The sequence below is a fragment of the Lentibacillus populi genome (assembly GCA_014642895.1).
Lineage (GTDB): Bacteria > Bacillota > Bacilli > Bacillales > Amphibacillaceae > Lentibacillus_C > Lentibacillus_C populi.
Genome location: BMJD01000030.1, coordinates 1 through 55,775, shown reverse-complemented (window position 1 = coordinate 55,775; position 55,775 = coordinate 1). Strand labels below are relative to the sequence as shown.

The 55,775-nt window shown below is 39.6% G+C and carries 48 protein-coding genes and 3 pseudogenes; 39 read left to right on the top strand and 12 right to left on the bottom strand.

Annotated elements, in window-relative coordinates; genetic code table 11:
* Positions 1 to 280 precede the first annotated feature (280 nt).
* The 4 genes from spoIIQ to spoIIID all read left to right on the top strand — a co-directional run bounded on the left by spoIIQ (position 281) and on the right by spoIIID (position 3,770).
* Positions 281 to 1,258: a stage II sporulation protein SpoIIQ gene (gene spoIIQ, locus IEX12_RS16090; RefSeq protein ID WP_088052229.1), complete on the top strand. Its 978-nt coding sequence runs from the start codon at positions 281 to 283 to the stop codon at positions 1,256 to 1,258.
* 291 nt (positions 1,259 to 1,549) lie between these two features.
* Positions 1,550 to 2,584, top strand: a complete 1,035-nt coding sequence (locus IEX12_RS16085) for an AimR family lysis-lysogeny pheromone receptor (RefSeq protein WP_088052230.1) — start codon at positions 1,550 to 1,552, stop codon at positions 2,582 to 2,584.
* 157 nt (positions 2,585 to 2,741) lie between these two features.
* Complete coding sequence (locus IEX12_RS16080; RefSeq protein WP_088052231.1) at positions 2,742 to 2,972, top strand: hypothetical protein; 231 nt, start codon at positions 2,742 to 2,744, stop codon at positions 2,970 to 2,972.
* A gap of 516 nt (positions 2,973 to 3,488) precedes the next feature.
* Positions 3,489 to 3,770 (top strand): sporulation transcriptional regulator SpoIIID, encoded by a 282-nt coding sequence (spoIIID, locus tag IEX12_RS16075; RefSeq protein WP_088052232.1) that lies wholly within the window; start codon positions 3,489 to 3,491, stop codon positions 3,768 to 3,770.
* Between the two features lie 501 nt (positions 3,771 to 4,271).
* Here spoIIID and IEX12_RS16070 read toward each other — a convergent pair.
* Positions 4,272 to 5,297, bottom strand: a complete 1,026-nt coding sequence (locus tag IEX12_RS16070) for a nuclease-related domain-containing protein (protein WP_088052234.1) — start codon at positions 5,295 to 5,297, stop codon at positions 4,272 to 4,274.
* Positions 5,298 to 6,294: 997 nt separating this feature from the next.
* Here IEX12_RS16070 and IEX12_RS16065 point away from each other — a divergent pair.
* The 4 genes from IEX12_RS16065 to IEX12_RS23730 all read left to right on the top strand — a co-directional run bounded on the left by IEX12_RS16065 (position 6,295) and on the right by IEX12_RS23730 (position 10,639).
* On the top strand, positions 6,295 to 7,296 hold the full coding sequence (locus IEX12_RS16065) for a rod shape-determining protein (protein ID WP_088052235.1): 1,002 nt from the start codon (positions 6,295 to 6,297) through the stop codon (positions 7,294 to 7,296).
* 600 nt (positions 7,297 to 7,896) lie between these two features.
* Positions 7,897 to 8,700 carry a flagellar hook-basal body protein gene (locus IEX12_RS16060; RefSeq protein WP_188725494.1) on the top strand — a complete coding sequence of 268 codons (804 nt, stop codon included), beginning with the start codon at positions 7,897 to 7,899 and terminating at the stop codon, positions 8,698 to 8,700.
* Positions 8,701 to 8,712: 12 nt separating this feature from the next.
* Positions 8,713 to 9,540: a flagellar hook-basal body protein gene (locus IEX12_RS16055; RefSeq protein ID WP_188725493.1), complete on the top strand. Its 828-nt coding sequence runs from the start codon at positions 8,713 to 8,715 to the stop codon at positions 9,538 to 9,540.
* Between the two features lie 424 nt (positions 9,541 to 9,964).
* Positions 9,965 to 10,639 (top strand): DNA-directed RNA polymerase subunit beta, encoded by a 675-nt coding sequence (locus IEX12_RS23730; protein ID WP_188725492.1) that lies wholly within the window; start codon positions 9,965 to 9,967, stop codon positions 10,637 to 10,639.
* 58 nt (positions 10,640 to 10,697) lie between these two features.
* Here IEX12_RS23730 and IEX12_RS16045 read toward each other — a convergent pair whose 3' ends face one another.
* Positions 10,698 to 10,844, bottom strand: coding sequence for a lmo0937 family membrane protein (locus IEX12_RS16045; protein WP_106427347.1), 147 nt, complete (start codon positions 10,842 to 10,844; stop codon positions 10,698 to 10,700).
* Between the two features lie 154 nt (positions 10,845 to 10,998).
* On the opposite strand from IEX12_RS16045, the gene fabZ reads away from it, so the two are divergent.
* The 20 genes from fabZ (at position 10,999) to IEX12_RS15945 (ending at position 31,495) form a co-directional block, all read left to right on the top strand.
* Positions 10,999 to 11,421, top strand: coding sequence for a 3-hydroxyacyl-ACP dehydratase FabZ (gene fabZ, locus IEX12_RS16040; RefSeq protein WP_102414461.1), 423 nt, complete (start codon positions 10,999 to 11,001; stop codon positions 11,419 to 11,421).
* 826 nt (positions 11,422 to 12,247) lie between these two features.
* Positions 12,248 to 12,934 carry a response regulator transcription factor gene (locus IEX12_RS16035; RefSeq protein ID WP_088052242.1) on the top strand — a complete coding sequence of 229 codons (687 nt, stop codon included), beginning with the start codon at positions 12,248 to 12,250 and terminating at the stop codon, positions 12,932 to 12,934.
* Positions 12,931 to 14,715 carry a sensor histidine kinase gene (locus IEX12_RS16030; protein ID WP_088052243.1) on the top strand — a complete coding sequence of 595 codons (1,785 nt, stop codon included), beginning with the start codon at positions 12,931 to 12,933 and terminating at the stop codon, positions 14,713 to 14,715. Before IEX12_RS16035 ends, IEX12_RS16030 begins: the two co-directional genes overlap by 4 nt.
* Positions 14,716 to 15,126: 411 nt before the next feature.
* Entirely contained in the window at positions 15,127 to 15,846 is a 720-nt protein-coding gene (locus tag IEX12_RS16025) for an N-acetylmuramoyl-L-alanine amidase family protein (RefSeq protein WP_088052244.1), read from the top strand.
* Between the two features lie 227 nt (positions 15,847 to 16,073).
* Positions 16,074 to 16,910: a polysaccharide deacetylase family protein gene (locus IEX12_RS16020; protein ID WP_088052245.1), complete on the top strand. Its 837-nt coding sequence runs from the start codon at positions 16,074 to 16,076 to the stop codon at positions 16,908 to 16,910.
* Positions 16,911 to 17,145: 235 nt separating this feature from the next.
* A complete protein-coding gene (locus tag IEX12_RS16015; protein WP_088052246.1) occupies positions 17,146 to 17,628 on the top strand; it encodes a competence protein ComK in 483 nt (160 codons plus the stop codon).
* 245 nt (positions 17,629 to 17,873) lie between these two features.
* On the top strand, positions 17,874 to 18,377 hold the full coding sequence (locus tag IEX12_RS16010; protein WP_188725491.1) for a pyrophosphohydrolase domain-containing protein: 504 nt from the start codon (positions 17,874 to 17,876) through the stop codon (positions 18,375 to 18,377).
* 47 nt (positions 18,378 to 18,424) lie between these two features.
* Positions 18,425 to 18,556, top strand: coding sequence for a TetR/AcrR family transcriptional regulator (locus IEX12_RS16005; protein WP_088052247.1), 132 nt, complete (start codon positions 18,425 to 18,427; stop codon positions 18,554 to 18,556).
* A gap of 75 nt (positions 18,557 to 18,631) precedes the next feature.
* The gene (locus IEX12_RS16000) at positions 18,632 to 18,784 is read left to right on the top strand and encodes a hypothetical protein (protein ID WP_188725490.1); all 153 of its coding nucleotides are present in this window, start codon (positions 18,632 to 18,634) and stop codon (positions 18,782 to 18,784) included.
* Between the two features lie 46 nt (positions 18,785 to 18,830).
* Positions 18,831 to 19,688 carry an efflux RND transporter periplasmic adaptor subunit gene (locus IEX12_RS15995; protein WP_188725489.1) on the top strand — a complete coding sequence of 286 codons (858 nt, stop codon included), beginning with the start codon at positions 18,831 to 18,833 and terminating at the stop codon, positions 19,686 to 19,688.
* Complete coding sequence (locus IEX12_RS15990; RefSeq protein ID WP_188725488.1) at positions 19,685 to 22,750, top strand: efflux RND transporter permease subunit; 3,066 nt, start codon at positions 19,685 to 19,687, stop codon at positions 22,748 to 22,750. Before IEX12_RS15995 ends, IEX12_RS15990 begins: the two co-directional genes overlap by 4 nt.
* A 1,008-nt stretch (positions 22,751 to 23,758) precedes the next feature.
* The gene (locus tag IEX12_RS15985; RefSeq protein ID WP_188725487.1) at positions 23,759 to 24,133 is read left to right on the top strand and encodes a hypothetical protein; all 375 of its coding nucleotides are present in this window, start codon (positions 23,759 to 23,761) and stop codon (positions 24,131 to 24,133) included.
* 66 nt (positions 24,134 to 24,199) lie between these two features.
* The gene (locus tag IEX12_RS15980; protein ID WP_235000451.1) at positions 24,200 to 24,871 is read left to right on the top strand and encodes a Crp/Fnr family transcriptional regulator; all 672 of its coding nucleotides are present in this window, start codon (positions 24,200 to 24,202) and stop codon (positions 24,869 to 24,871) included.
* Between the two features lie 186 nt (positions 24,872 to 25,057).
* Entirely contained in the window at positions 25,058 to 25,540 is a 483-nt protein-coding gene (locus IEX12_RS15975; RefSeq protein ID WP_088052251.1) for a c-type cytochrome, read from the top strand.
* 2 nt (positions 25,541 to 25,542) lie between these two features.
* Positions 25,543 to 27,414 carry a Sec-dependent nitrous-oxide reductase gene (gene nosZ, locus IEX12_RS15970; RefSeq protein ID WP_088052252.1) on the top strand — a complete coding sequence of 624 codons (1,872 nt, stop codon included), beginning with the start codon at positions 25,543 to 25,545 and terminating at the stop codon, positions 27,412 to 27,414.
* 91 nt (positions 27,415 to 27,505) lie between these two features.
* Positions 27,506 to 28,072 carry a hypothetical protein gene (locus IEX12_RS15965; protein WP_088052253.1) on the top strand — a complete coding sequence of 189 codons (567 nt, stop codon included), beginning with the start codon at positions 27,506 to 27,508 and terminating at the stop codon, positions 28,070 to 28,072.
* Complete coding sequence (nosD, locus tag IEX12_RS15960) at positions 28,065 to 29,393, top strand: nitrous oxide reductase family maturation protein NosD (RefSeq protein WP_088052254.1); 1,329 nt, start codon at positions 28,065 to 28,067, stop codon at positions 29,391 to 29,393. The genes IEX12_RS15965 and nosD overlap by 8 nt, the downstream gene beginning before the upstream one ends.
* A gap of 8 nt (positions 29,394 to 29,401) precedes the next feature.
* Positions 29,402 to 30,202 (top strand): ABC transporter permease, encoded by an 801-nt coding sequence (locus IEX12_RS15955; RefSeq protein WP_235000507.1) that lies wholly within the window; start codon positions 29,402 to 29,404, stop codon positions 30,200 to 30,202.
* Entirely contained in the window at positions 30,195 to 30,878 is a 684-nt protein-coding gene (locus IEX12_RS15950) for an ABC transporter ATP-binding protein (RefSeq protein ID WP_088052256.1), read from the top strand. Before IEX12_RS15955 ends, IEX12_RS15950 begins: the two co-directional genes overlap by 8 nt.
* Positions 30,863 to 31,495 carry a hypothetical protein gene (locus IEX12_RS15945; protein ID WP_088052257.1) on the top strand — a complete coding sequence of 211 codons (633 nt, stop codon included), beginning with the start codon at positions 30,863 to 30,865 and terminating at the stop codon, positions 31,493 to 31,495. Before IEX12_RS15950 ends, IEX12_RS15945 begins: the two co-directional genes overlap by 16 nt.
* A 1,032-nt stretch (positions 31,496 to 32,527) precedes the next feature.
* Here IEX12_RS15945 and IEX12_RS15940 read toward each other — a convergent pair.
* The 3 genes from IEX12_RS15940 to IEX12_RS15930 all read right to left on the bottom strand — a co-directional run bounded on the left by IEX12_RS15940 (position 32,528) and on the right by IEX12_RS15930 (position 35,073).
* The gene (locus IEX12_RS15940) at positions 32,528 to 32,971 is read right to left on the bottom strand and encodes a threonine/serine exporter family protein (protein ID WP_088052258.1); all 444 of its coding nucleotides are present in this window, start codon (positions 32,969 to 32,971) and stop codon (positions 32,528 to 32,530) included.
* Positions 32,972 to 33,181: 210 nt separating this feature from the next.
* Positions 33,182 to 33,925, bottom strand: coding sequence for a threonine/serine exporter family protein (locus IEX12_RS15935; RefSeq protein WP_088052259.1), 744 nt, complete (start codon positions 33,923 to 33,925; stop codon positions 33,182 to 33,184).
* Positions 33,926 to 34,644: 719 nt separating this feature from the next.
* Entirely contained in the window at positions 34,645 to 35,073 is a 429-nt protein-coding gene (locus tag IEX12_RS15930; RefSeq protein ID WP_088052260.1) for a DUF2935 domain-containing protein, read from the bottom strand.
* A 439-nt stretch (positions 35,074 to 35,512) separates the two neighbouring features.
* On the opposite strand from IEX12_RS15930, the gene IEX12_RS15925 reads away from it, so the two are divergent.
* The 6 genes and pseudogenes from IEX12_RS15925 to IEX12_RS15900 all read left to right on the top strand — a co-directional run bounded on the left by IEX12_RS15925 (position 35,513) and on the right by IEX12_RS15900 (position 42,534).
* The gene (locus IEX12_RS15925) at positions 35,513 to 36,244 is read left to right on the top strand and encodes an ABC transporter ATP-binding protein (RefSeq protein ID WP_088052262.1); all 732 of its coding nucleotides are present in this window, start codon (positions 35,513 to 35,515) and stop codon (positions 36,242 to 36,244) included.
* A 3-nt stretch (positions 36,245 to 36,247) separates the two neighbouring features.
* A complete protein-coding gene (locus IEX12_RS15920) occupies positions 36,248 to 37,264 on the top strand; it encodes an ABC transporter permease (protein WP_088052263.1) in 1,017 nt (338 codons plus the stop codon).
* Positions 37,265 to 37,285: 21 nt separating this feature from the next.
* Positions 37,286 to 37,942 carry a TetR/AcrR family transcriptional regulator gene (locus IEX12_RS15915; RefSeq protein ID WP_235000452.1) on the top strand — a complete coding sequence of 219 codons (657 nt, stop codon included), beginning with the start codon at positions 37,286 to 37,288 and terminating at the stop codon, positions 37,940 to 37,942.
* Positions 37,943 to 38,189: 247 nt separating this feature from the next.
* Positions 38,190 to 39,262, top strand: a pseudogene (locus IEX12_RS15910) (glycosyltransferase family 4 protein).
* 406 nt (positions 39,263 to 39,668) lie between these two features.
* Entirely contained in the window at positions 39,669 to 40,820 is a 1,152-nt protein-coding gene (locus IEX12_RS15905) for an acyltransferase (protein ID WP_188725486.1), read from the top strand.
* 256 nt (positions 40,821 to 41,076) lie between these two features.
* The gene (locus IEX12_RS15900) at positions 41,077 to 42,534 is read left to right on the top strand and encodes an APC family permease (RefSeq protein ID WP_155555340.1); all 1,458 of its coding nucleotides are present in this window, start codon (positions 41,077 to 41,079) and stop codon (positions 42,532 to 42,534) included.
* Between the two features lie 763 nt (positions 42,535 to 43,297).
* Here IEX12_RS15900 and IEX12_RS15895 read toward each other — a convergent pair.
* From IEX12_RS15895 to tagD, 5 genes are all read right to left on the bottom strand, one after another.
* Positions 43,298 to 43,909, bottom strand: coding sequence for a cyclase family protein (locus IEX12_RS15895; RefSeq protein WP_102414473.1), 612 nt, complete (start codon positions 43,907 to 43,909; stop codon positions 43,298 to 43,300).
* A 25-nt stretch (positions 43,910 to 43,934) separates the two neighbouring features.
* The gene (zwf, locus tag IEX12_RS15890) at positions 43,935 to 45,407 is read right to left on the bottom strand and encodes a glucose-6-phosphate dehydrogenase (RefSeq protein ID WP_088052269.1); all 1,473 of its coding nucleotides are present in this window, start codon (positions 45,405 to 45,407) and stop codon (positions 43,935 to 43,937) included.
* A gap of 246 nt (positions 45,408 to 45,653) precedes the next feature.
* Positions 45,654 to 45,809, bottom strand: a complete 156-nt coding sequence (locus IEX12_RS15885; protein WP_159457814.1) for a hypothetical protein — start codon at positions 45,807 to 45,809, stop codon at positions 45,654 to 45,656.
* Positions 45,810 to 45,908: 99 nt separating this feature from the next.
* Complete coding sequence (locus tag IEX12_RS15880; RefSeq protein ID WP_286171206.1) at positions 45,909 to 47,054, bottom strand: CDP-glycerol glycerophosphotransferase family protein; 1,146 nt, start codon at positions 47,052 to 47,054, stop codon at positions 45,909 to 45,911.
* Complete coding sequence (gene tagD, locus IEX12_RS15875) at positions 47,047 to 47,442, bottom strand: glycerol-3-phosphate cytidylyltransferase (protein ID WP_188725484.1); 396 nt, start codon at positions 47,440 to 47,442, stop codon at positions 47,047 to 47,049. The genes IEX12_RS15880 and tagD overlap by 8 nt, the downstream gene beginning before the upstream one ends.
* 416 nt (positions 47,443 to 47,858) lie before the next feature.
* On the opposite strand from tagD, the gene IEX12_RS24025 reads away from it, so the two are divergent.
* The 3 genes and pseudogenes from IEX12_RS24025 to IEX12_RS15860 form a co-directional block, all read left to right on the top strand.
* Positions 47,859 to 48,203 carry an LCP family glycopolymer transferase gene (locus tag IEX12_RS24025; protein ID WP_503826794.1) on the top strand — a complete coding sequence of 115 codons (345 nt, stop codon included), beginning with the start codon at positions 47,859 to 47,861 and terminating at the stop codon, positions 48,201 to 48,203.
* 1,106 nt (positions 48,204 to 49,309) lie between these two features.
* Complete coding sequence (locus IEX12_RS15865) at positions 49,310 to 51,211, top strand: ATP-dependent endonuclease (RefSeq protein ID WP_286171196.1); 1,902 nt, start codon at positions 49,310 to 49,312, stop codon at positions 51,209 to 51,211.
* Between the two features lie 554 nt (positions 51,212 to 51,765).
* Positions 51,766 to 52,761: pseudogene (locus IEX12_RS15860) on the top strand (IS630 family transposase); the annotation flags it as partial.
* A 62-nt stretch (positions 52,762 to 52,823) separates the two neighbouring features.
* Here the strand turns inward: IEX12_RS15860 and IEX12_RS15855 are convergent.
* Positions 52,824 to 53,078: pseudogene (locus tag IEX12_RS15855) on the bottom strand (ATP-binding protein); the annotation flags it as partial.
* Between the two features lie 253 nt (positions 53,079 to 53,331).
* On the opposite strand from IEX12_RS15855, the gene IEX12_RS15850 reads away from it, so the two are divergent.
* Positions 53,332 to 54,051, top strand: a complete 720-nt coding sequence (locus IEX12_RS15850) for a hypothetical protein (RefSeq protein ID WP_088052274.1) — start codon at positions 53,332 to 53,334, stop codon at positions 54,049 to 54,051.
* Here the strand turns inward: IEX12_RS15850 and IEX12_RS15845 are convergent, their stop codons facing one another.
* On the bottom strand, positions 54,052 to 54,723 hold the full coding sequence (locus tag IEX12_RS15845; RefSeq protein ID WP_088052275.1) for a hypothetical protein: 672 nt from the start codon (positions 54,721 to 54,723) through the stop codon (positions 54,052 to 54,054).
* 851 nt (positions 54,724 to 55,574) lie between these two features.
* Here IEX12_RS15845 and IEX12_RS23490 point away from each other — a divergent pair.
* Positions 55,575 to 55,775 (top strand): hypothetical protein (locus IEX12_RS23490; RefSeq protein WP_286171194.1); only part of this gene is annotated, 201 nt, incomplete at its 3' end.

Below are 55,775 nucleotides of genomic sequence, written 5' to 3'. Positions count from 1 at the left end.
TTTTTTATGGTTTTTAAAGGTTAAATTGCCATTATTCCCAATTTTACATAAATTATATTTCTTGACTTTTTTATTTTATTTTCCTGCAACGCAAGTGATTTTATATGGAAGTGTGCTTTCCTGGAAAAAATACTATTCTCCTAAACGAAATCCTGTACCTGTATAAAATCCTTACTTTCCCCCACATGCTGTAAAAAATACACAAAATCGAGAAATTTTTTTTATAAAATGTATAGTTTTTCTTTTTTCTGATCAGAATGGTTGTTGAGGTGATGATCAAATGAAAGAAGAAAACAATGGTACTCCAAAAAATAAATGGAGCCGCATTTTTCGCAAGAAGTGGTTTTTCCCAGCGTTATACCTGGTAATTGCCGCCCTGTTATTGTCAGTGGTCGTATGGTACCAAAATCTGGATAATCAAGTACAGGAGCCGAAAGACCAAGGCGTTTCAGATGACTACGCGAAAAGTCCGTACGATGATGAAGCGCAAACTGTAACCGAGCAGCAGGAAGCTGTTAAAATGCCTGTCGAAAAAGCAGATCAAGCAGAAATTGTAACTAAATTTTTTGATTACAACGCAGACCAAAAGGATCAGGAAAGTGCCCTTGTCCATTACAACAACCGATACTATCAAAGTACTGGTATCGACATTGCATCTCCAGAAGTTGAAAAATTTAATGTTACAGCTGCGTTAAGTGGAACTGTCACAGAAGTAAAGGAAGATCCGCTTTTAGGCAATGTTGTTGAGCTATCACACGAGAACGATGTGACAACGTACTATGCAAGTCTTGGAAAAGTTGATGTCAAAGCCGGAGATAAGGTGAAGCAAGGCGACGTTATTGGGACAGGCGGTAAAAACTTATTTGGTAAAGACAAAGGTGTACACGTCCATTTTGAATTAAGAAAAGATGGAAAAGCTGTCAATCCGGAGGAATTTTTTAACCAGCCTGTAAGCAAACTGGACAGTGCAGTAAAAGAGGATTCGAACACGGATGAGTCTGATCAGGCAGAGGAATCTGGAGCAACGGAGGATTCCAACCAAACCGATGAATCCAATGGTACTGATAATTCCAGCGATGCAGATGATGCAAATTCTGATGATCAATCTGGTACAAATGATGAAAGTGAAACACCGGATGCGGATCAGGGCAACAGTGATCAGAATCCAGATCAAGGTCAAGACAAAGAAACAGATGCAACGGATGGAAATTCTGCCGGAGCAACCTCCGATTCATCCAAAGCATCAGCAAATGCCTAATTTCATATAGGTATATAAATTGTTAGATTTACCCTAGTATAATTTGCTAGGGTTATTTTTTTGTGGATGCGGCTATCATCTTGCTGAGACAAGGCTCATGGAATCTATTCCAGGCGAGAGTCGAAAATTGTCGAACGATTCCGCTTTTTTTCTGCTAAAAATGTGTTATTATAATAGTAATCGTTGGTTATTGTTAGAGTTTGTCAGAATGTGTCGGAATAGCCATCTAATATACTTGAAACTTGAGTTCATATACGTAAAGGCCTGAGTTTATTAGAAAGGAGAAGCAACGTGAAGTATCCCAAGGCTGACATAACAGCTAATTCTTTAAATCCCATTTCCTCTGATGACAAACAGACATTGGAACAAATAATCCCAATGTTGCAACAGGAATACGATAACGAAACTGTTTTACAACTGACACGAAAACTTTGTCTCCAGTCGACCTCAGATGACATAAATAAAAAGGGAATGGAATTTTTATTTACTAATGGCTATTTGCATGACTTGCAACTACTTATTAACAAGAATAGAGAATCAGAAAGTAAATCAAACAGAGAATGGGCTGAAGTCTATCAACTTGTTGTTGACAGAGCAGAATTCCGTGCCTATCCTCGTAAATTATTAAGACAATTGGAATTTTGTCATACAGATGATCCTGAACTGCGCTGTGTGATTGAATTTCTTAAAATATCTATTCACTTTGACTTGAGAGAATTCGGTAAAATTGGCAATTTCCTTGATAAACAAACCTCTTTATTCGATGAGGTAGATGACACACTACTATTATCTTTTTTTAATTCAAGACTTTATCAAACCCTGTTTATCTATTATTGGACAAGAAATGAACTGATTGTTGCCAGAAAATATGCTTTCCGTGTACTTAATGAAACAACAAACAATAGAACGGCGGTAAACATGCATATTAATCTGGGGTTGACTTATACGTTTGATACTTATTTTCAAGGGATGTATCATCTGAATGAAGCGTTGAGGCTTGCCAAAAAACTAAATTATCAAGATGGCATTAACATAATTAACCAACAAAACATACCTTTTTTATCAGCCCATTTTAAAAAATTCGAAGGCATTACAACAGATGATAAAAGTGAACAAGCTCATTTGGAAATAGCAAAAGGGAATCATGCAAAAGGGATTGAACTTCTGAATCAGCTGAAAATCGACAGCCCTTTTAAAATGTATTACCTTGGCATCGCCAAACGAGACAAAAATATACTTCTCCGATCCTATAATTATTTTATTGAGAAGAGAAGTGATTATTTCTTCAGCAAATTACCACTAAGTGTCTTGGCAAATATGGATTGAGCAAAACAGCACTAACAACGTGGGTAGAAGTGGGGTTGCTCAAAAAAAATACCCTGCTTTTATTATAAAAAACCAGCAAAGAGAACAACACACCATGATGGGATTTCTTTTCATCTTTATCTTTAGCCAACTTAAAACAGGGAAGGGAGGGATATACATGAAGAAGGCACGCGCATTGGTTCTTGCAGCTGCGATGTTATTAGGAATCACATTTGCAACTGGCATGGTTAATTCAGGGTCTGCTTATTCGGTTGATCCGGGATATGGCGATATATTCAGTGACCCGGGATATGGTGACATATTTAAGGACCCAGGATACGGCGATATTTTCAGTGATCCAGGATATGGTGACATATTCAATGATCCAGGATATGGCGACATTTTTTAATTGTTGTTAGGATGTTTTGATATGGGACCATTCTCCAAAGTTTTGGTGAATTACAGTGTTTTCCACGCAGTTGCAACTGTAGCAATGACATCTTCCGTTTTTTTATTTTAACATTAGCACTGTAATTCACTCCTTCTAAAAATAACTGCTTGTCTCCTTCTTCAATCGCGTAATTTTAATCATAATCCACGAAATTTAGTAATAAAATGTTACAAACCAAGCAATCAATTCATGGTCTGAGGTGAGAGCTTGTGTAGCATGTCAAGCCTTTTTGTTAACCATCCAATACATACATTTTTTTTATAACTTTGATCGTCTTCACATATATATTACCGATTAGACTAAAAAATCGACATTGAGGGGTATTTTTATGCCCTGTTTTTTGAAAATTAAAAACGATACAAGACATCGCTGCACAATAATACATTTCCAGCTGATAATGAAGTCGTAATAATTCTTGATCACCTTGTCTCAGGTACACACCTCGGAAACAGACAACTTAGGGAGGCGAACGGTGTGCACGATTACATCAAGGAAAGGACTATCAGGATAGGGAAACATGTCGTTGAGACGAGGAAAACCGTCCGAATGATAGCAAAGGAATTTGGTGTGTCCAAAAGTACTGTCCACAAAGATTTAACAGAGCGTCTACCAGAAATAAACCCAGAACTGGCAAACCAAGTAAAAGATATCCTGGAATACCACAAATCCATCCGCCATCTCCGCGGAGGCGAAGCAACCAGAAAAAAATACAAGATCGAACCAGAAAAAGCAACAACCATTGAACCGGTAGGATAAACAGCACGAGAAATTAAAGGAGGTGGTTGGCAGCAGGTAAAACCTAACAGTACATTAGCTTTTTAATTTGCCGAAGACTCCAGCCGATATGTCTGGGGTCTTCCGTGTTTTGTTCCAAAGCAGGCGATAGCAGCCATTTTTTTAACAAAGGTATCAATCCATGAACTACGGGTATCGCGTCATAAGCAATTGCTCAATCCCAAAAATGGGGCATCACCCGGGGAGCAGGAACATCAACTGGGGGGCGAGGAACATCGGCGGTAGAGCGGGAACATTCGCCGGAGAACAGAAACATCGGCGGGAGGGCAGGAATATCCCCCGGAGAGCGAGGAACATCAGCCCAAGAGCCAGAATATCTCAGGAATATCAACCGGATACTGTTACTCAACTGCCAGGGCAAGAATATCGACGCGAGGCAGAGCAGAAACATCAATCCAAATATGTGAACAAGAATTCCAAGGTGAAATACAACTTCAGGTAGAATTAACATTGTGTTTTTAGTTAGTCAAAAATATCGAATACAGATTTATATTTACCCGGGAAATCGGAATTCTGCGGAAAGTCATTTACATTTGGTGAAAGGTATTTTCTAGCGCTATTTTTTCCGATATATTGTAAATTCATAGAGTTTAATATTGTATAGGAGCTTTTTGGTGAATTTATTCGCAGTAACTCCCTGCATTGTTTATTTGTGATTGTATTGTTGTAAAGAAGAAAGTAATCAAGTATATAACGTTCATGTAGTTTATACCCCGGTGTAGTGCATGAAGGGCATGCCCATTTTTTATAAAGGAGGTTCATGGGAATATGTCCACAAGCGGGGCAGGGAATTCCTTTTATAAGATGCTGCTCCTGAACGTTGTATTTACTAATTAAATCTGGGTGTTTTGGGGAATTTTCATTTAATATAATTTCACTAATCATTTTCATCTGGGCTTTGTTTAATACATTTTCGGGATACTTTTTAACCAGTTCATTTAGATGCAAGTACAGACTTTCTGTTCTAATTATTTTTCTATAAATATCCGGATCATTCTGCTTTATTCTTAGAATGGTTGATGGATTACTACTTACCACCAATGTTTCGATTGGCACCGTTAAATTAAATCGCTGCAGCCAGGTGTTTAATTGCATTCTTTGCGACTCGGCTTGAAGTATTGGATCCTTAATTGCAATTACTTTGTCTCCTTTTTTCTGTATTAATTGATGCAGCTCTTGATCATACTCTATTTCTCCAGCCAGGTTTTTGATTTCTAGAATACATATGAAATTTTTAGAAATAATTAGTGTATCAATTTGAAAGTGTTTGTTGAAGATTTTCAAGCGGATGTCATGTAAAATAAAGAAGTTTTTGTGAGGATAAAGGGATAAGTTATAATCTACATCTTTTTCACCATAATAACCAGCGTTAAAACGTTTGTAATCCTCAATAAGTTTATGGTTCCTCCTGTATGTTTCTTTCAAATTTCTAAACAAAGCCTCGTAGCACAAAATAACGTAAGGTTTTTTTCTCTCATTTAAAAACAATAAAAATCTCCTCCTTTTCAATAGTACATTTATTAATTCGACAAAAAGTGAGAAAGTCCTGCAATTAAATTATGAATTTTATGTGAATGTTTTAAAGTAGTTTTGAGAAAACCCACCTGACGATCAATAACATCAACTGGAGGGCAGGAACATCCCCTGGAGATCATGAACATCAGCGGGAAAGCGAGAACATCCCCCCGGAGAGCAGGGGCATCGGCGGGAGAGTGAAAACATCAACTGGAGGGCAGGAACATCCCCTGGAGATCATGAACATCAGCGGGAAAGCGAGAACATCCCCCCGGAGAGCAGGGACATCAGTGGTAGAGCAGGAACATCGCCCGGAGCGCGAGAAACATCAGCGGGAGGGCAGGAACATCAGCGGGAGAGCGAAGACATCAACCGGAGAGCAGGAACATCAGCAGGAGAGCGAGTAACATCAACCGGAGATCATGAATATCGCCCGGAGCGCGAGAAACATCAGCGGGAGGGCAGGAACATCAGCGGGAGAGCGAAAACATCAACCGGAGAACAGGAACATCAGCAGGAAAGCGAGTAACATCAACCGGAGAACAGGAACATCGCCCGGAGCGCGAGGAACATCAGCGAGAGGGCAGGAACATCAGCGGGAGAGCGAAGACATCAACCGGAGATCATGAACATCAGCAGGAGAGCGAGTAACATCAACCGGAGATCATGAATATCAGCGGGAGAGCGGAAACATCGACCGGAGAGCAAGAACATCAACGCGAGAGCAAAAACATTAACTCGAATGCGAGAGCATCAACCCGTACAAGGGAACACATTACCCTAGGGAAATGCATTGTCTCTGATCTACGCTGGAAACTGGAGACGGTCTAATGACACACGAAAAAATCCCTAAACTTTTTTCCAATATATGCAGTTAATTGTTGAACTTTGTGGTAAAATATTATATTAGTAGCATTATGTCCTCTGACAGATGCGCGATGAGTAAATGTAGCAAGGAGGATCTTGATTCATGTTTTCTAGGGATATTGGAATTGACCTTGGAACCGCCAATGTATTAATTCACTTAAAGGGAAAAGGAATTGTTTTGAATGAGCCGTCAGTCGTTGCGATGGATCGTACCACAGGCAGAGTGCTTGAGGTTGGCGAGGCAGCGCGGCGAATGGTTGGGCGTACACCAGGAAATATTGAAGCCATCCGTCCATTGAAAGATGGAGTTATAGCGGACTTTGATGTGACAGAAGCAATGTTAAAACATTTTATAAATAAAATTAATGTAAAGGGGTTTTTGTCGAAACCACGGATGTTGATTTGCTGCCCAACGAACATTACGAAAGTGGAGCAAAAGGCAATTAAGGAAGCGGCTGAGAAATCCGGTGGCAAGAAAGTATATTTGGAAGAGGAACCGAAAGTAGCAGCAATTGGAGCAGGGATGGAAATTTTCCAGCCGAGCGGAAATATGGTCGTTGATATTGGCGGCGGTACAACAGACGTAGCCGTATTGTCGATGGGCGATATTGTAACCGCACAGTCGATTAAAATGGCTGGCGACAAATTTGACGGAGAGATTCTTCAATACATAAAGAAAAAGTATAAACTGCTAATTGGGGAACGTACTGCAGAGGATATAAAAATTAACGTTGCAACGGTTTTCAAAAATTCGCGTAAAGAGGAAATGGATATTCGCGGACGTGACATGGTATCCGGCTTGCCGCGCACAATTACCGTCTACTCTCATGAAATTGAGGAGGCACTGAGCGAATCGGTGGCATTAATTACACAAGCGGCCAAATCAGTATTGGAGCACACACCGCCAGAATTATCCGCTGACATTATCGATCGCGGCGTCATTCTTACAGGTGGAGGCGCATTGATTCATGGTATTGATCAACTGCTAGCAGAGGAATTGAAGGTTCCTGTCTTTATGTCAGAAGAACCGATGAATTGTGTTGCCAAGGGAACGGGTATTATGTTGGAGAATATTGATAAAATTGAACGGAGAAAAATTGTTTAATGGTAAACTGGACGCATCTAGGTTAAGTCAATCGGACAAGTATCACATCTCGTATGAAACATCACGCTGTAAACAGCAATTATCGAGGTATTCCTGATTGGAAAGGGGACTTTCATACAGAAAATTCCCTGTTGCCTCATTACTTTATCATACACTAATGCCCGATTTTCAATTGTATCAAACGTTGAACAAAAGCGGAAGCGCCCGTTTAGCGGCTAGAGTGCTCTCGCCCTGCCAAGCAGGGTGGTTCGGTGTTGCTGCCTGGAGCAGCGGTTTTAACCGAACAAACAACCGCCGGAGATAAAGGAAACATGCCACTAAAAAAGGGGTAGACGTGAGTTGGGCGCAAAGCCCGTTTTAGCCGGCCATCCTTCCTACCCGAACGAGGGGATGTTCGACTAAGAACGCCACGTCCGCATGTCTTCGTCGAACTGACCTACATCCTGTAGGCCCGACTTATCGTACGGAGGCGGGTGTTGCACAATAGCCGCTGGGCGCTGGAACTGGACGTGGCTTACTCTGCCGAGAGCAGAATAGAGCCTAAATTTATATACTTCCTTATCTTTAAAAAATTCCTTACATAAAGGGGATCTGAGTATTGTGCTTAGAGGATTTTACACAGCAGCCAGCGGAATGATTGCCCAACAAAGGCGGCAGGAAGCCTTATCCAATAATATTGCCAATGCGAATACTCCTGGCTATAAAGCGGATCAGCCAACATTACGTGCATTCCCAGAATTATTAATACAGCAGATGGGGGCAAAATCGATTCCGACAACGAAGGGACTGAATTTGCCAACCCAAAATCCGCTTGGCAGCCTGAACACAGGGGTTTACGTTCAGGAAACAGTACCGAATTATGCCCAAGGTGATATCAGGGAAACAGGCATTTCAACCGACGTCGCATTAATTAATGGCGAACTGCCGGATGAGACGGGCTCATTATTTTTTACCGTACAAAATGAAGCAGGGGAGCAGCGCTATACACGAAATGGCAATTTTACAGTTGATGGACAAGGTTTTTTAGTGACGAATCAAGGATATTACGTGTTAGATCAGGCAGGTAATCCGATTCAAACAAATGGAATGGACTTTGATGTTACCGATAATGGCGTGATTCAAATAGGTGGACAGACAGCCCCGCTTGGCATTGCATATGCTGCAAACGCCGATGAGCTTGAAAAAGAGGGCAATGGCTTGTTTAATGGTGAGGCTGGTGCAGTCCCCGCCGGTGCCACTTTCAATGTGAAACAAGGATTTTTGGAACGCTCCAATGTGGACGCATTGCAGGCGATGACACAAATGATGGAATCTTACCGCTCGTTTGAAACAAATCAGCGTGTATTAAAAGCATATGATGAAAGTATGAGCAAAGCCGTTAACGAGATCGGCCGGCTCGGTTAGGAGAGGAATTGGATGTCACGAACAATGATCCAAGCTGCAGTGACGATGAATCAGCTGCAGAACAAACTTGATTTAATTGGACATAACTTGGCGAACAGTCAAACAACCGGTTATAAAAGTCGCCAGGCAGATTTTTCATCCCTATTATTTCAGCAGATCGACAACCTGACAGATCCCGCTAATGCAGAAGGCCGGCTTACCCCTGATGGTGTTCGTGTCGGGTCTGGAGCCATATTAGGTCACACGAATATTAAGTTAACACCCGGTGCATTAAAGGAAACCGGACGGGGATTAGACGTTGCCTTATTAAAAGACAATCAGTTTTTCCAAATTCAAGTGATGGAAAATGGTGTTGCGGAAACACGTTACACAAGGGATGGGTCGTTTTACCTAAGTCCTGTTAATAATAATCAGGTAATGCTGACGACCACTGACGGCCAGCCTGTTCTTGGAGAGAATGGCCCGATAACTTTTGCGGATGGATTTGATGAAATTGCAATCCAATCGGACGGACAGATTGTTGTCAAACAGGGAAATCAAACGGAAGCAGTTGGCAGGCTTTCAATTGTGGAATCAGTACGTCCGAGACTTTTGGAAGCCACAGGACAAAACACTTATCGTCTTCCTGATCTGGATGCATTAAACATTCAATACGCCGACGTTATGCAGGCAGTCAATCCAGACGCTGATGTGTTAAAAACTGGTGCCCTCGAACAATCGAACGTTGACATGGAAAAACAGATGAGTGATTTGATTATGGCGCAGCGATCATACCAATTCAATGCACGGACAATTTCGATGAGTGATCAAATGTCGGGTCTTATCAATCAGCTTCGTTAGTGTTTATTACGTATTAACGGGCTAAGCGTGAGTAAACCAAAAGCGTGAAGGTTGGTATACTGTAAATTGCTGATTCGTTCGGGCCTGCACGATGCAGGTCACAAAGGCGTTGCAACAGGACGCCTGAAACTTTAGCCTTTGTTCCATTAGCTCAGTGTAAGGGGAAGAGGAGCCCTCCCAATTAAAGCTTTAAAGCAGGATAGGTGGGGTCAACTGACCTGTTTCACGAACTTTCAAGGGGAAGAGGGCATACCATCTACACACGACCTGGCAATTTCACCTTATTGACGAATGGCATAAAAATCACTATAGTAGTTTTATGAAATGCGTGAGATTATTAGTTTACCAGATAAAGCTTTCATAGGATTTAATGCTTTCCGAGAATGGATCATCATGAACGCAAGGAAGTAAGGAGAACCGCGCCATGTCCACTAACCAATCGAAAAAGCCTGTTAATGAAGAACAGCCTAAAAATCGACTTCTAAAAGATATACTTCGAAAGGGAAAAAGATTGCTGAGACGGTTGCAGGCTTTGCTGAAACGCCTTTCAGAAAAACTTAAAGTCCTGCTTGCAAAACTACGTGAGTTGTTAAAGCAGGTAGTTGAAAAAGTAAAGCCCCTGTTACGTAGATTGCAGCATTTATGGAAAAGGTTTATAGCAACAATTAAAGATAAGCTGGAAGAAATCCGGCAAGAGCTTAAGCGTAATCAAGAGAAGCGAAAGCAAGCCAAGGTAGTAAAAAAAGAGCAATCTGATCAGCAGGAAAAAGGATTAGTCAAGAAGCGGGCAAGGCAAACGGAAAAAGAAACGAAGAAACGGTCAAAACAAAAGCGGGCCGATCCGGCAGAAGAGGCAACTGCCGAAGTGAAAACCCGTAAACAGCAGAAGCAACTGCAGAAAAAAGAAAAAAATAAAAGACCTAGACGACGTGTTTTCCCAATCTGGCTGCGGCTTATTGTCATTCTGATTCTTTGTGTGGTAGCTCTTATCGTCGGGTTAATGATTGGTTTCGGTGTGATTGGCGATGGTAACCCAACAGACGCATTGCAAAAAAGTACGTGGCAGCATATTATTGATATCGTTAAAAAGGAAAAATAAACAAGCATGGCTGCGGTTAGTGCAGCCATGCTTGTTTTATATCTTGGAAAAAACCCCGCTATGATTTGCGATTGCCTGTGAATAATCGTATGACCAATACAATAATGGCAATAACAAGTAATACATGTATAAGGCCTCCAGCTATTTTAAAGATCAAGCCAAGTATCCACAAAACAAGCAGAATAATGAATATTGACCACAGCATCATACTCACTCCTTGTCGTTTACTTTGTCCACTTTTTGAATCTTTATTCTTAAGGACAATGAATGTCGATATCGTTCACTACCCTTTTTTTCCTCGTTTTAACCAATTATTTTGTTATAATGAGAAAAGTACATAAAGGAAAAGGAGCGAGTTTATCATGGACATGCAGCAAATAAAAGATATTATCCCGCACCGCTACCCATTTTTATTGGTGGACAAAATTACCGAAGTGGAGGAAGGAAAGCGTGTTGCCGGAATCAAGAATGTATCGATTAATGAACCTTTTTTTCAAGGACACTTTCCTGATTATCCAGTTATGCCAGGTGTGCTGATTATCGAGGCACTTGCACAGGTTGGCGCTATCGCCATGTTAGGCAAGGAAGAAAATAAAGGGAAGATCGGTTTCCTGGCAGGTGTTGACAAATGCCGGTTTAAACGTCAAGTAAAGCCTGGTGATCAATTGAATTTGCAGGTCGAAATTTTGCGTTTGAAAGGTCCGATTGGAAAAGGAAAAGGTGTTGCAACGGTTGACGGCGAAGTCGCCTGTGAAGCAGAGATTATGTTTGCGATAAAGTGAGGTTTCAAAAGTGGGGTGTTTTTGCACCTCACTTAAATTCCATTACGTCAATTACATGCGCCTGAATGCTAGCGGCTTTTTCATAGAAACTGGGTGTATTACTGTGTTGATGTTTGCGTTCCGGCCGATATTCACACCCCTGAGATGACATTTGGCTCAGACGATTTACCATTACAACGGACACCGCGTGTATATCCATATCCATCCCCCTATCAATTTTTTAATTTGCGTAATTTTATCCTTAATTTTGTGCAAAACAAAATGACTATCCGTGAAGATAGTCTCCATTCTTTTACTTAATTCCATCTGATTAATTATTCGGGTTTACTGAAACCTTTGAATTCAACAATCGGACCAGGGAACTTTGGATTTTCCACAGTTTGAGCTTTCAAGCAAAAAGCATTTGGGCAAGTAGCCGTCTTGTTTAATGGTAACTTATCAACATAGTACATCCCGGAACGCCGGATGCTAAGAAAACAGCACGTCTATAGTGGGGAGCAGGGGAAAAGCTGGAGATAACCTCAAAGGCTTACCTACCGCTAACCATTCCGGAGTAAGGATTTGACTCTCTATTTATGAATAGGGCCATTATCTTAAATAACCGCTTTGATTTAAAGTATGAGCTCGAAAAAAATTTCGATTTCGTTCTATTCTAATGCTGTTTTAATATGGGTAATATAAAAATGTAAGGTGTGGCAATTAATTCAACTATCCCTAAAAAGGGTTTACCACGAAGGCAATAAATTAAAATCTTTATCTTATCTTTACATCATTGTGATATTCTTTCACATAGGTACTAATCTTTAAGACATTGCGAGGGAGAAAATTGCAAAAAACAATATTAATTGTAGAGGATGAAGACATTTTACGTGAAATAGTTAAGGATTATTTATTAAATGCAGAATATGAAGTATTAGAAGCAGCAGATGGAAATGAAGCTTTAGCTATATTTGAAGAACAGGAAGTCCATTTAATTATTCTAGATATTATGTTGCCAGAGTTAGACGGATGGTCTGTTTGCAGACGAATTCGCAAATCATCCGATGTGCCTATTATTATGCTGACAGCTCGTGCGGATGAAGACGATACGTTACTTGGTTTTGAATTAGGTGCTGATGATTATGTTACAAAACCATACAGTCCACCAATTTTGTTGGCAAGAGTAAAACGATTAATGGATAGTCGATATTCTCATGCAGATAAGTTATCTAATCAAGATACTTTAATTAGCAATGGTATCCAAGTCTATTTCCCTTCACGTACAGTGACTGTAGATGGAGAAAGCATAAGTTTGACACACACAGAGTTTGAAATATTAACGTATTTAATGCAAAATCAAGGGATTATTATTACGAGAGAACAACTTATTACTAAAATTTGGGGTTATGAATTCGTTGGTGATGACCGCACAATTAATAGTCATATCCGTAATTTACGTCATAAATTAGCTAATAAAGCAAATAGTATTGTAACTGTTATTCGGGCCGGTTACAAATTTGAGGCCAAAGCATGAAAAGAGGAATTGTAACAAAATTATTTATGCTAACGGCATTATTATGTATGTTCATTTTGGCAACTATTTTCATTGGACAAACCATATTTTTTAAGCAATATTATGCAAACCAAAAGATAAATGATATTAAAGCGAGTATTCAATCTTTTGAGAAAGACTACTTAAAGACTGGAGAAGATGTATCAGCAATTCAAAGGCTAGAGCAGGATTTCTACCAAGAAAATTCAACATGGATTACAACATTGGACAGTGTAGGAAATATTAAATACGCAAATGATTTTTCTGTAAAAATTCAATTAGATCCTTCTCGAGATAAGGATTTCTCTAATCGTATAATGAACATCCCATTGTATAGCCTCATTGGTCTTGAAGATATGCAAAGGGTAAGGTTTCAATTAGAACAGGGAAATCGTATTTATATTGATGGGATAAAAAAGGATAATACAATCATTCCTGCTATTTTAACGGTAAAAAATAAGAATGTTGTATTAGAGAATATGCAACTATCGGAAAAGTTATATGGCAAAAGGGATGCGACAGAACCTTCTCCAAAAGATAGCTCACAGATCTTTTTTAAAGGAGAGATTAAGAAATTACAATTACCGTCGGGTGCCGTACGTTCAAACATTTATACAAATCGTGTGTTTATAGAAAGAATAAAACGATTTCAAGTAAACCTATTATTAAATGAAAATTATAATAGTAATGCCAAAACAATGGACTATGAGGAAAATAATATTAGTTACAAAATAATAATTAGACCCATAAAAGATACGACTGGTGAAACAACTTATATTTTTGCTATGACATCCTTACAACCAGTTGATGAAGCCGTACAAATGTTAAAAGATTATTATGTATACTTAATTATATTTGTACTAATTCTTATTGTTTTGGCATCATTTTATTATTCAAAAAAGATCGCTAAACCATTGTTACAAATAAATGACACGACAAATAAGATTGCAAACTTGGATTTTTCGGAAAAAATACCCATTACATCAAAAGATGAAATTGGTACATTATCACACAATATTAATACACTCTCTGCCACTTTGAATTCATATATTAATCAATTGCAGCAGGATATAGAGAAAGAAAAACAATTAGAAAATACACGTAAAGAATTTATTTCCGGTGTTTCACATGAACTAAAGACGCCTTTAAGTATAATGAAGAGTTGCATCTCCATTTTGGAAGATGGAGTTGCAAGTAATAAAAAAGATTATTATTTTAAGGCAATGGCAAACGAAGTAGATAAAATGAATATGCTCATTGTTGATATGCTTGAATTAGCAAAATTTGAATCTGGTACGTTTAAAATGAAAATGGATGTTTTCTATATCGATCAGATCATTGAGTATATATGTGAACAATTAACATTAGATATAAGAAACAAGCAATTACATGTTCATAGACACCTTTCTAAGATTAAGGTAGTTGCAAATCAACATCGGATTGAACAAGTGATTACGAACTTTATCACCAATGCGATTCGTTATACACCAGAAAATAAAAGTATTATGATTTCCACAAAAGAAGAAAATGAGCGTGTAAAAGTATGTGTAGAAAATAACGGGGCCCATATTCCCGAGGAACATTTAGAGAAAATATGGGATCGTTTTTATCGTGGAGACACATCTCGCAGGCGTTCGAAAGGTGGAACAGGATTAGGGCTTGCTATTTCAAAAAATATTTTAGAGCTGCATGAGTCGCAGTATGGTGTATCGAATACCGAAGACGGTGTGCTGTTTTTCTTCTATTTAAACAAAGAAGGGTAGATATATTATTAAGAAAACTTTTACATTCTGCATACTTAAGGGATAATGAGGTTTAATTTTATTTAAGCTGTCCGTTCAATGGGCCTTTAATGAAGGTATTGAACGGATGGCTTTTTTTGTATGAACGTGATCATAGACCGTATTAATTTTAACCGCAACATCATTTATAAATCTTTAAATGATTTCTATATTATCTTTATCTCATCTTTATCTCTTTCTATTAATATTTAAACAGTTGAAACGTGCTTAGAACCAGGAGGGATAGATTATCAACAGCTTTACAGCAGAAAACTAGGAGAATCATCCGTCAAAAAGCAAAAATCAGTAACTACTAAATGCAATGACTTTTGTCAACGTCAGTACGTTAATAGTACTCCTAAACCATAGAAAATATAGAAAGAAGGTAGAAGCATGAAAAAAATACTATTTATTCCATTACTATTACTTTTAATTGTAATAATATCAGTTTTCATAAGCAACTCGGTCAACAATAAAACGAACGCTAATCATAATAATATCATTAACAATAATGATGATCATAATGATGATAAAGACACAGTTCTTAAAGTTGTCATTGATCCAGGACATGGCGGTAAAGATAAAGGGGCGACAGGCGCCAGCGGTAAGTATGAAAAGGATTTTACGCTAAGTTTATCGAAAAAGGTGGAAGAACTGTTGGAGCAGGAATCTGGAATACAGGTTTTTATGACCAGAACGGATGATAGCTTTATTTCACAAGAAAGCCGATACAGACCAAAATATGCTAATAAACTAGATGCAGATTTATTTATATCTATTCACGGTAACACCTTTTCCGATCCCGATGTTTCAGGCACCGAAACGTATTATTATCACAAGAATTCCCGCCTATTTGCTAAGTTCTTACAGAAACATGTGGTTGAAGCAACCGGGTTCAGGGATAGAGGAACAACGAAAAAAGATTTATTTGTTGTAAGAGATACGAAAATGCCAGCGGCTTTGATCGAAGTAGGTTATCTAACGAATCCCCAGGAAGAGTCCAAAATGTTGACGGACGATATTCAATCACGTGTTGCTAATTCAATTGTTGAAGGGATTAAAGAATACAAGGAGAGATCGGAAAAACAAGGGATCTTAGAATGGATCTTTTAAAAATCAATACAGAACGTGGGTATGTTTTTTCTTTCATCTTCATAAAAGGTAAAATTACCATCACAGTAAGCCATCCAATTTTATGACTTTATATGTCATATATATGGATGGCTTCTTATCATTTTATTTAATCTTTAACGTAAATCCATTTGTCCTTCATCTCTTCTTTACCTCATTTTATTAATCTATCAACAAGGATGAAAACGATATAGAATAGAGGTTTTTAAATGAAAAAGCTTAAACTATTTATTTTTCTTGCCTGTTTGGTTATTTTTTATGGATGTCAAAGTGATTTGGACCATGATCAGAAGGAATCAAAGGCGAAGAAATCCATTGTAACAAGTCAACATACAGAGTCGGAACTTAATAATAAAAAGTCCATGAAGCAAAAAACGGAATCTGAGAAGTCTGAGGCGGATAAAGAGAATATAGAAAAAACTGTTTACCTGACCTTTGATGACGGTCCTACTTCAGCAACAACAGATATTCTAGATACTTTACACCAATTTGATGCTGAAGCAACATTTTTCATGCTGGAACCTTCTATGAAGGAATTACCAGAAGCTGTAGACAAAATTGTAGAGGAAGGTCATGCTGCGGGTTTACATGGTGTGACCCATGACATATACCACTTTTATAAATCCGAACAATCTGCTCTTGAAGAAATGACTACTGCTCAGGAGACACTTAAACAAATTGCAGATGTCCAGTCCAATCTGATTCGGACACCTTATGGAAGTGTTCCTTATTTAACTGAATCATATCGAGAGGTTTTAGATAGCAATGGGTTTAAAGTGTGGGATTGGAATATTGACAGTGATGATTGGTCATTATCCGGTGACCAGTATGTAGATACGGTTATTGGACAAATAGAAGAGCTGGTTAATGCCGGGGAGGCACCAATTATTCTTATGCATGATAAACAAAATACAGCTGACCATTTGTCTAAGCTATTAACCTATCTAGCAGAACATGGATTTCAAACAAAAAAAATTGAAGAAAATACACAACCATATAACTTCAACTGTTATCAACGGTGTCATCGACTTTCTACAAAGGAGTAGCATAAACAAGCATTAAGGAAGGCGCAAAAGCTAAACGGACCATTGCGCCTTTGTTATGTTCACGCAAAACGAAAGCAATTTAAATAATAAATTGATACCATCCCCCCTGTAAATAGGAAAACTTATATCCCATTCTATGCCTCTGATTGTAAACTTTTTTCAAACAACAATAATATTAATTAGCAAATCATCTGAAAAAATAGTACAATAGTCATGAGAATGGGAGGATTGACTGATGGGCGTTGTTGTAAATTCACCTATTTATGTGATAACACCACAAACGAAAGCAATTTTACAAAAGAATTCTGCCTATTATCGTTCGCGAGTTTTGGAAATAGGACGGGAAAGGTCTTCTATTTACAGGCCGGAACACATCTTAAATCATAACTGTACCATTAATGGCGCAACTTTATCAGGGAGAAGAGCTGCAGTAAAACATATTTTAAAGGCCTGCAGCAAATTACCGATCCCGGTTATCCCCTGCAAAGATGTGTACATGCTGCCGACAGCCTCGATCAAAAGCAGAGATTGTGTATGGCTCTCCTATTATCACGTTCATTATTATGAACAACGGGATAACAAAACATATGTCGCCTTTCGTGATGGTTCAGGTCTCTATGTTAACGCCTCAGAAAATGCAGTGGATATGCAATTCAAGAAAGCCAGTCAGGTAATTGCCCAGATGAAACGCCCTACCTTTCAAAATGTAATAGGTTGAGTAACAACGCCTGACCTGGGCAACTATGGCCAGCTTTTTCACAATAAGTGTGGCTAATTAACCATTACCCCGGGTCGATTTCGTACGTTTCCTGCCCAAAACCTGATTTGTCCACCAGTTATTATTGAGAAGCCTTCTATACTTGCTTCATTTACTCCGACCCATGTATGATGGAAAAAAGAAAAGCAGTATTCACACCTATATGACTGACCGATCAGTCAAAACGCATGGAGAGGGGAATAGTAATGAATAATCCATATGAACAGGTTCGAGAATTTCATCAGGCATTTCGTCATCCAATAAATGATAAGCCAACAGCAATGGACAAGGAAACAGCGTTAAAACGTGCGGCTTGGACAACGGAAGAGGTTGTTGAATTTTTATACGCAACTGTTTCTGGCAACAAGGATGAGTTTCATCATTTAGTTGATCAATTACATGAATCCATCGAAAAAACAAGGGAAAAAATTATCCGAAAAAACGAAGAAATCACGGATGTTGTTGTCGCACAGGCAGACGCATTAACGGATATCAGTTATTTCAACTATGGATCCTTTACCATAATGGGTGTGGAACCGCAGCCGTTATTTGATATTGTTCAACAAGCAAACATGGGGAAATTATGGGATGACGGCAAAGCACGATACAGGGAAGAAGACGGTAAAATTATTAAACCGCCAATGTGGGAAAAGAATTTTGCACCAGAACCCAAAATAAAAGCAGAAATTGATCGTCAATCCAAATTGTAGACTGAAACCTTTCAGAATGTAATACGTATAAAGAACCGGGTGTTAAGATGAATGAGAAGTTAATGCTGATCGAGAAAAGCATGAATTTGCTTGCCCGGAAAGGATACCATACCACATCCATTCAGGAAATCGCCACTGCTGCCGTTGTATCAAAAGGAGCATTTTACCTGTATTTTTAATCGAAAGAAGATTTTATCAGGACAGCATTCCGTTATTACTATAAGCAAATTTCAGAAAAAGTGGGAAAACCTCAATTGCAAAAGCAGCAGCTCCATGAAGCGCTTGATGTTATTTTGAATGAAATAGGAGAAGCTACACCACAGCTAATACTCATTCAAGGGATGCTGGCACATTTTCAAAATAGTACCGATTTTAAAACAGAGTGTCACGAGGTTGCCCGACTTTAGAGATAGAACTGCTGTAACAGAAATTAAAAACAGAGGAGATACATAGATGAAACGAACACTTTTAGCAACACTGGCAGTCGTACTAATTGGACTGCTTACGGCATGCAATCAAGATGATAAGGAAAACAAGGAAGTGAAGGAGACCGTTACCCCTGTTGAAACGGCGAAAGTGAAACAGGGCGATTTTGTTATCGAAAAATCAATCTATGGCCGCACAGCACCAGCCTCTTCAACTCCAATCATGGTACCCAATCCAGGGGAAATCACCGCACTTGAAGTAGAGAACGGGGATACGGTTGATAAGGGTGATGTAATTGCGACCATTTCTGGCGGCCAAACTATTTATGCAGCAAAAGCCGGCGAAATTGCCAATTTAACTGCTGAAGAGGGTTCGATCGTATCCAATGAGGATCCAATAGCGGTAATTGCCGATTTTGCTACGTTGAAAATCCAATTAACCGTCACGTCAGGCGAATTGAATTTATTTGAAAAAGAAGCGAAACACAATGCTACAATCGATGGGAATGAAGGGAAGGCAGAAATCACTTCCATTGCAAAATTGCCAAATGATACAGGGCTATATCCGGTTGAAGCGACGATGGATAACGAAAACGAGGAGATGTTACCAGGAGAAGTAGCAACACTTTATGTACCCGAGAAAAAGGTCAAGGACACACTGATTGTACCAACCGCAGCGATTACGGAAGATGGCGGGGAATCGTTTGTCTATGTTGTAAAAGACGATAAGGTGGTAAAAACAGATGTAAAAGTAAAAGAAGGACAATCAGACAAGACGGCAATTGAAGGTGAACTCAAAAAAGACGCTGAAGTCGTAACTAGTGGACAATTGACACTTGAGGACGGCAGCAAGGTCAATGTGGTGAAAGCGGGGAATCAGTCGTGAAGCTAGTAAACACCTCTGTCAAACGACCTGTTGGCGTGATCATGATCGTCCTGGCGATTTTGGCGCTGGGCTTTGTATCAATGCGAAATCTGGTCATCGATCTATTCCCAAAAATTGATCTGCCGATTGCGGTTGTTGCGACAACCTATCAAGATGCAGCACCGCAGGAAGTAGAAAACTTAATCAGCCGGCCAATTGAATCATCCGTCAGTTCGGTGGAAGGAATTGAAACCGTTCAGTCCCAGTCCCAATCCGGTTCATCACTCGTGATGATGATGTTCAAGAATGGCACTGATCTTGACCAGGCATTACTCGATGTCCGGGAAAAAATTGATCAAACAAAGGGACTATTGCCAGAAGATGCTGGTGACCCAAGCGTTCTGCGGTTTAGCCCGGATCAAATGCCAGTTATGTGGGTTGGGTTAACCGGAAAAGATCCGGCAGCCTTAACAAAAATTGCCGAGGATCAGCTTGTCCCGTTTTTCGAACGACAAGGTGGTGTCGCATCGGTAACCGTTGAAGGTGGGAAGGAACGGGAAATACAGCTGGTTTTGGATCAGGCAAAATTACAGCAATATGGCGTTACACCACAAGGCTTGACCCAGGCATTAAACAGCTCAAATAAATCCCTATCAGCCGGGTCAGTGGAAAAAGGAAATCAGGACCTGCAAATTCGTGTCACTGGGGAATTTGACTCGATTGATGATATTAAACAAACGATTGTTCAAACGGAAAATGGTGCTACGATTCATGTAGAAGATGTTGCCAAGGTGAAAGATACGTATAAAGCATCACAGACTGCAACACTCGTAAACGGTGAACCCTCTGTTGTACTTTCAATCATGAAAAAGACAGATGGTAACACGGTTCAGGTATCGGACAATATTAAAGCAGGTATGGACGAAATAAAAGGAAGTTTGCCGGCGGATGTGAATTTGGATGTTATCATTGATACGTCTGAGTTTATTACACTTTCCATCAACTCCGTCGTGCAAAACATTCTGCTTGGCGGGATCATTTCCATTGTTATTTTGTTGTTATTTTTGAAAAGCATCCGTGCAACCCTGGTTATCGGGCTTTCCATTCCAATTGCGATCATTTCCACGTTTACCTTAATGTATTTTACCGGGGAAACGTTGAACGTCTTAACACTTGGCGGATTAGCGCTCGGAATTGGGATGATGGTCGACAGCTCGATTGTCATTCTGGAAAATATCTATTCCTACCGACAGCGTGGCTACAGTTTATTTGAAGCGGCCACAAAGGGTGCATCGGAGCTTGCCCCGGCCGTTATTGCCTCGACAACCACGACACTCGTCGTATTTTTGCCGATTGTCTTTGTAGAAGGGATTGCGTCCGATTTATTCACGCCGCTTGCCCTGGCCGTTTCCTTTTCCTTGATCGCGTCGCTCGTTGTAGCGGTAACATTGGTGCCAATGCTGTCATCAAAACTGCTTTCAAAGGCGATGGAGGATCATGGCCGACGGTACTGGTTCGACCGTTTTATGAATCGTGTGAATAACGGTTACCGGAATGTTCTAAAATGGGTATTGAAACATCGTAAAACAACCGTCTTCGGAACACTTGCGGCGATAATCGCAAGTTTGGCACTTGTTCCATTTATTGGTGCTGAATTTATCCCGGCCTCCGATCAAGGGCAAGTGCAAATACAAGTCGAAGCCCCGGCGGGAAGCTCACTAAAGCATACAGAGGAGATTGTCGAGCAAGTAAACGGGAAATTGGATGCGTATGAAGAACTAATGGAAACGAGCTATGTAAGTGTCGGCGGTAGTGGCTTCGGTGTTGGGGCTGCAAGTGGTGATACAGCGACTTACACGATACAGCTTATCCCATCATCAGACAGGGAGAAAACAACAGATGATATCGTTCAGGAAATCAATAACGAGATAAAAGATATCCCTGGTGCTGAAATTACCGTTAGCTCGATGGAAAGCGGAATGAGCATGGGCGATCCGGTACAAATTCAATTGAGCGGGCCAGAACATGAAGTATTACGGGAACTAAGCGATCAGGTTGTTGCAAGTATTTCTGACATTAACGGCGTTTATAATCCGGAATCGTCCGCTGCTGAAGGTGTACCACAGCAGACGATCACGATCAACGAAGATAAGGCGGCTATGTACGGGTTAACACAGGAGCAAATTACCGGTCAAATTCAATTGCAGTTTACGGGCCAAGCCGCAACAAAATACCGCGAAGCCGGGCATGAGATGGATGTAACGATGATATATCCAGAAGATGAGCGCAGTCAAATCAGTGATTTGCAAAATATGAAAATAACGTCGCCATCCGGTGCCGCCGTCCCACTGGAGGATGTTGCGGAATTCAAGGAAATGCAAGGTCCCGTTACACTACAACGGGAAAATCAACAGCCACAATTAAATGTGACAAGTGATGTTGTTGACCGCGATCTTGCAGGTGTTGTCAGTGATATCGAAGCAACATTGGACGAGATGAATTTTCCAGAGGGTTACAGCTACAAAATCGGTGGTCAAGCAGAGGATATGGCCGATTCATTTTCGGACTTGGCAATGGCATTGATCTTCTCGATATTCCTGGTTTACGCCGTAATGGCAGTGCAGTTTGAGAACTTCCTTTTCCCGTTCATTATTATGTTCTCCATGCCAGCAACGGTCATCGGTGTTATGCTTGGTTTATTCGCAACTGGATTACCATTAAGTATCCCAGCCTTTATCGGGGTTATCATGCTGGCCGGAATCGTCGTCAACAACTCCATTGTTTTGGTTGACTATATAAATATTCTCCGGCGCAAAGGGATCGATCGCTACGAAGCTATTTTACAAGCTGGTCCAAGCCGCTTGCGCCCAATCCTGATGACAACCTTGACAACGATCCTGGGAATGGTGCCACTCGCACTCGCATTAGGGGAAGGCGCCGAAACACAACAGCCATTAGCAATTACGATCATATTTGGCCTGGGTGTTTCCAGTATCTTCACCCTGTTACTGATTCCAGTTGTGTATACGTTGTTTGATGATTTGACAGGGAAGATTACGAGGCGGAAGAAGAAAAAAGCATAGCGTTTTGTTGTATGGGATCCCTGTTTAAGCTAAGTAGTTCACTTACTGTGGAGAAAATATCATTTCCTATTACAAATAGTTTATAGTTTATTTAACACCTATTTTAACCGTGATTTAACAAACAAAAACGCTTGGATAGATTAATCTGTCCAAGCGTTTCTTAATGCCTTATATTGATTGACACCTAATTGAATCGAAGTGACGAACGACCGAACGCGGAGGAAAAGACATCATTCAGTAACTCAGCATGGGCATGAACGACCAAACGCGGAGGAAAAGTCATGATTGGGTCACTCAGCAAGGGCATGAACGACCGAATGCGGGGGAAAAGTCATGATTGGGTCACTCAGCGTGGGCATGAACGACCAAACGCGGAGGAAAAGTCCTCATTCGGTAACTCAGCATGGGCATGAGCGACCGAATGCGGAGGAAAAGCCATCATTGGGTCACTCAGCATGGGCATGAGCGACCGAATGCGGAGGAAAAGTCCTCATTGTGTAACTCAGCATGGGCATGAACGACCGAACGCGGAGGAAAAGCCATGATTGTGTAACTCAGCGTGGCATGAGCGACCGATTACGGAGGAAAAGCCATGATTGGGTAACTATGAGCGACCGATTGCAGAGAAAAACCCTTTTTCAGCCCCTACAAATGCTCTATTAGCTTTATTACAATTGGATCTTAATCTAGCAATGAGAATACATACTAATTGGCACCATAATAACATCTATTAGTACAAATATGTTAATTTGTGTACTATTTTTGATGTTAAAAGAGATGTTATTTATTGTTATATCAACGGATGTAGCATACTAATCACCTTAAGATTTGGTATGCTATTTCACTTATTAATTTAGTTTTTCTCCACCAATAGTGAACTACTGACGTATATGTGTGGATCCCTTTATTTGTGCGACCCGTTTATGTTCAGTGTGGAAGCTATGTACACGAATGTGAAGGCTGCTGGTGAAAGTCATGGATCCGCCGATCGAAAGGAGGAAGCCGCTGATGAAAGTTGGAAGGCCGCTGATCGAAAGGAGAAAACCGCCGATCGAAGCCGAGAAGCCGCCGATCCAAGTCGGAAAGCCGCTGATCGAAAGGAGAAAACCGCCGATCGAAGCCGGGAAGCCGCCGATCCAAGTCGGAAAGCCGCTGATCGAAGGGAGAAAACCGCTGATCGAAGCCGAGAAATCGCTGATCGAAAGGAGAAAACCGCCGATCGAAAGGGGAAAGTCGCCGATCAGAACCAGAACTTCAGCGATCCAAACTCGTTTCGCTAATGTTCAAAGAGCAAAAGCAAATGTTTGTAATTTACTCCATAATCCACCATTCCGGCATCTTCCTTTTACACATTCATTTATGTCCGTTTTTAAACAATTATGAATTATGGTTGTAAACAAGTAAAGCTATGGTACGATTTATATATCAGGAAATAAGGGGATGTATAACGTGGATAGGTTGGATAACTTTGAATTTTTATCCTACTTCAATGAGGATGAGCTGAAAAAGCTAAAAAAAATGTTGCATAGAAGTACGTTTAAAAAAAATCAGCAATTGTTTGCAGAAGGAGATCCAAGGGAACGAATATTTTTGTTGAAAGATGGTTATATAAAATTGGAGAAAACGAACCTTGATGCAACGATGCTTTATATTAATTATGTTAAGTCGAATGAGCTTTTTCCATATGTCGGTTTGTTTACAGAGGAATTTTATCGTTATTCCGCATATGCCCTAACAGATGTTTCGGTCTACTATATTCCAGTTCAACAATTTGAATCACTGATTCGTTCGAACAATGAGCAGTTATTTTTAATAATAAAAAAGTTGGATCGGCTTACAAAACGGCACCAGGATCGACTGCAGACGATTTCCACCCCATATGCAACAGATCGGGTAATTCAGGCGCTTAACTATTTGGTTCAGAACTTTTCCTCCAAAAAAGGAGAAGATTTTGTTGTTGATGTGCCCATGACGATGACCGAGATTGCCAAATTATCCGGGGCCAGCCGCGAAACAGTTTCCCATGTTTTTAAAAGACTAAAATGTGATGGAATTTTGTCTATGACGAGGAGACAAATTATCATCCGTAATATCAATTATTTTAATGAAAAAAATGCATAAAACCTCATAAAAACCGGACATTTCATTGTCGGGTTTTTTTATTTTGCAAAATGAATGCCCCCAGTCCTAAAGATTTTTTTGCCAAATCCTTCACAAGTAAGTTGTGATGAATTTCACATATAAACGGATTGAAGTGATTTATGATCAATTATGAAATCATTATTTCAGTTGCAAAGGAGGAGGAAAATGAAAGTTAACAGTATTATTTTTATCGTTGGTTTTCTTGTTGCGTTTACCGCCGGTTATTTATTTTTTGGTAGTGATAACAGTTCTGCCAACAAAGATGAACAGCCTGCTGAAACGCAAAATTTATCAGATGATGAGGCGTCAGCAGATGATAATCAAGCAGCAAGTGACAAGTCAACAGCGAAGTCTGAAGAGGGGGATGCAACCGTACCAGCCGAGGCAGCACCGTTAAGCAGAAATAATTGCCTATCCTGTCATGCGATTGAATCACTTGGAGCTAAAGGTGGTACAACAGGTCCAGATCTTTCGAACGCGTTTACCGAGGTGGAAGGTAAACATGGCAAACCACTAGAAGAATTTTTAAAAGAGCCCACATCAGCTGTAATGTCAGGTGTGATTGGGGACAATCCATTAAAAGATGAAGAAAGAAAAGCGATTATTGAAGCGTTGAAAAAAGCTGCTGAAAAAGGAGGTCAATCATAATCATGAATGCCAGTTTGACGAAAGTCTTATCAGGAATAATTGGAATTGCAGCAGGTTTATTGGTTGCCTTTCTGGTCTTTGGCAATACAGGATCAAGTGATATGGCTACAACCAATAAGCAAAATAAATCGAACGCTGAAAAGGTGTATGTTCCACCTGGAGAACATGATGAATATTACATGATGGCATCTGGGGGCCATTCCGGACAACTTTTTGTTTACGGACTTCCATCCATGCGCTTGATCCGTCAAGTTCCTGTATTTAGTCCAGATCCAGCCACAGGTTATGGATTTGATGATGCATCAAAGGAAATGCTTAATGGCTACAAATGGGGGGATTTTCACCATCCAGCCATTTCCGAAACCGAGGGGGAATATGATGGGCGTGCATTGTTCGCGTCAGATGTCGGAAACAACCGGGCAGCATACGTTGATTTAGAAACGTTTCACACAACCGATATACTAGAAATTCCAAACGTTTCTGGTCCGCACTGTGCAGCATTTGTTACTCCAAATACGGAATATTTATTTCTACCAACACGTTTTAGCGTACCGATAGGCGGAGAATATGCCGAACTGGATGAGTACAGTGAGAAATACAAGGGCGTTATGACAGCAGTGAAACCGGATGTCAAAAATAAAAAAATGGATATAGCCTTTCAGGTAATGCTGCCACCATGGGCTTATGACTTATCGGATGCTGGTAAAAAGCTATCAAACGGATGGAGCTTTCTTTCTACTTATAATACAGAAGAAGCAACGACAACGTTAGAAATCAATGCATCGCAAAATGATCGTGACTATATCGTGATGTTTAACTGGAAACAAATTGCCAAGGAAGTAAAAGACGGTAATTTTACAGAAGTAAACGGTGAAAAAATGTTTGACCCTGCAAAATATCCTGGATCGGTTTATTTAGTTCCCGTTCCGAAATCTCCTCACGGTGTAGATGTCACCCCAGATGGTGAGCATTTCATTGCCAGTGGGAAACTTTCACCTACGACATCGATGTATAGTTTCGAAAAAGCGCTAGAAGCCATTGAAAAAGAGGATTTCCAAGGAGAAGCGAAAGGACTGCCAATTCTTAACTATGATAGTGTCATTGATAAGGAAGTTGAAGTTGGTTTAGGGCCGCTTCATACACAATTTGATAATAATGGAAATGCTTATACAACGCTGTTTATCGATTCACAAGTGGTGAAATGGAATCTGGAATCTGGAAAAGTTATTGACAAAGCAGAAGTAGCCTATTCCCCAGGTCACCTGGCAGCTGTGGAGGGTGATACAGCAAATCCTGGTGGAAAGTGGCTTGTATCGCTGAACAAAATTGCCAAAGACCAGTACCTCTCTGTTGGTCCGTCACATCCGGAAAGTATGGATCTGGTTGACATAACGGGTGAGAAAATGGAACTGGTAGCAAATGCACCATCACAGCCAGAACCGCATTATGCGCAAATTATTAATGCAGATAAGATTAAAACAACGGAAGTAATGGATAAAGATGAAAAGCGCAAAAATGCTGTCTGGAGTAAAGATGAAGCTCATATCGAACGCGATGGCGATGAAGTGCACGTTTATGGTGTTGCATTTCGGTCCCGGTTTGTATTTGATGCACAGAGTGATAAGCCGGATGTCGTCAAGGTAAAAGAAGGTGATACGGTTCATTTTCATATGACAAATATTGACCGGGATGAAGATATTACGCACGGTTTTGGGATCAATGGTTATAATGAAAACTTTGAAGTACAGCCGGGCGAGACAAAAACACTCACGGTAAAAGCGGATAAATCAGGAACGTTCCCAATTTACTGCACCAACTTCTGTTCGGCATTGCACCAGGAAATGACCGGATACCTCCTTGTGGAACCGAAATAGTGACAGATCGTCAGCAATTTGAGACACATAGAGGTGCAGTGAAATAAACTGCACCTCCCAATCAACATGTCATGATGAAAGGGATGAGCATATGGGACGAATTAGTTTCAAGGGAATGCTGGGGTTAGTTCTTTCCGCTATTTGTTTTGCCGTATCCATATTTTTCCCTTGGTGGGCACTTCGGCTAACTGCTCCACAATATAAGGAAGGATTATATATGTGGGTATATCCGTATAAAATGGAAGGTAATCTCGATATTATCAACAGTTTGAACCATTACATCGGCATGAAACAGTTCAGTGAAGCAACATTTCCAGAGTTATCATATCTCAGTTATATTGTTGGTGGCGTAGCGATTTTAACGCTTGTCATTGCTATCAGCCGAAATCGCACATTGCTTGCCGGTTGGACAGTGATTATTCTGGCACTGGGTATTGTCGGTATTTATGATATTTATCGCTGGCTGCACACGTTTGGTGCAAATTTATCATCTTCTGCTCCTATTGAAGTTGACCCGTTCACACCACCAATCTTTGGCACAAATCAGCTAGCAAACTTTGAAACATTCTCATTTTTTTCATACGGAGCAGGTTTCGCAGGGATAGCTATTTTTCTCTTGCTTGTCGTTCTTTGGAAAGGAAAAGAACGTCATGTATAGACGGATGATTATTATCGTGTTTACAGGTTTATTTTCCATGCTTTTTCCGAAAACGCTGCTGGCTGAAGAAAGCGAATCAATTCAAGCATTACTGGAAAAAGCAAAGCCAGGAGATACGATACAACTCGAAAATCGTGTTTATCAAGAGGATGTCGTAATCAACAAGCCTGTTGTTATCAAAGGTGCTGGCAACACCGTTATAAAAGGAAGTGGAGATGGAAATGTTGTCACGCTAACACATGATGGAATCACACTGGAAAATGTAACAATTAAAAACAGCAGTTCTATCCTTGATAAAGACTTTGCAGGAATTAAAATTTATTCGAATGACAACAAGGTGATGCATATACGGATTGAAAACAGCCTTCATGGTATTTATTTAAGTGAAAATAAAGGGAACAAGCTGATTGACAATACCATTACTGGTGATCAAAAGCGGAATCAGTCGCGACGGGGAAATGGCATTCATTTGTTTCATTCATCAGAAAATGTCATTAAAGGAAATACCATCGATTCAGCACGAGATGGGATTTACTTTTCGTTTGCTGAACATAATCAAATAAAACAAAACACCCTAACCGGCAATCGTTACGGACTTCATTATATGTACTCGGATCAAAATACATTTTACCAAAACGAGTTTTTTGAAAATGTTGGCGGTGCAGCTATCATGTATTCGGATGATATTGTGTTAAAAGAAAATCGGTTCCATGATCATTATGGTCTGCAATCGTTTGGCGTACTTCTGCAAACAGCCAATAATGTAAAAATGATCGATAACCAAATCAATTTTAACCAAAAGGGAATTTTTATGGATCAATCCAATCGAAATGTTTTAAAGGACAATCAAATTATAAATAACCGGATTGGAGTCGATGTATGGTCGAGTTCGGTTGATAATATATTTTCGGAAAACAGGATTATCGGAAATAATCTTCAATACAGCACAAATAGCGGCAAGGACGCTAACAATTGGAGTGAAGCGGGAATTGGAAATGCATGGTCTGATCATACGGTAGTAGATTTAGATCAAGATGGAATTGCCGATAACCCTTATCAATTTACCTCGGCTTTTGGAGAAGTGCTTTCTAAACAGCCGCTTGGAACGTTATTTCTGGACAGTCCGGCTTTGGGTCTCTATGAAAAATGGAATCAACTAATTGGAACAGATACCAGCAATATAAAAGATCCGTATCCAGTCAAAGTAAATCAATTGGCTTTTTCGATATTTCCATTTGGATTAATAATCATTTTATTGACGATAGGTGCTTTGTGGATAGGACACAAACGGGCAATACAGGTATGGGGAAGGGGGAGATAAAATTGGTGATGATCGTAAAAGAGTGGAGAGAATATCACCGTAGTTCTTTGTTGCTTATGACAGTTGGCCTTGTAGTACTGTCAGCATGGTTTGTTGTATTTCAATATCATGGTATGAACGTCTCTGTCTCATTTCGTACAGGTCTCGTGCCAATATTTCAAACTTCATTGTACTTTTTGCCGCTTCTGGCTATCTTTTATGGAGCGTTTTCCATGGCATTGGAAAAAAGCCAGCGAACGCTGCCGATTCTGTTGGCTAGAGGCATGACGGTTCCACAATTCGTATTGCGTAAATTCGTCTCTCTTTTTTCAGTATTTTTGCCAACCATAACGCTTGCCTATCTCATTGCAATGATTCCTGCCAAAATGGTTTTTGAGAATTTTGATATAAGAGAGTTTGCTGTTTTTCTGTTCTCAGTACTACTGTTGAGCGCTATTTTCATTACGATTGGTATTTTACTAGGCACAATCATTAATCAAAAAGTGACGCTGGTCGGATATATTATCGGCGTATGGCTAGTGTTAATTTATTTAGCTGACCTGTTGCTCATGTATTGGCTTCCGTCTGTTGCGATGAATGAAGTATTCATGTTTTCCGTCATTTACTTTTTATCACCAGTCCATGCGGTCCAATACTTTTTGTTTGTTCAGCTTCATATTTACCAGCTTTCTGATTTAAGCGCCGTATACGAACAATTTATTTTTGAATCGCCTTGGCTGATTCTGCTGGGAAATACGGTATTGTGGATTGGCATGTCTATGTGCATATCTATTTATATATTGAAGCGAAAGGGTGTTACCCATGATTAAAGTAGAAGGTGCAACCCAAATATATCGTTTGCAAACGATCTTTGACGAAGCAAACTTTGTCATCGAACGAGGTGAGCGTATAGCAGTTGTCGGAAGAAATGGGGCTGGGAAGACGACATTATTACATGCATTGGCAGGTTTTACCCGATTGAAGAAAGGCACGATAACAATTGACGGGAAGCGTGTATACCATCCGGGGGCATGGAATAACAAGCTTTCTTATTTACCCGAAAAATTCCAGCTATACGCACAGCTTTCGGTGGAAGAAAATGTACAATATTTTGCTGATACACTGCGATTGCCCAAAGAAGTTGTAAAGCAGTCGCTTACACATACAAACATGTGGGATCATCGAACAAAACGGATGACACAGCTGTCCAAAGGGATGCTGCAGCGGGTAGGGTTAAGTATTGCACTTATAGGTGAGCCGGAATGGATTATTTTAGATGAGCCGACATCGGGACTTGACCCTTTTGGGCGAAAAGAATTTCTCCGGCTTTTGGAGCAGATTGATTCAGAGAGGCAAACGCTTTTGTTTACAACACACCACTTTGATGAAGTAAAACAGCTGGCAACACATGTGCTCTATTTGCGTGACCGTACAGTAAGCAAAATGAATTCTGTTGATTTTTTACACCAGTTCGAAGGGAGCATGTCGATATGTGGAAATGGGTAATGTTGATCATCATAACGATTGGATTGTTTGGTTGTTCCCAAACAACTGAAGACCAGAAAGGAAATGACGATGAAAAAGACACGCAGCAAGAAGACCAGTCAGTATCTGTGGCAGAGAAGGCAAATTCTGACACGATAGTAGCAAAAGTGGCTGACCATGAAATAACAGGCGAAGACCTCCATTATGAAATGAAGCGACTGGCGCTGATTTCCAAGTTGCAGGGTGCCGAAAAGAAACAGGAACAGCCATCTTCCCAAATAGCGATCCAGGAATTGATCCGCAATCATATCATTCATCAAATCGCGCAGGAAGAGGGAATAACAGTTGATAAGTCCAAGCAGCAAAAACGTGCTCAATCTGTTCGTCAGGATGTTGAAAGCAGTGACGGATATACTGATTTAATGCAGGGAATTGACGAAGAAAAATTCTGGTCAAGAGAAAAAGACCGATATGAAATCATATTGGAAGCAGAAAAACTCATTACAAAGCTAATGGATGGCGTGCAAAAAAAGCACCCGGATTACAGCAAACAAGCATTAAAATTTGACGCCCAAAAGGAATTGGAGGAAATCATTCAAGAAGAACTAGCAGAAACAAATGTAGAAATATATGATTAAAGACAGTGGGAACATGTAGAGCCCAAAACTTGTTTCGCTAATATTCACAGGCTTTCACTAAAGTTCACGCTAGTCTATTTAACCTGAATTCCCGGAATGTATAACGATGAAAACCTCATGAATCTCTTTCGTGCCAACTGTTAAGGGATTTCTTATGCCTCGTTACACTTTAGAAAGTATAACGAGGAAATGCAATACTACCCAAATGTATCATTGTAGAAAACTGTTGATTTGTCAGCCTACACAAGATGATGGCTACCAAATATATGCTACCTCGTTATAAATGGTGGGAATCCAGGATTTAACGGACACGTCAAAAGATAATCGTGTATATTTTAATTTCAGAAGAGGAAGTGTTTATTATGGGGAAGCGCGTGTGCCGGAATGCATAAAGTATAATTCAATATTTTAATCGTTGAGGAGGGGAGAGCTGCTTGGCAAGTAGCACGTGGAATGGGGTTTCGTGATTCTACTGTATGTAAGTGGGTTTCCAACTAGTGGAATTACCAACATGTCGCGGAAAACATACGTTAAGCAAATTTCGACATAAAAGAACCATATTTTTTATACGCCAAGACTGTTATAGGTGTAACAAAACTTATTTTTTCCTTATTATCTGAACATAGATAAAGAGATAAGTTATGAAAAATCTCATAAATCCTTTAGTAACAAGGCGTTCAGTAACTTTCTGGAACACCCCCTTAACGAATGTTTTCAGCGTTTTGCTGGTAGGACACCTATAAGTAGATTAAACTAATTCAAGAGGTGGTACTTATTAATCTTGAAAGGGGGAATATTGTTATCCACGATTAAATAGTCTTCCGGAAGCAATCATAAAACCCGGGGAAATAAATGATATCTCGCCGGAAATGAAAACATCAATGGGGCATCATAAAGCCGCCGATCCAAGTCAGGAAGCCGCCGATCGGAGTCGAGAATCCGCCGATCCAAAGTAGAAAGCCGCTGATCCAAGTTGGAAAGTCGCCGATCGGAAGCAGAAAGCCGCCGATCGAACGGGGAAAGTCATCTATCTCACCCTGCCCGCCGCCACACCCATTTCCGGATCAACTGATTCACAACTTCAGAAAACATCAATCCAATTGCAATACCGCCAGACAACAGCATCACTTTCGCTGACAATTGAACCGCGGTGTAATAGTCATTTTCGACAAAGTTGCGCATGGCATCATACGCACTTCCACCTGGTACAAGTGGTATAATTCCGGACACGATAAAAATGATGATCGGGGTTTTATACAGCTTGGCACAAATTTGGCTCAGGGCACCTACTAACATCGCTGCAAAAACTGTTGCGGGAACAACATCCATTCCTTGCTGTACAAGTAAAAAGTAAAGAATCCAGCCAAACATGCCAACCAGCCCGCATTGAATTAAGGCTTTTCTTGGTGCATTAAATAAAATGCCGAACCCGGCTGCTGCAATGAAGCTGGTAAAAAGCTGTGCAATGATTGTCATGTTGATTCTCCTTTTGGTTGGTGAAGTATTTTGGAACGTAATATGAGAGCGGCGTTCGAGCATCGACCCGAGAGCGAGAACATCGGTCGTATTCGAGTAGATATCGACTCGAGTGTGCGAATATCAGCCCGGGTGCACAGGCATCAACCGGTTGATTGCGGGTATCAGCCCGATCACTCCAATCATCTACACGAGTGTTCAAACGTCAATCTACAATACCCCAAAAACTACTGCAATGCCCGCACCGATTGCGAATGCAGTCAGCAATGCTTCTACGCCCTTCGATACACCCGCTACCAAATGACCGGACATTAAATCGCGTACAGCGTTGGTGATAGGCAGGCCTGGTACGAGCGGCATCACCGCGCCAATAATAATTTTGTCCAGTTCCACTCCCAGACCACTATAGATAAATCCAAATGCCAGTAGCCCAATTACAAGCGAGGCAAAAAATTCTGCAATAAATCGAATTTCGACAAGCCGATCACAGCCTAACATCGCGGCAAATCCCATCCCACCAACAATAAATGTCGGGATATAATCAGGCCATGTTCCGCCAAACATGATAGTAAAGCTGCCGCTGACAAATGCTGCTGCAACAATTTGCATCCAGCTCGGAAATGTTAGCTGAGTATGATCAACTTTTTTCAGCATTGCTAATGCTTCAACAAGATCCACGCTGCCAGCTGTAACTTTCCGTGATATATCATTAACATTCGAAATTTTATGTAAATCAGTTGAGCGTTTGGAAATGCGAATAAAAGTCGTTGATTCAGCAACATCAGTCGAAAAATTGATGCCGGTTGGGGTTGCATAGCTCTGTGCATCAGCCAACCCATAAGCCGCTGCGATACGATTCATGGTATCCTCGACACGATAGGTTTCGGCACCACTTTCCAGCATAATTTTCCCCGCAAGTATACACACCTTAGAAATCGAAACCGGTTCATGCACTCGTGTTTCACCCCGCAACTAAAGAAATCTGTACTAATCCATGCCAATAGTATAATGGCAAATGACCCGGATGAAAAGAATAACAAGTCAAGGAGTACTCCCGCATGACGTTACTTTATTTATGGAGGATTAATTGAAGATCACGTCGTTCATGCCCATGCTGAGTTACTGAAAGATGACTTTTCCTCCGCAATCGGTCGTTCATTCCCCTGCTGAGTGACCCAATGATGACTTTTCCTCCGCAATCGGTCGTTCATTCCCCTGCTGAGTGACCCAATGATGACTTTTCCTCCGCGTTCGGTCGTTCATTCCCCTGCTGAGTGACCGAAAGATGACTTCTTCTCCGCGTTCGGTCGCTCATTCCCCTGCTGAGTGACCGAAAGATGACTTTTCCTCCGCGTTCGGTCGTTCATGCCTCTGCTGAGTTACCCAATGATGACTTTTCCTCCGCGTTCGGTCGTTCATTCCCCTGCTGAGTGACCGAAAGATGACTTCTCCTCCACAATCGGTCGTTCATTCCCCTGCTGAGTTACTGAAAGATGATTTTTCCTTCGCGTTGAGTAGTTGATTAATTTCTGGTATGTGTAATGCCCGGGACTTTTACAGATCGCCATTACATTTAAATCAGTAGTCTAAAAGTTTAATAAAAAACGTGCTACTGTATAATTTTAGTAGCACGTTAATATAAAAAATTGCATTCTTTCAAATCAAAGGAATGCTTAATTCTGGTCATACAAAATCGTTTGGGCAATCCCTATAAAATACTCCGATTCATCAACAATATGGTCAATCACAACTTTTGCCGTCTGATTTCCGGAAACAGCTTTACTCTCCGTCTTAACTTGTCGGCAAAATTGGATAAAAGCAACACTTTCCTGCAAGCAGAATGACACAAGGTCAAGTACCTGCTGATACAATTGCGGTGAAACTTGGTTGTTGCTTCGAATGACCGACTCCACAAAACGGGTTACATGCTGGTGTGTCGTATTCAATACATCCTCCCATCGTTTAAGTGCATCGACAAATTCCTGTTCCAGATTCTGCACAAGCTCCCGCATGACCACAGTATGCTCTGCTTCCTGCTGCTTCCAAAACTCCGCCTCATCCAGTACCCGAAGCGGCATCTGACTTCCGTAATAATACTGCACCCGACTATCCCTCCAATGTAAACAAATGATGTCTAATAATATGTATGCTGGAGAAAAGACAATCATGTTTAATATCTTGCAAATGGAAAAGTGGGAAAATCGATAAAACCAGGTTTACAAAATTACGATGATATAATAGGATATATGTGTGAGTACTCACTCATTTCAAGTGAAAAGGTGAAAATAACAGGAGTTTTTGGCAAGAACATCAGCCGAAAAGCGGGAACATCAGCGCGAAAGCAGGAACATCAACCGTAGAGCGAGAACATCAGCGCGAAAGCAGGACATCAACCGTAGAGCGAGAACATCAGCCGGAAAGCGAGAAACATCGCCCGGGAAGCGAAGCCAACACATCAATCGAGCCGCGGAAATATCAACGCAAAACGGGGCGCCTGCCGTTAGGGTTGTATCTAAAAACAGAAGAGGGAGGTAACGCACTATGTCATCTTTTATCAATTTAAAAGGCATCCAGCAAAGCTTTGATGATGAGACGGTCTTGGAAAATATCGATCTTACCATACCAGAGGGGCAGCTTTTTGGATTGCTTGGGCCATCGGGATCGGGGAAGACAACACTCGTTAAAATTATGATTGGACTTTTGAACCCAACAAGCGGGGCTGTTCTGATTGATGGTAAGCAGATGCCGTCATTAAAAGCAATGCAGCATATTGGTTATATGGCTCAATCAGATGCTTTGTACGATGAATTAACCGCAAAGCAAAACCTTGACTTTTTTGCGTGTATTTACGGGGTTCCAAAAAAGAAACGAAAGGAACAGATCAGTCAAGTTGCAAAGGTTGTCAATCTGACCGAGCATCTTGATAAAAGGCTGGAGCATTACTCGGGAGGGATGAAGCGACGGATGTCATTAGCCGTAGCACTTTTGCATGAACCAAAACTATTGATTCTGGATGAGCCTACTGTCGGGATTGATCCAGTCCTTCGTGCCTCCATCTGGCGGGATTTGAAGGAGCTGCAAAAGCAGGGCACAACGATTATTGTGACGACACATGTGATGGATGAAGCCGAAAAGTGTGACAGTCTGGCATTGCTTCGAGATGGTTATATCATCGCACATGGAAGTCCAGATGAATTAAAAGAAAAAAGTGAAACAGAAACATTAGAAGCGGCATTTTTGTATTTTGGAGAAGGCAAACAGGTGGAGGTGTAACACATGCGGATTCTTGCGATTGTCAAACGGATATTTCTACAGTTTAAAATGGATAAGCGCAGTCTGGCACTATTATTCATTGCCCCATTATTTGTCCTGACGCTGCTGTGGGTTGTGCTGGATATGAAGCAATACGAACCAACGATTGCCGTAACGGATATACCAGAAAAATTCCAGACGATTCTGGACGATGAGGATGTAACCGTCAAAGAAATGAATGATGTAGAGGCAAAAGAGGCATTACAGGAAAATACGATCGATGCGCATTTGACTTGGGATGGGAAACAGCCACAGTTAATAATGGAAGGAAGCGATCCGACAGCAACAAGGGTTGTCCAGCAAGTATTAAATCAGGCTGCCAAACAAATGAATCCGAATACGCTGGATATGGACGTTGATTTCCTGCATGGATCAACTGATTTAGAACTTTTCGATAATATTGGACCTGTTTTAATCGGTCTGTTCGTTTTCTTTTTTGTCTTCCTATTGAGTGGGGTCTCCTTTTTACGCGAGCGTACACAAGGAACGCTGGAGCGGCTTTTGGCAACGCCGTTAAAACGCTGGGAAATTGTCGCGGGCTATCTGGGTGGATTTGGTATCTTTATTATTCTGCAGTCAATTATCATCGTCCTCTATTCTGTTTATGCATTGGGTATGTATATGGATGGTTCCATTTTTGCCGTATTGTGCATCACTTTCTTACTGGCGATTGCCGCCGAAAGCTTGGGGACATTACTTTCGGCATATGCCAAGAATGAATTCCAAATGATCCAGTTCGTCCCAATTGCAATCGTTCCGCAAGTATTTTTTTCCGGGATTTTTCATACGGAGCAGGTCGAGTGGATTGATGCAATCGGTAAAGTTATGCCACTGACGTATGGCGGTAATGCACTTAAGGAAATTATGATCCGCGGTCAGGGGCTCACGTCCGTTATGGGAGACATTTGGGTATTAATCGGCTTTTCACTGGTGTTTATTTTGCTGAATGTAGTAGCATTAAGAAAACACCGCAAGTTATAATAAATGCTAGGAGAAGATAACATGTCAGATAATCCATCAGCATCCCGTTCTATGACGGAGGTGCTTCGGCAAACAGAAAAAATGACATCAAAGCAGATCAAGATTCTGGAAGCAGCCATTGAACTTATTGCGGAAAAAGGGTATTCCGCTACATCAACAAGTGAAATTGCCAAACGTGCTGGTGTAGCAGAGGGTACGATATTTCGCCATTACCGGACCAAAAAGGATCTGCTTTTATCCATTGTCAATCCGGTAATCATCAATTTTATGGCACCGGTTTTTGCCGAGAAATTTGTTGACCAAGTATTCCATGAATCCCATACAAGTTTCGAGGATTTCTTGTATCTGTTTATTAAAAATCGTTTTGAGTTTGTCCAGTCCAATGTTCCACTCATAAAAATAGTGATACAGGAATTAGCGTTTCATCCGGAAATCCAGGCTGCTTTTAAAAAAGCGTCGCTTGAAAAAGTATTTCCGGCCATTGACCAGACGCTAAATGTATACAAAGAAAAAAATCAGCTGAAAAACATACCGAATGACAGTATCATGCGGATGATCGCCCCAACGGTCATTGGGTTCCTGCTTACACGTTTCATTATACAACCGGATAAGGACTGGGATGATGATGCAGAAATCAGGCGGACCGTTGAGTATATTTTGCATGGTGTTGGGAAGTAGACTTTTTTACGGGGGTATAAACAAAACACATGTACAGGAGATTAATGCATGTAATGGCGATCGCCCCCTAAAGTCTAATCAGTTCTGGTTTTCCTAAATGATGGTTTCCCCTGTAATGAAAACTACTCCATTGAAATACTATCCTCCATTTGCGAACGTCCGACATTTTTCGATATAATCAAATTCAAGACATGACTAGATGATGGCATAATAGCAACACTCGAATACATACAATCAGGAGATTTTTATGTTTAATTATATCGATCTGAGCCTTGCATGTTTGATCGCACTAATAGCAACCTTTCTTTTAACCTATCCAATTAAGAAGCTGGCGATAAGAATTGGCATTGTGGATTTGCCAAATGCGCGAAAAATCCACAAGTATGTTACACCTCGATTAGGTGGTTTGCGATCTTTCTTGGTGCGCTTCTCGGAGCGCTTTATTTGCAGCCGCATCATCCACATTTACCTGAAATTTTACTTGGCGCGATCGCTATTATTATCACCGGTATGCTGGATGATAAATACCAGATTCAACCGGTCGTAAAGCTGACAGGTCAGCTGATTGCCGCTTCCTTTTTAATTTCATCGGGATTAATCATTGAACGGATTACTATTCCGGTTTTTGGCCTAATTGACCTAGGCTTTTTTAGTGTCCTTGTCACCGTTTTGTGGGTTGTTGGGATTACCAACGCAATTAATCTGATTGACGGCCTTGATGGTCTTGCAACAGGGGTAACCACGATTGCCCTCACGAGTATGTTTATTATGGCAATCATCGATGTCCAGGTCATAGCGGCTTATTTGTGTATTGTGCTTATTGGTGCCAATCTCGGGTTTTTATACCACAATTTTTACCCAGCAAAAATATACATGGGGGATACGGGCTCCAATTTTCTTGGCTACATGATCGCAGTTGTCTCCATGCTCGGTTTGTTTAAAAATATTGCTTTATTTGGTTTCATTATCCCGATTATCATCCTCGCTGTACCGATATTTGACACGCTTTTTGCTATTGTCCGGCGGGCATCTAATGGGGAAAATATTATGATGCCTGACAACAAGCATATCCATTATCAGCTCCTGAAAAAGGGCTTCAGCCACAGGCAGACGGTGTTGATTATCTATGGTTTTAGTGCGTTATTTGGTGCAATTGCGATTTTGCTTTCCAATGCCACCATTACAACAGCACTGGTTGTTATCGTTCTTGTGCTCGTTTTGTTCCACATTCTCGCGGAACTTGGTGGGTTGGTAATGAACGGGAAGCGGCCTGTGATTGATTTGGTTGGAAAGGTGTTTAGAAAAAGGGGAAGGGATTGAATGTATCTCCTAATAAATTAGTGCCTATACGCCTGTGTATAGGCACTAATTTACTTATGAAATCGTTACTTCACCAGTAGCAGCATTTTCATCAATTAAAACAATTTTAAGGCCCAATGCTATCGCAACTTTTCAAGTGTATCCAGACGTGGGATAACACCCTCGTTTTCAAGAAGAGCGATTGCCGATTGTTTAATTAAACCTTGTTTGTCCTCCTTCCTAAGTTTTTAAGTGACAATATATAAGATGTGATGCCATTTCAATGAGAGTGCGGAGTGCAACCCCCAATTTAAGTAGAACAATTACGAAATTTATGGCAGTCAAGAGTTTATTAAGCTGAATAAACCAGCTATAACATACGTTCTATTATTAATTGAGGGGTCAAGAACAAGGGGACATGTAATAAGTGGAACGTAATGATACGCTTGATTTTATTAAATTCTTTGCAATCTTTTTCGTTGTAGCCATTCATTCAGGGACATTAAAAGGCGTTGAATTAGGAGCCGTACAAGGCGATGATGTTGACTTTGCAATTGATACATTTGCACGTTTCGCAGTTCCGTTTTTCTTTGTCACTTCGGGATATTTGTTTATGCAAAAAATGAAGGACATACAGGAAAAAAACAAAAGGTCTGCTTCAAAAAAACAGCTTACTTATTTAAAAAAATATTTGATGAAATTAGTAAAGCTCTATTTTGCATGGGTCATATTCTACTTTATGTTCGCACTGGTAATTGATGTTATCGAAACAGAAAAAACAAGAGAAGCAATGATCCCCATGTTAACTGACTTTATTGCAAGCTTTAAATTGGAGTCCATACTTTATTATGGATTAGATTGGCCGCAGTATCATTTATGGTTCTTGCTAGCATTAATATGGGCCATTCTAATTCTATTTGTTTTTTCTAAAGCTAGATTACTCAAGGTGTTATTGATCGTAAGTTTGGGATTAAATATTTACGGCCTATTCGGCCAATCATACTCCTTTCTTTACGAGGCACCCTATAAAACGAGAGATGCATTGTTTTTTGCGTTATTTTATGTAACGCTTGGTGCAATAATGGCAAGGTATTATCCAACTGTTAAATCAATAGCAGATAAAATTCCAACAAAAGAGTATGTGTTGGGGGTTGCCTGTTTATCCGTCCTTCAGGTTGTTGAGGGGTTCATAACATTGCAAATATATGATGGTAAATCGGAAAACTACTATATCACGACAATACCATTATTAATTGTATTGTTCTTATTTGTTATTAAACATAGCCGCATTGGCAAAAACTCACTTTTTTCTAAAATCGGAGTTAATGCAGTAGGAATCTATGTGTCACATGTGTTTATCATGGAATCGATTCGTATTTTCATGCAGCGATTGGGATTGACGGCTTTTGAGGATACGGTTTTATGGAAATTGGTCTTTACACCAATGGTCTTTATTATGGCCTATTTCTTTTATAGCGGGCTGCAAAACGGTAAAAAAATTGTACAATCTGCAGGAAAAGAAAAGACTTCGACCACAATAAGAAATCGGGAACTGGAATATCAACAAAGGGGAGGGTAGCATCTGCCGCGTTGCAGAGATCTGCCTTCTTAAAATTTTTTCTTTTATGTACCACCATTGTCTAGTGCAAACCTGATTTCCTGCCTTCGACCGTCATATCCCGACAAAAAATTCCTCTCTACTAAACTCAATAATCATATGAGCCAATTTTTCTTTTATTTTCGCCATTATCCTGCAAACAATGCAAATTGCACTCCTGTCCACACTTTGATATAAAGGGATAATAGAAAAAATTTTACAAACGAGGAGTTCAATCATGGAAGAACGACAGAAATTAAAGAAGTCATTAAAACCGCATTGGGTCTGGGCGATTGCGTTAGGTTCATCAATTGGCTGGGGTGCGTTCGTACAGCCAACCGTCTGGATGAAGGACGGCGGTCCACTTGGGGTTGTGATCGGGTTCTTAATCGGGGCAGCGTTGATGATGCTAATCGCTGTCAGCTATGGATTTTTGATTAAAAGTTTTCCTGTATCAGGCGGAGAATTTGCCTATGCCTTCGTTAGTTTAGGCCGTACACATGCATTTATATGTGGCTGGTTTTTAACACTCGGATACATATGTATCGTTGCCCTCAACGCATCTGCATTTGCATTAATGTTCAAATTTGTTTTCCCGAAGTTTATTGAAAATCTGCACCTGTATCAAATTGCCGGTTGGGATGTATATGGAATGGAAATAATCATTGCCGTACTTGCATTGCTTGTATTCGGCTATTTAAACATTCGCGGTACAGGTCTGACAGGAAGAGTGCAATTTATCTTTTGCATCATCATGCTTGCCGGAGTTCTTGCTCTCACACTTTTAATTGGCGGTAATCCGGGAACATCACTTGCTAATCTGCAACCGTATTTTCCGACGAATACATCCATGTTTGCCGCGATCATTTCCATTGTTGCAATTGCGCCATGGGCATATGTTGGTTTCGACAATGTGCCACAGGCTGCAGAAGAATTTAATTTTTCTTCTAAAAAAGCGTTTAGCTTGATCATCCTGGCGATTCTTTTTTCAGGGCTGCTATACAGTTTTATGATCATCGCTACGGCAATGGCGCGACCATGGGAGGCGCTTGTTGCTGAAAATAACCTCTGGGGTACCGCTGTAGCAGTCACAGATGTTCTCGGCACGTTGGGCTTAGTAATCCTGGTTGTTGCGCTTAGCATGGGGATATTTACTGGCTTAAACGGATTTATTATTTCATCCAGCCGTTTGCTTTTCGCGATGTCCCGTGCCAAAATTTTGCCTGAAGCATTTTCCAAGGTTCATCCTAAATACAAGACACCGTACGTCGGTATCATTTTTACCGTCATTGTTGCCATGCTCGCACCTTGGTTTGGTCGTCAAGCACTATTATGGGTAGTTGACATGTCATCGATTGGTGTTTCGATTGCTTATTTCTATACGTGTTATACCGCGTTCAGTATATTCAAGTGGTCGATGGACAAAGAATATAACCCGGCAAAACATGTTATTGCGCCAGGGAAAAAATTTATCGCGCTTATCGGGATGCTGGCGAGCGTCATGTTCATTGCACTTTTGCTTATCCCGGGTTCACCTGCATTTCTTGGAATTGAATCAAGAATCGCCTTGATTGCCTGGATTGTGCTTGGGGTTGTATTCTATCTGGCAAAACGGACGGAATTTAACAAGATACCGAAAGAAGAGTTGAATTATTTGATTTTGGGGAATAAGAAGATTGAAGTGGAGAATGAATAGGATCTGAGGAAAAGCCTCTGTTTGCATGGACAAACGGAGGCTTTTTGATCAGGAAAAAATGGGTCGACCCCCGGTAATAAGGATGATACCCAAGGGAAAAATGGGTCGATCCCCAGTAATAAGGATGGTAACCAAGGAAAAAATAGGTCGATCCCCGGTAATAACGATGACAACCTAGAAAAAAATGGAACAAACTCCGGTAATAATGAACAAACTTTGGGTAATACTCATGATTTTCCACGTGAAAGGGAAGATTTATTGGAAATTGCACGACCAGCCAGGGAAAAGTCCAGGCTTAGTCCAGGAATTAAGAAGGTTGATTTTGATATTGTGTACGGATCGATTTTTGACATTACATGAACTTTCCCAATTATTAAGAAGGGAATCTAACGGACTTAGAAAGAATCATATTAAAAAATTGTTAGAAATGAAAAAGCTAAGACTACGTTATCCAGACGTACCAAGTCATCGAAATCAGGCGTACAAAACAGTTCAATGATCTTCAGCTAATATTGGTGGACAATTCCCACTAGACTAATGCTTTATCGGTATAACGGAAGACCTTGGTAACTATGGTTAGTGGAAATTATCACAACAACAAGGAAAAACCATAATTCAAAATTGCGGAATTGAATAAGCCAGGAGAGCACTGCCCAGCCATAAACCAGTCAAATAAAACGGTGCGGCTTAGCATGGTGAGGGTTACCGTTTTTACACCATTCCTTGAAGACATTAGTGTAAACGGTAACCCGCTATTTGGTTATTATTCTGCAAAAAGTAAAATACGAGCCGGTGCTGCGTCGGTACCCTGGATTTTCAATGGGGAAGCAACCATGAAATACCTTCCCTCAGGCACCGCTTCCAAGCGAAGTCCTTCGATAATAATTACGTTATGACTAAAAAGTGTGCGATGGGTTGGATGTTCCGGCTGGCTTCGTTCAATCCCGAGCCCGTCTATTCCGACACCTTTAACTCCAAGTCCAGCCAGGTGGACAGCCGCATCCTCCGCCACAAAAATAAAGTTGAAATCAAATTCATCCTGTAGTGAGTTTTTCGTTTTAAACAGGACAAAATCATCCTTTTCAATCGCAAATGATTCGATATCCTTTTTGCTAATGTGATCCTCGACATTGGTTAGATCAAATAACTTTACATGTCCAACCAAATCATGAATATCAATGGTTTCCATCGTGTTGCCATTATTAATCATGTGCAATGGGGAGTCAACATGTGTGCCAGTGTGGAGATCCATAGCAATGCGGGATTCCGTTACATGTCCATTTGTTTCTGTTGTGATTTTTGGCTGTTTTGCTTCTTTATTTTTGTACACGGGCATTCCTTCGTAAATAGGTGCTGTTACATCATATAATTTCATCATCGTACGCTCCTTCTTTTCTTTTTTAATCCTCGACTATTGGCCACCAGTGGAATCCATCCTTTTCAAGCAGTTTGTCCGCTTCCAATGGTCCCATTGAACCTGCTGCATAGTTGGGAAAATCCGGTTGATCCGATTCCCATAATTTCAGAATCGGATCAACAAACGACCAGGACTGGGCAACTTCATTCCAATGTGTAAAATTGGTCATATCACCAATCATGCAGTCGTAAATCAGCTTTTCATATGCCTCAGGTGTATTGATCCCGTTAATCCCATTATTATTATAAGCAAGTTTTATCGGTTTTACATCAGTACCTGCACCTGCTTTTTTTGCGTTAAGATAAAGGGTGATTCCTTCGTTCGGCTGAATATTGATGACAAGTAAATTCGGATGTTTTTCCTGTTTGTTTTTATAGTATAAATTCATCGGGATATCTTTGAATTCGACAACAATTTTTATTGATTTCTTGGCCATGCGTTTGCCAGTTCGAATATAAAAGGGAACCCCGGCCCAGCGGTAATTGTCGATCATAATTTTTCCTGCGACAAATGTTTCAGTTTTGGATGCTGACAATTGAGGTGCTTCCTTACGATACCCGATGCCAGTTTCGCCATCCCCATATTGGCCGCGGACAAAATAGTCATCCACACCGTTTACTTCCATCTGTCGGAGAGCGCGAAGTACTTTGACCTTTTCGGAACGAATTTCTTCGGTTGTCAAGTTGATTGGTGGCTCCATGGCAAGTAATGCAACCATTTGCAGCATGTGGTTTTGCACCATGTCACGAACGGCACCTGAGTTGTCATAATAACGTGATCGGTCTTCAACGCCAAGTGATTCACTTGAGGTAATTTGCACGTTGGAAATGAACCGATTATTCCAAAGATGTTCAAAAATTCCATTGGCGAATCGGATCACCTCAATGTTTTGCACCATTTCTTTCCCTAAGTAATGATCAATCCGGTAAATTTGCTCTTCATCAAACACCGCACGTATTTCCTTATTCAATGCCTTGGCAGACGGCAAGTCGTTGCCGAATGGTTTTTCAATGACAAGGCGTGTCCACCCAGCAGCATCTTTTAAACCGCTTGCCTTTAAATTGTTGGCAATAATTCCGAAAAAATCAGGTGCCATCGCCAAATAGAATATTCGATTGCCCCCTGTTTTATAGTAGCCCTCCAGTTCATGCAACAAAGCCTCTAGCCCCAGATAAGAAGAAGGTTCTGATACATCAAGAGGATGATAGAAAAAATGGGATGTAAATGTATCCAGATCCGCATGGGAGGAAATATTGCTCCCAAGTGATTTTTTCACGTTTTCACGGAAGACATCATTTGTCCATTGTCTTCGCCCTGTACCAACAACGGCAAAATCTTCACCAATTTTGCCGTTTTGAACGAGACGATAGATTGACGGGAACAATTTGCGTTTCGCCAGATCACCTGTTGCTCCAAAAATAACGATAACCGCCTTTGGTCTCTGCTGTTTACTCATGTACTAACGCCTCACTTTACAAAAAATCCTATCTTTTTTATCCTAATCGTATTGAAATGGTAAATCAACTTTGAGGATTCAGTAAGGTTGAAGTTGTAATATCTGTCGAAAAATGTCTTCCTTTAAACCTGTTTCGGGGATATCCGGTAGCGGGATAGAGCGAATGATGGGGGCGGGAAAAGAAAAAAGCTGGCAAAAAATTTTACTTTGTCAGCTTTAGTGGGGATGACACGCCACTTACCTCTATTAATTATCAGAAAGCCCCTCATCGGCGCAATCACAGTCCCGAGTGGGAACATCATTATTCGGATTCGGCACGACAATCATCGTGGTCAGACCGATAATGGCTAATGTATAAACGAACAGCGCAATACCTATAATAATCTTTTTTGATTTGTCCATCACAATCCTCCCCCTGTATTTGGTACACTTTTATCCCAATTTTAACGTTATCACATCGGTCTTACAGGGGCAAGGGGAGGGGGCCGAACCGAGACTAATTCACTTGTATAGTAAATTGATTAGTTTTTCACTGGAAGTACCTGTTGAGTATTGGTTCCATTGGTCAGCAAAATCTCTAATGCGCTGGATATCATAATTGCCTTCCTTCATAACACGAATTAATCCTTCTGTGTCTGTCACAACCGGCCCCGGAACTAACTCATCATAATCGGTCCAAAAGCCTCTAGTCTGGCGATATTCCGCTAAATCATAAGCAAAGAATATCATCGGACGCTTCAGTATGGAAAATTCAAACGGAATCGACGAGTAATCCGTTATCAAAATATCGGTAATCACAAGCAATTCATTAACATTGGTAACATCCGAGACATCATAAACAATTCCGGGATATCTATTATGAAAATCGTGAGTAATTGCGGGGTGCAGCCGCAAGAATAAAACATATTCGTCACAAAACACGTCACAAAATTTTTCCACATCAAATGGAATCGTGGAATTGGATGTTTCATTGTCACGAAATGTTGGGGCATACAGGACAATTTTCTTCTTACTTGTCACCGGAAATTTCCTCCGTAAAATCAACTCGACACTTTTCATTTCAATTGGACGAAAGAAAAAATCGGTCCGAGGCACACCACATCGTAAAATAGCCTCATCCGAAACACCAAAGCTCTTCCGAAAGATAGCACTCATTTCATCTGAACCAACAACGACATGGGTGAATCGCCGATAAACCATCCTAATACGTTGCTGGGCATGTTTTGACCGGAATCCAAAAGTGGGATCTTCAAGTCCAAAGCGTTTAATTGCACCTGCTGCATGCCATAATTGGATTAATAGTACGTTCGGTCTCAAATTCATTTTTGCTAATATGCCAAAATAATTGTCAACAAAGATAATCCGTGACGTAGCCAGATGATAGACAGCCTGAATCCAGTGAGTCGGTTTTTTCAAGTCTAATACCTTGCCGGAAGAAACGCGGGAAAAATGAATGCTGCATTTTGGGGTTTTGATAATGACAAAGGGCTCATCCGTCTGCTTTTCCAATTCATGCACGGTATATAAAATGTTATCCCCAAATGAGGCGATAAAGGCTGTTTTCCTTTTCAAGGGGCATAGTCTAAAGACCTGATAAAAGCTCTGAAAAACAGCCAGGTATACGGTGATGATCCATTCTCTAAACATTGTTCCGATTGAAGTCATTTTTAATTTTGGTTGTCGAGATACCAACTGTACGCGGTAAATAGACAACTTGGCAATAATTATTCAGAAAATCGAATTTACCTTTCCAGTCATCACCCATCACAAAAACATCAATATGGTACTTCAGAACGTCATCAACTTTTTGCTCCCACGTGTTTTCCGGAATAACTTTATCAACATAGCGAATCGCTTCCAGAATAGCCTTTCGCTGCTCGAAGCTATAGTAGGCCTTTTTATTTTTAAGCACGTTGAATTCGTCCGTAGAAATGGCAACGATTAAATAATCTCCGTATTCCTTGGCGCGCCGTAATAAGTTAATGTGCCCGGTGTGGAGTAAGTCGAACGTTCCGTAAGTGATTACTTTTTTCATGGGAAGACCTCCGATATTAAGTACAGTATCTTATTAGCATTATCTTATATTATGAAGATTATCATGTCTATATTTACCTGATAAAAAAAGATGCTGATTTGTATTACGTCTTGTGGTTAATTTTACTTACTGTATTCATATATGGGGTTGTTTATTCCTATTTCCCATTGTAAAACTACCGCTTAATTATAAAGGCAACCAGATGATTCGAAATTCTAGTGACTAGCCATGAAGTCGCTGATCGAAAGCAAAAAGACCGCCGATCGAAATCGAAAAAGCGCTGATCGAAAGCGAAAATCCACCGATCGAAAACATACTACTAGACTATATAAGTAATATTTACCAAAAGGGGCAATTTACAGTGCCCATCGATTAATTATTGAGGAGAAAGAGGTTTGAGAAAATTTTAGGGGGGCATATGGTGTGGGTTATGTGCGCATGCGCGCCATTTAGATCCAGCCGGAGACTTTGGCCGAACCAAACGGCAGCGACAGGTTATTGCGGCTATTATCGATAAAGGTACGAGTGTCGCGTCTGTTCCCAAATTAAATAACATGATAGATGTACTTGGAAATAATATGGAAACAAACATGGATTTTGATGATATGAAGAATTTGCTACTGAATTATAAAGGCGTTCGGAACAATACTGTTAGTTATATGATGAAAGGGAATGGAACGAAAATTGGCGGTGTTTATTATTTGATTGTGCCAGATGAGGAAGTTGCGAAGGTGCATGAGACGATTGCGGATTTGTTTTGATGGGATGACCGTCAAATAAATCATACCTATTAAATGCAGGCGAGATTTATTTGACGTTTACTCAATCCAAGCATTGTAGGATTCGATGTAAAACAAAGTCTGGGCATATGCCAGTGTCGGTTTTCGATCCTCCACGCACCCATACAGGATGCGACAGTCTATGACGATCGCACTAATGAAACGCTTTTCGAGCGATCCTCCCATACAGGATGCGACTAATACATAAGTAATACACATCGATAAACCAAACTTTTCGAGCGATCCTCCCATACAGGATGCGACTACGAAAAAGATGTAAAATCGACAAAAACACTAGTATTTCACGTACTTTTCACAGGGCAAGTATGTAAAATACATAACTACCCCTCTATTTTATTCAAATTTTGGTAAATATACAAAGAAAATGTGGTGCGAATCCCTCTGAATTTTTATGTACACTATAGGTTCGCACCCGGGACTTTTAATGTATTACTTAAAATGCAGTGAACGGTCTTTACACGGAGAGATGGTTATTGTAGGCGTTCTTGCCAAGCAAGCCCATAGCTGCCTTTTTTGTCTAAATCCATAACCACCGAGGCTCCGTATCAAGACCCCATACGCAAATAAGCAAATTCAATACGATGGTAATAAAGACCTGATTTATTGGGCGAATTTGGTTTATGGACTAAATGAAAGAGTGGATCTAAAACATGGCAAAGGTTGATCCCATGGATGGCAATATTCAAGCGGGACGAAATTAAAATATAATTGGGAGGGAAATTTCAGCTCCTTGTAAGTCAATTTGTAGAAGGCGAGGTGGCTCATCATAATAACTAAAAATACAATCCACTATTTATTATTAAATGTAAATAATTGGGGATTATGGATAGGATCTATCCTTCATATCTCCTTTGACTTTTTTTATAAAATACCAAAAAATTATACAGAATATTCATCGCCACCATTTGATGGTGATTAAAAGCTATTTGACAAAGTAAAAAAAGTCTTATGCAATACTACTGATAATCAGTACAAGAAATATTTGAAAACTTGCAGGATTATTATACTATTGTGTCGAAGTAAGGGTTTCAATAGGATATTTTATTTTAAATATTGGGGGTATGAAATTGAAATTACATTCACTACGAATTCAAGGGTTTAGAAGACACATTGATACTAAAATAGTGTTTTCTAATGCTACCTTTTTAATTGGTGAAAATAACATCGGAAAGAGCTCTGTCCTAAAAGCACTTGAATATTTACTTACTGATACTAAAAAAATACCAGCTGATGAATTTTTCAGTACCTATTCAGAGGATACAGGCGATCACACTTACTTAACAGATGAAATTATTTTAACAGCTGAATTTAGAAATTTGCCTTCTAACGCTAAAGATTGGCGTGGATTCAAGGGAAGATTATTAAAGTATGATATTACTGATACGCCAGATGAAACAGGTTATATGGTGGTCTACAAAAAAATATTTAAACCAAATAAAGATTATGTTGTTGAAATGAGGGAGTACGAAAAAAGTTTAAAGGAAGAATTTAAAGATTGTAAAACACTCCAGGACTTTATAGACAGTGGATTAAGTGCTAATATTATTAATGAGCTTTTTCCAACTGAAGATGTAAATAAAGCACTGACAAAAAGCTCAAAGGTGTATAAATCAGTAATTACTATTGATGATTTATATAATATTGATGAGTCTATAGAAAAATGGGTTGAGAATCCTGGGGGGATACCAGGAAACGTACTAGTTAAATTGCCAAAGTTTTTATTAATTCCTGCCCAAGATAAAATTGATGAAATCTCAGGAAGTAGTGGTGCCCTTAAGAAAACATTAAATAGTTTATTTGAAGATGTTAGGGATGCATCCGACCATTTTAGCAAAGTCCAGCATTATTTAAGCCTACTTCAACAGGAGCTAAATCCTGAAGATGGAGATACTGAGTTTGGAAAAATGATGATAGAATTAAATAGGATATTGAGTGATGTGTTTCCGAGTACAAAACTATTAGCTGCAACAAATTTATCTGATGCTGAAGTGATTAAACCGAAATTTGATATAGAAATGAGCAGTAACACTAAGACCCCTATTCAAAATCAAGGTACAGGGGTAATTCGTTCTGCAGTTTTTGCTATGTTGAGATATAGAAGTCTTAGGGAGAATACAGATTCACGCCCATTGTTGATAGGTTTTGAGGAACCCGAAATATATTTACATCCAAATGCGGCAAATCAGATGAGAGATACAATTTATGAATTGGCTTCTTCAGGAAATAATCAAATTGTTTGTACCACGCATTCAACGTTTATGATTGATTTAGGTCGTAAACCTTCTCAAATCTTAAATAGTTTGAGTGAGAAAGAAATTATGTTCGAAAAAGAAAATGATCGATATTCTGTTTCAAAAGTAGTTTCAAATCCTTTTAATATCTCGCAAGCCTTCAAAAAATTACAGGGGGATGAAAGGTCTTATATGAAAATGCTTGTAAAGATGGATGATAATATGTCAAAAGTCTTTTTTGCTAAAAATGTATTAATAGTTGAAGGTGATACAGAAGAAATTGTTTTTAAAGAAACTATTACAAGGATGCCCCCAGAAATTAAAAAATACATGCAACATAATTGGGAAATTGTAAAAGCGAGAGGCAAAGCAACAATAATATCTTTGGTTAAGTATTTACATTCTCTAGGTATTCAACCATATGTTATTCATGATGCAGATGAGGAAAAAGACGGTGCAAGAAAATTTAATGACCATATTGTATCTGCATTAGGAGACAATGGTAGACAATTTATGGTTAGGAATTGCATTGAAGATGTATTAGGATATACTGCTTCATCGAGCGATAAACCATTCAAGGCTTATGAATTTATAAGTCGTGAGTGGGGTGAAGATTGGAATAGTATACCTACAAATTGGACTGAAATAGTGCAGCAGATATTTAGCCTTTCAATTGTGAACGGGAAGGTCGAGATTGAAGATAGGAGAGTTAATGAAGAAGTTGAGGTAAAGTCTTAAGTTTACCTTACTTTTGGCACGGTACGTCACTGCTGAAGTAGCTCTTTGATAAAGTGGGACAGACCCCACTGCGATAATGCATTAAAGTGATGAAGTATATTTAATTAGTAATATGTGAGGAAAGCCGTGTGATCCATTGCATTTTAAGTGGACCAATGGCTTTTTTGATGGGGATAAAATAATTATAAAAATGGATTTTGATCCTTTTTTTAAGCGGAAAATAACATTTTGATAATTTATGGTGCTTGAGAATTAAAATTTCCCATTTTTGCACGTTACAAAATCCATTTTTGATGGATTAAATAGTGAACTTATGTTTTTGACTAATTGTCTTCTATAGATTATCTTTTACATATCATGTTAAAAGAAAGGTGTCATAGCAATGAAAACAGTAGTATCTATTTTGTGTATTTGGCAAGTGAAAAATGGGATATCTTTTTTGTAGCTATATAAGTTGACTTAAAGTTTCCATATTCATCCATTCGGGTATAGAAATACAAATACCTGAACGGAAGGGTGATAGCCGTGAATACTCAAAGTAAGATTGAGGAACTCAAAAAGCCGAGGATCCCCGTCATTTCGAACGTTATCAAGCAGTCTATCTTTATTTAAGTGGTTATACCATGAAAGAAATTGGTAAAATAATTAATCGCCACCATGAAATTGTCGGCATATATATTAAATCATACAAAGAAGGTTCCCTTGAAGGTCTAGCTCTTGGACATTCAACGGGTAAACCTTCCAAATTATCGGAAGAACAAAAGGCTGAGCTTTTAGAAACCGTGTCAACCAAAGTTCCAGCAGATGTTGGCTTTAAAGCCCGATTTAACTGGACTCTCGCCCTTATTACCGAATTCGTAAAAAGAGAATGGAACATCGATTATAGTTTACGCGGGATGTCACGTGTTTTGCATTCACTTGGGCTTAGCTATACCCGTCCTACTTATACGTTGGAAAAGGCAGATCCTGAAAAACAAAAAGAATTTATCGAAGTGACCTTTCCAGCTCTAAAAAAAACTTTTAAATGAAGAAATAGACCACATCCTTTTCGAGGACGAGTCGATGATACGTGATTATCAGGCCATTCAACGAACTTGGTTCCTAAAGGGACAACAACGAATTATCCCGACGTATGGACAGCATCGCGGTGTAAAACTCATCGGTACATTGAATTATGAAACGGGAGAAGTTTTCTGCACCGAAGAAGAAAAATATGACGCTGTCGCTTTTCTCAACTTTTTAAAAGACATTCTCAAACATTACCCTTCCGGAAAAATTGTTATGATTTTAGACAATGCACGTATTCATCATGCCAAACTTCTTCGTCCATTTCTGGAAGAAAATAAAGATCGTCTGGAACTCGTTTATTTACCTCCCTACAGTCCACAACTTAACCTAGTTGAAGGTTTATGGAAGTGGTTAAAGAGTCAGTAATTAATAATGTCTTTTTTCCTAACGTTCAAAAAATCACTCTGAAAGTCAGAGAATTTATAAGCGGTGTGAATCAACGTCCAAGCGAGGTTATCGATCGGTTATGCGTGCGATTATAATTTAGAATCTTTTGTTCAACTTATATACTTGCCAACTTCAACTTTATCTACCCTGCGATGAATTACACTGATTCTTTCAAACGATGGCTTTCTACTTTGAACAGAGCTAAGTGTGAATGGTCACTCAACCTGTCCACGACAGCTTCCGTCAATATTGGGTCTCCAAATACATGGTTCCATTGACCAAACTGAAGGTTCGTGGTGATGATTAAGCTACTCTTTTCATAACACAACGAAATGGCTTAAAAAAGCTTATTCCCCTGTTTGTGTAACAGAATATACCCTAGTTCGTCCAAAATAAGAAGATCTAGCTTTTCGTGTTTATGGCAATATAAAAATCTGGATTTCAGCATCTCTTTTGGAAATGATAAAACATTTACCGGACGGCTGGCGAGGTATAACAACTAAGTTTTATTGGAGAAAAATATATGTCTTATTTAAACTTGTACGGAGACTAGCTTTGGAATATACGTTCTGTTATGATAATAATATGCTATACTTTTTAAGTTGAAGATATTAAAATAAAGTTGTAAAATGATTTCAAGAAGCATGAGTTGGGGGGGCAAAAGTTTGAAAAAGTCCGTATTTCTTTTTGTCGGATGGTTAATTGTCATTTGTTTGATTATAATGGTTTGGTTCAATTCTGTGTCCTTTTTTGTTAATGGTACAATAATTTTAGGTTGGTTTCTTTTCATGCTTCAACTAACGTGGAATCAATCTGAATTTTTTTACATGTATATAAAAAAGATTTGGTTCATGATTAAAAATCCCGATTGTGTTTGGAATATGCACGTTGAATTTAATGGCGGTTTTGATGAAAATACTTTCACAAAAATAGATGAAGTGTTTAATGACCAAATCGGTGATATGAAACAAATAAAATTGAGCAATCAAAGGAAATTATATCGCTTAGGTACCTTGAATTTTGAGATCAATATAGATGAAAGTAACAATAAAATTATTCTATCGCTAAACGATTTAGAAGTGTCGTTTAGAAGGTCACGAAAAATAATTGACCAAGAGCTAGGATGTTTATTAGAAACATTATCTAAAACGCTTAAGGATGATCGAAGTGAATATTTTTTTAACATAAATTTTAAGGATTTTAATCCCTATTTTGGCTTTTTTATAAGAAGACTAAATGCAAAGGAAATTAACACGTTTAATGTTAAATTTAATGTTCAAAACGATAGAGTTACAATAAATAAAAAATCAATTCAGGTTTATACCACTAGCCTTCAGAAGCTTAATTCTTTTTCAAAAGAATATCTCACTTTATCCCCACGCTAACTATAGGTGGGGCTTAATAAATTGTTCATATACTTCATACACTATATCGATTTCATCTTCAATAGTGGGAAAAGTATCATATAAAATAATTGATCCTTTCTTGGAAATAGCAATATAATGTTCTTTACCACTTTTAAGGCTAATATATTTCATTTGAATTGATGAAACATTTCCTTCTGCTGCGGATTCCTTATATTCTTCACTTCTATGTACATTGTGACCAAAATATCCAGCCGTTTTTAAGTGGGCCCTTTTTAAATCAGCTATCCAAGCTCCCGCAACTTCTGTGATAAGTGGAATCATACTTTTAAAGTCGATCTTCACTGTTTCTAAATTATATTCTTTTGTTCTACTTAATTTCGATATAAAGTCTAATGCTGCGTCGGTTTTTGTTTGGATAAATAGCAGATTTTCATCCTCTTTATAATAGGAATAAAAAGAGAGTGGCTCAAGATAATAATTAAAATCCTTATTAAACACCCTCCCCCGGGTATTATGTATATAATCATTATGGCATATATATTGGTCAAATTTTAAATGGAAATTAGTATAATTTAAATCTATTGATACAACAGATTCACCCTCGTTTTCTAGTAATTCTTGCTGAATTGGGATTAAAAAATTATCTTTTTTAAACTTTTTAGAGTTACATATCAGAAAAGCTTTAGGCAAAATCTATCCCCCCAATATTTTTCTCAAAAAATCACTTGTGCATTTGATTTTTATTTGTTCTTAGTTTTTGTTCTTTCCTTCAAAGTAATTCTCTAACTCTTTGATTTCTCCTGGCCCCGATGTGTCCATTTTAGATCCTAAAATATCCATAGTATTTACTACCGTTAATTTTCTTTCAATTCTTTTAAATCCATTGTACCAAATTCATCCATATATAGACAAACAAAATTTGATCAAAAGTCCATCTAGCTCTACTAGTGTTACAAAACAACTCGCCAGACTTTGTTAAACACTACCAAATTCCCATATTGGGTATATGTAATATTTGGTTTAATTGTTTTATTCCATCTTCAGCAAAAGTCGTTTTTCCTTATAGGCAGGGACAAATTCAAAACAAGCGGAGTATGATTTTAAGAAGCCAAAAAGGGGAAAAAAGTACAATATTAAGGATTACTTCGAAAAGGAAATAGAACAGTATACGATTCAAACTGGAAAAGGTAGATGAACATCCAAGGGAAACAAGTTTAGATAAATTAGGTAAGTTAAAAACAGTTTTTAAAGTAAGTGGTACCGTTACAGTGGGGAATGCAGCATTAAAACGCGGATATAAACCCAAGGCGCAAATCATAGCTTAGGCAGAGGTTGTTCACCTCGATTAATGGTTATGGGAGCGGTTCAGCTACATTAAAGCCACCAAAACAAACGGATTTATCACTTAAGTTTCACACCTTGAAAATCCAATAAAAAACCCTTTTTTAAAATAGAAAAAGGATATAGAAAATCCGCATGAACACTGGGTTTTTGGTATAATTAAGGTACTAATCCAAATTAACCAAAAAGGACGTGTTATCATGCGGAAAAAAGTTAAAGAAATCGAAAATGTATTTCAATCTCATGGATTTTCGATTGACTCCATTATACAAAAGGTAATGGAGAAATTCAAATTTCGTTCGCTATGGTATGTGTCAAGTTTTTCTCGACGTTGCTTTCATACCAATATTTCAGGCGCTCCCATTTTGTACACCTTGTTCGGCTACCGCGCTGTCGCTTGC

Coding starts and splice junctions, on each gene's coding strand:
- IEX12_RS15945 (WP_088052257.1), top strand. CDS start 30,863: ATGTGGAAATGGGTAATGTTGATCATCATAACGATTGGATTGTTTGGT.
- IEX12_RS15950 (WP_088052256.1), top strand. CDS start 30,195: ATGATTAAAGTAGAAGGTGCAACCCAAATATATCGTTTGCAAACGATC.
- IEX12_RS15965 (WP_088052253.1), top strand. CDS start 27,506: ATGGGACGAATTAGTTTCAAGGGAATGCTGGGGTTAGTTCTTTCCGCT.
- nosD (WP_088052254.1), top strand. CDS start 28,065: ATGTATAGACGGATGATTATTATCGTGTTTACAGGTTTATTTTCCATG.
- IEX12_RS15995 (WP_188725489.1), top strand. CDS start 18,831: ATGAAACGAACACTTTTAGCAACACTGGCAGTCGTACTAATTGGACTG.
- IEX12_RS16005 (WP_088052247.1), top strand. CDS start 18,425: ATGAATGAGAAGTTAATGCTGATCGAGAAAAGCATGAATTTGCTTGCC.
- nosZ (WP_088052252.1), top strand. CDS start 25,543: ATGAATGCCAGTTTGACGAAAGTCTTATCAGGAATAATTGGAATTGCA.
- IEX12_RS16010 (WP_188725491.1), top strand. CDS start 17,874: ATGAATAATCCATATGAACAGGTTCGAGAATTTCATCAGGCATTTCGT.
- IEX12_RS23730 (WP_188725492.1), top strand. CDS start 9,965: ATGTCCACTAACCAATCGAAAAAGCCTGTTAATGAAGAACAGCCTAAA.
- zwf (WP_088052269.1), bottom strand. CDS start 45,407: ATGAGTAAACAGCAGAGACCAAAGGCGGTTATCGTTATTTTTGGAGCA.
- IEX12_RS16080 (WP_088052231.1), top strand. CDS start 2,742: ATGAAGAAGGCACGCGCATTGGTTCTTGCAGCTGCGATGTTATTAGGA.
- IEX12_RS16015 (WP_088052246.1), top strand. CDS start 17,146: ATGGGCGTTGTTGTAAATTCACCTATTTATGTGATAACACCACAAACG.
- IEX12_RS15985 (WP_188725487.1), top strand. CDS start 23,759: ATGAAAGTTGGAAGGCCGCTGATCGAAAGGAGAAAACCGCCGATCGAA.
- IEX12_RS15900 (WP_155555340.1), top strand. CDS start 41,077: ATGGAAGAACGACAGAAATTAAAGAAGTCATTAAAACCGCATTGGGTC.
- IEX12_RS15880 (WP_286171206.1), bottom strand. CDS start 47,054: ATGTTTAGAGAATGGATCATCACCGTATACCTGGCTGTTTTTCAGAGC.
- IEX12_RS15975 (WP_088052251.1), top strand. CDS start 25,058: ATGAAAGTTAACAGTATTATTTTTATCGTTGGTTTTCTTGTTGCGTTT.
- IEX12_RS15920 (WP_088052263.1), top strand. CDS start 36,248: ATGCGGATTCTTGCGATTGTCAAACGGATATTTCTACAGTTTAAAATG.
- IEX12_RS15885 (WP_159457814.1), bottom strand. CDS start 45,809: ATGGACAAATCAAAAAAGATTATTATAGGTATTGCGCTGTTCGTTTAT.
- IEX12_RS16055 (WP_188725493.1), top strand. CDS start 8,713: ATGTCACGAACAATGATCCAAGCTGCAGTGACGATGAATCAGCTGCAG.
- IEX12_RS16065 (WP_088052235.1), top strand. CDS start 6,295: ATGTTTTCTAGGGATATTGGAATTGACCTTGGAACCGCCAATGTATTA.
- IEX12_RS15915 (WP_235000452.1), top strand. CDS start 37,286: ATGTCAGATAATCCATCAGCATCCCGTTCTATGACGGAGGTGCTTCGG.
- IEX12_RS15895 (WP_102414473.1), bottom strand. CDS start 43,909: ATGAAATTATATGATGTAACAGCACCTATTTACGAAGGAATGCCCGTG.
- IEX12_RS16020 (WP_088052245.1), top strand. CDS start 16,074: ATGAAAAAGCTTAAACTATTTATTTTTCTTGCCTGTTTGGTTATTTTT.
- IEX12_RS16045 (WP_106427347.1), bottom strand. CDS start 10,844: ATGCTGTGGTCAATATTCATTATTCTGCTTGTTTTGTGGATACTTGGC.
- IEX12_RS15955 (WP_235000507.1), top strand. CDS start 29,402: ATGATCGTAAAAGAGTGGAGAGAATATCACCGTAGTTCTTTGTTGCTT.
- spoIIQ (WP_088052229.1), top strand. CDS start 281: ATGAAAGAAGAAAACAATGGTACTCCAAAAAATAAATGGAGCCGCATT.
- IEX12_RS16030 (WP_088052243.1), top strand. CDS start 12,931: ATGAAAAGAGGAATTGTAACAAAATTATTTATGCTAACGGCATTATTA.
- IEX12_RS15940 (WP_088052258.1), bottom strand. CDS start 32,971: ATGACAATCATTGCACAGCTTTTTACCAGCTTCATTGCAGCAGCCGGG.
- IEX12_RS16025 (WP_088052244.1), top strand. CDS start 15,127: ATGAAAAAAATACTATTTATTCCATTACTATTACTTTTAATTGTAATA.
- tagD (WP_188725484.1), bottom strand. CDS start 47,442: ATGAAAAAAGTAATCACTTACGGAACGTTCGACTTACTCCACACCGGG.
- IEX12_RS15925 (WP_088052262.1), top strand. CDS start 35,513: ATGTCATCTTTTATCAATTTAAAAGGCATCCAGCAAAGCTTTGATGAT.